Consider the following 57,671-nt stretch of genomic DNA (forward strand, 5'->3'; position numbering starts at 1 on the left):
GCAATTGGTTTAAAGGCTTTAATAATGACCGCCATTCTGGTCCCACTAATGTATTTCTATCTTGTACCAAAGGTACATCAATTTTTGACCCGGCATTAATTATGCCGGGTGTATTTTAATGGCATCAATAATTAATCATCTGAATTTTTCTCAGCTTCTAGCTTTTTATTTAAGCTTGCTTCTGCTTTCTGTGCATATTGACCACAAGTTACCCTTTTGTTCTGTATAGCTTGGTTTTTAAACTCCCAGCCACTGGCAGGTGCATGAGGGGTAAGTAGTAAATCACAAGGTAAATCGCGCACACGGGCGAAGCTTGTGCGGAAGTCCTCTACGATATTGGGGTAGCGGCTATTATCAATCAGTTGATAACCCGGCGCTGTAAGGCTATCCACATAAGCGATGTCTGTAGCTTTACCATCAGCTACATCTTCCCAGGTCCAGGCCATACTGCCCGGTGTATGACCTGGGATAAAATGTACACGTAAACGCAAATTTCCCAGAACCACTTGCTCGCCATCATGCAGAATACGATCTGTCTTTACTGGGGGATATAAAAGTTCGTCGGCAAAGTGAATATCATTGGCACCACCGCGAGCCATTAACACAGCCGACTCGGCATTGGTTACTACCTGTGCACCAGTCACGCGTTTTAACTCAGCTAAGGAACCTACGTGGTCTGCATGGGCCTGACTGTGCAAGATTAGCTTGAGATCCGAGGGGGCGACTCCCAACCTGCGCATATTCTCCAATAAATGCTCAGCCGTCTGCTCCATGCCACCGTCAATTAGAATCGATCCCTCTTTGCCTTTTAATAACAGTGAGGTAATTCCCTCTGTACCTATTTGCCACGTATTATCTGCTATTTTAAGAGGCGCTACTGGCTGGCGCCAGGATTCTGGCACTTTGTAATTTTCCAGTTGCGGCAATACGGAGAAATTTTCAGCCATCGTGGTACTGGCGTAAACTGTCATTACTATCGCGGCTAGCTTGGCTCTTATATTCATCAATTGCTCTCTATTTTCTTTACACCGGATATACATCTGGGTGCTCCATTAAGTAAGGTATTTTCTATCCATCCAGCAACTCGTTCAAAAACCTCTCCTCGGTGATTCACACCATCGGTATCATTCAAATAGTGATCGTAACCTGGATACTCCCAATAAGTTAATTCACATCGCCCCGCGCTTGTATAAGCATCACGCGCTGCACGGCCGGAGCTGACAGGAGAGGACTTATCTTCTGTACCCTGAATCAATAAGACAGGAACATGGCTATCTAATAAGTCATTGACTGGTACCCGATCGACAACATCGGCCCACCAGCGCATAGAATTCCCCCCCCAGACTTCTACGCTTTCAGGATTCGTCCGTGCGTAAGCGAGTTTGGCATCGACTTCTGTCGCTACATGAGGAGGAACCAAGGACTTAAGTACCTCAGCAAAAGATTGCCCGAGGCCACTAGAGAAAACTACAGCCGCATCTGGATTTAATTTGGGGGCCAAACGGGCAACTACATCTCCGCCCTCTGAGCCACCAAAGAGTACCAGCTTGCCATTCCACCAGTCAGAACCTTTTAACTCATCAACAATTTGCACAACATCCCGGGTGCGCTGCTCAACGGTATGGTTCGTCACATAAGCCTGTGAGCAATCTTTAAATTGGTCATTGGGGCCATCCGTATGGGTAACCCCGTATTTCTCTACCAATAGCACGGCAAATTTTGGGGCAATCTTCTTAACTTGTTGTACTGTCTTATTCTTAATGGCAGGAAGACAACCTGAGCCCTGAGCGATCAATAACAAGCCGTGAGACTCGCTGTGGGCAGGAAATTCTAGAGACCAATAAAGGGTTGAGGTATCCGGACGTTTACTCGTATTTTTTATGAACTCCGCATGAGCCATTGGCAAACTGAATAACAGCAGAATATTTATAAGGACAGCTTTTATTGCCTTTAAACGAAACAGATTCATCATAAAACACCTCCATTTGCTTTTGTTTCTTATGTTTATTGAGAGTGCTGTTTATGACGCAAGTCCATTAAATAGGTTCCATTGAATAGCTTAAAGACTATCTATAATTTTAATTTAAACCACTTAATAGGATTTTCCGCCTATCTGCTCCCACCAGGTATCAAACGAGAGCCGATACAAACAGTGAGGCCGCAGGGGGCTATTTTCCGGTACCAGTGGATGATCAAAGATTGAGGCGTCACGACTCATACCCAGACCATGCATCATTCTTTGTGAAGGAAGGTTTTGTAATGCAGTACACCCCACTACCTCAGTAAGATTTAATTGTTCGAATGCTACTGCAAAGACAGCCTTGGCCGCTTCACTGGCATACCCCCGCCCCCAGAAATCCCTGATGAAGCGGCAACCAAGTACCACACTTGGAGAGAAAGGCAACTCAGCCGAAGCATGTTTAATACCAGCGAAACCAATAAATTGTCCATTCTCTTTCAATTCCACCGCCCAGTACCCCCACCCGTATTCATCGATATGTTCCTTAAGGGTATTTAGTAGCTTATTACTTTTAGTTCGGTTCAGGGTGCAGGGAAAGAACCGCATAACCCGAGTATCTGCATTTAAATGAGCAAAATCACCACGATCCTCTTCTCGCCATTGGCGAAGGACTAATCGCTTTGAATCAGGCTGAATCAATCTGGCCATTGTCTGGGTAGCTACGCGCTGAGAAAATTCCTGGTAACACCTATACCTTTAAGACCATTTTGAAGTAATGAAAGTCCAGTTAACTAAAAAATGATTAACTTAAATTTGGCGAACTTTTTCTGCCTTCATAAAGCATCAAACGGACTAAAAGAAATGCAAACCGTTCTATAGGTGTATGTATTCCTTTCCAGCAGAACATACACACCCTAAAAAACATCTGATTGTGGGAAAATTTACCAGGGAATCACTCAATATTCATGGAGCCCTTGGCTTTCAGAATGGTTCTCGATAAGGCGCGACTTCGCAGGAATGTGTAAGCCTTTCAAGATGTCGCAATACAGAGTGTGAGTCACATAGTAAGCTGCGCAGGGAGGACCTTGAGGCCGCAAATGAATACGAAACTAATCAGGGGCCCCTTTTTCAGCAAAAGAGCACCCAGAGTTGACAAATTATTTGATTGAATGCTCTATAGACCACTCATCAGCATTGATACGATATAAACAATGTTTTAACAAAGGGCTTTCAGTTGGAACCTGCGGATGTTCAAAGACAAGAGAATCCCGCCGCATACCCAACCGCTCCATCACCCGCTGGGAGCGAAGGTTCTGTAACGGTGTAAAAGAAACGACCTCACTGAGATTCAAGGTATTAAAAGCTACATCCAAAGATGCTTTTGCGGCTTCACTGGCATAGCCTTTTCCCCAATAAGGGAAGGCCAAGCGCCAGCCAATCTCTACCGCCGGTGCGAAGGGCAAATCTTCAGTCACATTTTTCATACCGACAAACCCGAGAAACTCTTCGGTTTCTCTCAGCTCCAAGGCCCAAAAGCCCCAGCCGTATTTCTCAATATGCGCAATACTGCGATCCACACCGGCGTCACTCTGCTGTCGCGTCAGCAATGAGGGGAAAAACTCCATCACCCTGGCGTCGACATTCATTTCAGCAAATACAGGCTTATCTTCCTCTCGCCACTGGCGTAGCTGTAAGCGTTCGGTCGTGGGTTGTATTAATTCAAGCATGGAATATTCGCTATTCAATATTTTGTTTCTGCTGAAAACCTTTAGAAGGTGCAACCATAAAATCGCACTGATCCAGCCATTTTCGCTGCCCAGGATAAGCCGCTTCCTCAAAACCCAATTTCTGGTAGAGAGTCCGTGCCGCTAGATTAGTACGCAGGACAAATAAAGAGCACTCGATTGCATTCAGAGCTCTAGTTCCTGTTTGTGCAAGCTGTACTACCAGCGCACGCCCTAATCCGGCTCCGCGATGATTGGGAGAGACAATTAAACGACTTAGGTGGCAGCGGCCCAGGTGTTGGTAATACTGCCCAAAAGCCAGCACATCACCGCTGCTGTCCTGAAGTGCGTAGCTGGGTAACTCCGGCCAACGGCAATCCTCCAAGAAGGACCTCCCCTCGAACGGAAACCTGAAATCAGGACCACCCCACTGTTGGCACTGCTCCCTATCAGGTAGCCAAGACATCAATGTTGGGAATTGCCACTCTTCCATTGGCTTCAGCCTCAAATTCTCCACGGCAATTCTCCTTAAAGTTACTTGCGACTCTTTGCCAGCCATCGATCTAACTGATCGGCAAAAGCTTTGCGGTCCGCCTGGCTAAGGGCCGGTGGTCCGCCGGTATGCACGCCGCTGGAGCGCAGGGTATCCATAAAGTCCCGCATATTCAGACGCGCGCGGATATTGGCTTTGGTATAGCGCTCCCCACGGGGATTAAGGGCTTCAGCACCCTTGTCGATCACCTCTGCTGCCAGTGGGATATCGCTAGTAATAATCAGGTCCCCTGCCTCGCAGCGCTGCACTATCTCGTTATCCGCCACATCAAAACCGGCTGTCACTTGCACGGAGCGGATATAGCGCGACGGCGGCACCCGTACCGCTTGGTTGGCCACCAACGTCAGTTCTGTGGCTGTGCGCTCAGCGGCGCGAAACAGGATTTCCTTGATAGCGACCGGACAGGCGTCGGCATCAACCCAGAGTTTTGTCATGGCTCTACAACCTTTTCGAGTGTATCGGGCGGTGCGCCCTCATCGCATTTCTTGCAATTGAGCTGGAAACCCAGCATGGACTCGCGCCCTTGTTCAGTGATCACCCAGGGCCGGTTGGTCCAGGGAGGATTGTGGCGTACATGTTGGAAGTGGCCACAGGCGAGCTCCGCCACCCAGTGATCCTCTTCATCCAGATGGTAGCCGGCGATGGGTTGTTGCATGGGGTTACACAGGCAGGGAAAAGGTGCAGTTATAGCTAATCCCATTGGCAAAGTACACTGTAGCTAAAGGTTTTTGCTATCAAAGGGGATTATAAGCCAAACTAGTGGAACCCCCTTTTAGTACAAACTGAAAAGGTCGACACCCATATTGCTTAAAAATAGATTGGAAGATAAATATACTACTTAGTAGCCTGAATTTTCTTTACCCATTGAGTCTGAATTTTAAAGTATTTCCAAACCTAAATGTTTAAGGCAACAAACTTCTTATATTTCAAATAAAAAATTATCAATTTCTTATCTGTAAAGCCGAAAGACCTATTCTTGTTTAACTTCACAAACAGAAGCCACCTTTTCATATTTATATTCATATTCATACATGAAGTAATTTCCAGAATCACTATATATACGCTCGATTAAATACACACTGCCAAAATCATCGTAATACTCTTTAAAAACCCTATCACTACATCCCGAAAAACCTGAATAGTCACCATAGATTATCGTATCCTCCACAACCTGATAGATCTCTTCAAAAGCTCTATCTTCTTCCTTGTAGACAAATTCAATTGATAGTTTTTCACATAAAACATGGCCATCATCAATATAAGAATAAACCCCCTTTATAGGTCTACCCTGCTCATCATGTTCTTCCCAATGATACACATGTTCAGCAGAATAATGATCAATTACATAAATATTTGTTAAGCTTATAACTTCATCATCAAATGTATTAACAACATCTGCCCCGACGCCACCAATCAAGTCAAGATGGTGTGACTTTAAGTAATTAACAGGAAAGAAATCTTTATGATTCAATATAAAACTTCTGGGGGAATCATATGTATCAACATAAATAAAGCTATCATCTATTGCTTCGACGGTATGAGTATTTAGACTGGAATTCCAGCTAGCGCTAAACTGCTCTACAATAGGATTTTCAACCTCACCATTATGATTTGAAATTAATTTTTTATATATTCTTTTTGGATATTTCCTACACAACAATTCAGGCAAGGGCGAAGGCCTATATCCGCTCGAAAAATCCGAATCCGAGCAAGAGTTAAACCCAAACAATGCAGACGAGGCAATAAATACTAATCCAATTCCATGGATATTTTTCATGAGGCACCAGAATATAAAACAAAAATAGTTAGCCGATATAACAACATAGCACTACAAGCCCCTCAACTCGGGGTAACAAAGCCCTCTCCTTATGGAGTGATTAGGGCTGCTAAATCCTGACCAAAACTCAGTAAAAATCAAAAAGATACCGTAGCTGTATTGCGATATACCTATACAACAAATAAAGTGGCCTCGAGTCCGCTCAGTCATTTAAATAAATTATTAATTTAATCACATAGTGCTGACCAAGGAAGTATAAAAGACCTAACTTTATATCGTTCAAATAATCAAATAGGCGAATCCGAGCCAAACTTTTAAGTTGGTATTCGAAGTAGAATAGACTCTGCGTCTCAAAGCTACAAAGAGTAAGATAGATCAATAATATTCAATAATTAGTTTTTTATAGGGCGCTCTAAACAGAATAAAATCGATTTGCCTCAATCCTGCCACTTACTGAAAGATATCTGTATTTTCTCTATTAAAGCATACCCATTAGTTAACTTAGTCTTCTTAATAAAAGGCTGTGATGAATTATTCTATTGAGCAATAGATTTAGTGCGCAGGACCCTGCTATAGCCAACTCCTAGGGCAAAGGAGAAACCTGTCCAGGCATTCGCACTCATGCCGGGTGGATCCGGGCTAAGGCTGTTAGAATCCACCATTTTCTCGTCACGCGAAGATACAACTCTATCTATGACCCAGCTCAACCCCCGCCAATCCGAAGCCGTGAAGTATGTCGATGGCCCCTGCCTGGTACTGGCCGGTGCCGGCTCCGGCAAGACCAGCGTAATCACCCGCAAGATCGCCTACCTGATCGAGCAGTGTGGCTACGCCGCGCGCAATATCGCCGCCCTCACCTTCACCAACAAAGCGGCACGGGAGATGAAAGAGCGGGTCAGCAAACTGCTGGCGGGCCCGGATGGCAAGCGCTCCAAGGCGAGTCACGGTCTCACCGTATCCACCTTTCACAACCTTGGCCTGAATATCCTGCGCAAAGAATACCGCGCCGCCGGCTTCAAGCCCGGTTTCTCCATCTTCGATGCGGAAGACGCCCGCGCCCTGATCAAGGAGCTGATGCTCAGGGATGGCGACCTGGATACGGACCTGTTGGATCGGGTACAGAACCAGATCTCCAATTGGAAGAACGATATGCTCACCCCGCGCCGTGCCCTGGAGCAGGCACAGAGCCCCGGTGAGCAGGCCATCGCGGTTGCCTACGATCGCTACTGTGAAGCCCTCAAGGCCTACAATGCCGTCGACTTCGACGACCTGATCCTGCTGCCGGTACAGTTGTTCGACAAAGATCCAGAGTTGCTACAACGCTGGCGCAAAAAGATACGCTACCTGCTGGTGGACGAATATCAGGACACCAACAACTCCCAGTACCTGCTGGTGAAGCTGCTGGTGGGCGGGCGCGGCGGCCTCACAGTGGTGGGAGACGATGATCAGTCTATCTACGCCTGGCGCGGCGCGCGCCCGGAGAATATGAGTGCGCTGAAGACCGACTTCCCCAACCTTCGCCTAATCAAACTGGAGCAGAACTACCGCTCCACCAGCCGCATCCTCAAAGTGGCCAACCACCTGATCGCCCACAACCCCCACGAATTCGACAAAGCATTGTGGTCCGATCGCGGCCTGGGTGAGGAGATCCGCGTGCTCAAGGTGGCTAATGAAACTGAAGAAGCAGAACGAGTCGCCAACGAGGTTTTCCTGCAAAAGAGCCGTCGCGGCTGCAAATTCATGGATTTTGCCGTGCTCTATCGCGGCAACCACCAAGCGCGCCTGATCGAAATGAAACTGCAGGAACACCAGGTTCCCTACCAGATGTCCGGCGGTACTTCCTTCTTCGCCCGCGCTGAAATCAAGGATGTGATGGCCTACCTGCGCCTGTTGGTGAATCCGGATGATGACAACGCATTCCTGCGCATTATCAATACTCCGCGCCGCCAAATTGGCACCAGCAGCCTGGAAGCCCTGGGCAACTACGCCAAGGGCCGCGAGATTTCCATGTTCAAAGCCTGCTCGGAATTGGGCTTTAAGGAGCATATCAACGAGCAGGGCTACGAGCGCCTAAATCGCTTTGCCCTGTGGCTCGAAGGAGTACAGCGCAACTGTCGCGATACCACCGCCAATGGCGCCTTGCGTGAAATGCTGGAAGATATCGACTACGCCGGTTGGCTCTCGCAAAACGCCAGCAGCGAGAAGGTGGCCGAGAAGCGCATGGAAAATGTGTATTGGCTGCTGGAGAGCCTCAACAAGATTATGGAGGGCACCGACGATGAGCTGGAGCAGGATATTCGCCTGGAACAGGCCATCTCCAAACTGATCCTGCGGGATATGCTGGAGCGCCAGGAAGAAGAGGAAGCCACCGATAAGGTCAGCCTGATGACCCTGCACGCCGCCAAGGGCCTGGAATTCCCCCACGTGTTTATGATCGGTATGGAAGAGAACTTACTTCCCCACCGCAACAGTATTGAAGACGACAACATCGAAGAAGAGCGCCGCCTCACCTACGTGGGCATTACCCGCGCCCAGCGCACCCTCACCATGACCCTGGCGGGCAAGCGCAAACAGTTCGGCGAAACCCAGGACACCACACCCAGCCGCTTTATTGACGAGTTACCGGAAGAGGATGTATTGCTAGAGGGGTTTGGCAAGGCGACGCCGGAGCAGAATCAGGCGAAGGGAGAGGAAACTTTGGGGTCTTTGCTGAGTATGTTTGATTAGGGGAATTAGACCACTCAATCAACTCCACAAAAAGGCCGCTTAATAAGCGGCCTTTTTACTTCAGATAATCAGCTGGCTAGAGAACTATATTTCATATTGCCATCAATATCTTACATACACTCGTATATATTCCTCTAAACCTGCCATTTCACTTAAACAGCTAGAAGCGTTAACAAATTATTGTATTGCAGACACCTTCCAGCGATCAATATAACCGGAGGCATCCACACAAGAGCCTCTGCCATTCAATTTACAATTATCAATTTCCTGATAAACACGAAGATAATAAAAGGTACCATCAAAAAATAGTGGCTCGACTTCTCGATAACGCCACTCAACACAATTCATGTTACCTTCAGGACAACTACTATATTTTTTACGAGTAACAGAGTCTACAAAGTATCTTTGTTCTCGAAAATTATCTTTATCAGACCAACCAAAACGAGTCCACTCAGCCTCAGTTATGTATTCTGGCCCTTTATACACTTGATAACCACTACCATCCTCATAGTACCGAAATCCAAATTGGTCATAATAATCGGGAAATTCCGGATCAAGTAAATTAAAGATTCCAGCGTAATTGAAAATATCTGAAGCGACAGGCATCTCCAAACCGCGCACAACCGGCGTAGCATAGTAGCCCCCAACCGAAACTATAGAATCATCATCTCGACGTAACACACCCAAAGTTCGCATAGCTACACCATCGGCACCAAAAGTATAGTACTCAACTTTACTCCCTCGATCACTTTCGATAACCAGATTCCCAGCATCATTAAATGACAGTATTCCATCATCTACATAGCCAGAGCGATGATCAAACCTTTGATTAATTGTACCCTTTGTATTTGGATCAATAATGGACGGCTCCCAGAAACGGGCCAATGAAAGGCTATCGTCATCCGATCTATCTCTGAAACCTGGGATAGAAAACGCAGCTGAAGATATCTCTTCTAAACTTCCTATTCTCTGGGTATTCACTTGAGCGAAACTACTCACCACAAAGGAATCAGCGGATACTTCGTCTCCGCCTAACTGTTGACAAGAATAATCATAATCAACTTTATATACCGAATAAAATGCAGCATCGTAATATTTTTTCAATAGAATACTATTCAGCTTGGCCCCAGAGTTTCCATTTTCTCTCCAACATTCACTAAAATAATAATTTACTCGATCCGAGCCAGACATTTCCAAAGTTATCAAATTATCATTTTTTGTATAACTCACAGAGTTATTTAACTGGTCAGAATAAAACCTATCAGCGAAATACCCAGAACCCGACTCCTCCCCGGTTAAATTCATAGCAAATCCATATATACGTGCTGACCTGGGATTCACTGCGACAAATATCAAATCCTCTCCAGAGTAATTTTCAACAGATAAAATCTGCTCTTTATCATTTACAAGCTGATCAAAAATCTGCTCATATTTTTTAACACCCAAAGAAGATATATTTTTTAACTCTAATGCTACTTTTGCAGCCACGGGATAATCCCGAATAAAGTCATAAGTATTTTCATGAGAAAATAACGGCGACTCACCACCACTAACAATATAACGAAGCCCAACAGCACTCTCTAACAATATTTCCTGCGGTAAAACCTGTGAAGCACTTAATAACTCATTAGATGTAGTGATATCACCTTCATTCACTTTTTCCAAAAAAGCAGCCGAAGCGGTAGACAAGGCATTAACATAAAGTGTTGGCAATTCAGAAACAGAAACAGAGCCTTCATTCTCTAGTTCCTTGATCTGTGAATAATTTCCCACATAAGATTTTAGGACAACTTCTTTACGCTCTTCGGTGGCGGGATAACGGACAACTACACTGATTAATTCATCAGAAGCTGCATTTTTGATTTCTGCAGAGAAAATTTTCCCATCAACGGTTGCATCGTAATCAATATCGCCTACCTTGACTTCCACTGAAGCAGAGCCGTCAATATTTTCTCCAATTAAACCTTGAATAATGAGCCGGGGTTGTTGTGAACCACTTCCTTCAGATGTTTCCGGTAATTCACCAGACGTTTCCGGTAATTCACCAGACGTTTCCGGTATTTCGCCATTAGCGCTATCGCTCCCACTTCCACCACCACCGCTACAAGCGGCCAATAAAAACGATAGAGCAGCAAAAGAGAAGAGTTTCCCCAGCTTCATACGTAATTTCCTTGAGTTGTTGTATACATCTAACTTACAGGCAGGCGCGGATAATACAGAGTTATTACGTTAGTAGGGATTAAATGCCTAATTACGGTTTATTACAGTTACTGTTGCAGCTTATCTGACATTGAACTTTCTTATAATCACTAAAGACAAGTTACATCATTTGGCTTTTTACGACATTCGGTAAGCTTATTTGAAGGTCCGGGTGTTAGCTGGAAATTATCGCAAGAAAAAAGTCGATTAGAGGAAGGTGAGTTTTGCTTAGGAGAGAAACAAAAAAGGCCGCTCAATGAGCGGCCTTTTTCCAATAGTGAAACAGCTTACTTACTGTTATCCACCATATAATCAACCGCAGCCTTCACTTCGTCATCGCTACAATCCATACACAGGCCCTTAGGCGGCATGGCATTGATACCATTGATGGCATTGGTGTAAAGAGTGTCCATGCCCTTGGCAATACGCGGTGCCCAGGCAGCGGCATCACCAAACTTAGGCGCGCCCGCTATACCGGCCGCGTGACAGGTAGTACAGCTCTTGTTGTAGATATCTTCACCACTGCGGGCACCGCCACTGGCAGCTTCCGGGGCAGCCGCTACTGCCGCCGCACACTCCTCGCCCTTCATACAGGTCTCACCCGCTGGAGCGATACGCTGTTCAATTTCCTGGTCAACAGACTGGGCCACTGCCGCAGCCGCACTGACGGCCAGTGCCGCCACAATACCCAAAATGCTCTTCATGCTATTCCCCCAAAGGGCCGAAGTGAGTTGGCCCGTAGACTATCGATTTACTGCCGCAAACTTCCACGCCGCGCATTATAAGCACTGTGCCGCCCCCTGCCAAAGCCTGCGTAGAAGCGCCATAAGTCCTTTCACCCGCCCCCACCCTTCTGTATAATCCGCCTCCCATTGGCGCAGATAGCCAAAACCGCCCGTAGCTCAGCTGGATAGAGCGTCGCCCTCCGGAGGCGAAGGTCAGAGGTTCGAATCCTCTCGGGCGGGCCATATACAAAGAAGCCCGCTTATGCGGGCTTCTTTGTATATGGCTCACTCCCAGGTTTTGTTCGAACTCAGGTTCGACTCGGAGGCAGCAAAGCTGCCGTAGAGCAGCGAGCCCAAAGGGCGAAGCTAATCCTCACGCACACCACCCGCTTATGCGGGCTTCTTTGTATATGGCTCACTCCCAGGTTTTGTTCGAACTCAGGTTCGACTCGGAGGCAGCAAAGCTGCCGTAGAGCAGCGAGCCCAACGGGCGAAGCTAATCCTCCCGCACACCACCCGCATAAGCGGGCTTCCTTATATATGGCAAGCTCCCAGGCTTCGCTCGAACTCAGGTTCGACTCTAAGGCAGCAAAGCTGCCGTAGAGCAGCGAGCCCAAAGGGCGAAGCTAATCCTCACGCACACCAGCCGCTTATGCGGGCTTTCTTGTATATGGCTCACTCCCAGGCTTCGTTCGAACTCAGGTTCGACTCGGAGGCAGCATAGCTGCCGCAGAGCAGCGAGCCTAAAGGGCGAAGCTAATCCTCACGCACACCACCCGCTTATGCGGGCTTTCTTGTATATGGCTCACTCCCAGGCTTCGTTCGAACTCAGGTTCGACTCGGAGGCAGCAAAGCTGCCGTAGAACAGCGAGCCCAAAGGGCGAAGCTAATCTTCTCTGATTACATCAGCTTCAGACAAACTTTCTTAGATAGACATATTTCGGCTGCGGCCAGCCACAAAAGTCTATTAGCAGCCCTACCCCAACGGCACCCCCAAAGGCTCAATCACCACCTGCTCCCCCGCTTCCACACTACCACTCTCTCGCGCCAAAACGATAAAGCAGTTAGCAGCAGCCAAACCGGTAAGGATATGGCTCCCCTGGGTACCAACCGGCTCCACCACCAAGGTTCCATTCTCATCAGTGCGATAAACACCCCGCTGGAAATCGGTACGGCCGGGCTTTTTCTTTAGGGGTTTTAACAGTTTTGCCTGTAAGGTCTGCGGGCCAGTCCACTGATCGCCTTTCATCACACTCAGGGCCGGCACGGCCAGCTGGTAGAAAGTAACCAAAGCGGAAACCGGATTGCCGGGTAGGCCAAAGAAAGGGGTTCCCTGCAGGAAACCAAAGGCAAAAGGTTTGCCTGGCTTCATCGCTACTTTCCAGAAGCCGATCTCTCCCAGCTCTTCCAACACTTCACGGGTGTAATCCGCTTCGCCAACGGAGACTCCACCGGAGGTAATAATGGCATCGGCCTCTTGGGAAGCGCGTTGCAAGGCATTGGTAATGGCCTGTTTGTTATCGGGCAAAATACCCAAATCCAAAATTTCCAGATCCAACTGATCGAGAGCAGCCAATAGAGCGATGCGGTTGCTATCGTAGATATCGCCTTTACCCAGGGCTTCGCCGGGCTGACGCAGTTCATCGCCGGTAGAGAAAAGGGCAATTACTGGTTTGCGCACTACTGCCACTGTGCCAACACCGGCAGCGGCGAGCAGGGCGATATGGGGAACGCTGATGCGCTCTCCGGCCTTAAGCAGGCTAGCCCCTTCGGCCACATCTTCACCGCAGCAGCGAATATGATCTCCAGAGCGAACTTCACCATTTATACGTATCGACTCTTCCTGGGCATCGACATTTTCTTGCATCACCACCGTATCTGCACCGGCAGGTACTGCAGCTCCCGTCATAATGCGCACGCAAGTGCCCGGGTTCACCACACCGTCAAAAGGTGCACCGGCAAAAGATTTGCCGATCAGCTCCAGCGGCAAGCCACTGGCCAGATCTTCGAAGCGCAGGGCGTAACCATCCATCGCAGAATTGTCGCAGGGGGGTAGGTTAACGGTGGAGAAAACATCCTCAGCCAATACCCGACCGGCGGCTTGTGCCAGGGGCAAAGTCTCAGTGCCACTGATTGGACTCAGTGCTTCGAGAAGTTTTTCACGGGCACTTTCTATGGGCATCAGACCCGGTTGGCTACAGCAGTCAATAGTGGGCATAGAGAATTTCTCTTACTTCAGTCCTTTGCGATTGGGGCAGAGTGATCAGTGGTTTCGATCCTGGAAATCAGGGCGCCTTTGATTGACCATCCATACAGCGGCTTCCACACGGGAACGCATCCCCAATTTCTTCAATAAGTGTTTAACGTGCACCTTCACTGTTGCATCACTAATATCTAATTCGCGAGCAATTAATTTGTTACTCAGGCCATCGGCGATTAATTGTAGTATCTGGTATTCACGACTTGTGAGAGAAGAGAGGATATCCGCTCCAGAGTTATCCGGTTTGCGCAGTGCCGAGGCGAGAATTTCCGTGAGGCGCTGGCTGATTGCAAGCTTGCCATGAGTAGCCAGAATGACTTGCTCAAGAATATCCTCGGGCTCCATATCCTTGAGCAGATAGCCATCGGCACCGGCGCGGATACAAGACACCACATCAGCATTATTATCGGAAACGGTGAGTATCACGATGCGCGAGGAGACATCCGCAGCGCGCATTGCGCGCAGTGTATCCAGCCCATCCATACCGCGCATATTCAAGTCCAGCAGAATAAGGTCCGGCTCGTGTTGCTTGGCCAGCACCAGCGCTTCCTCTCCGCTACTGGCCTCAGCCACCAGCTCCAGGCCGGGCTCCATTGCAAATAATTGTTTAAGGCCTTTGCGAAATAGCGGGTGGTCATCGACCATCATTACCGTAGCAGAAGAAATCATAGAGAGCCCCGCTTCAATTTGAAAATTGGTTTAAATCTGTACAGTGACTTTACCATAGCGTCCCACCTCGGCACTTACCCCCTAAGAGGTAGCTATTACTCCAGGGCAAAAGGGTTACTTCCTGTTGGTAATTGAGTAGGCTCAAACCCCGGCCCATAGTGGCTGTACGAATCATTTCGAGGAGGAGTGGCCGCCGTGTCTGACATCTACGAGTGGGCCCCGGAGGACAGCAAATTCTGGCAGTCCAAGGGCAAGAAAATCGCAAACCGGAATTTGTGGATATCCATTCCCAGTTTGCTGTGCGGCTTCGCCGTGTGGCTCTACTGGGGCATTATTACCGTTCAAATGCTCAACCTTGGCTTTCCCATTGCCAAAGCCGATCTGTTTACCCTAATGGCCATCGCCGGCCTCACCGGCGCTACCCTCCGAATACCCAGTAGTTTCTTTATTCGATTGTTCGGTGGGCGCAACACCATTGTATTTACCACAGCCCTGTTGATGATCCCCGCACTCGGCACCGGTATCGCCCTGCAGAGCAAGGAGACTCCACTGTGGGTATTCCAGTTGCTCGCGCTGTTGTCTGGCATCGGCGGTGGTAACTTCGCCTCTTCCATGTCCAATATCAGTTTCTTTTTTCCCAAGGAAAAGCAGGGGCTGGCGCTTGGCCTGAATGCAGGCCTGGGCAACTTCGGTGTTACCACTATGCAGATCCTGGTACCGCTATTTATGACCTTCGGTGCCTTCGGCGCTGCTGGCGGCGACCCCATGATTCTGGTGAGCAGCTCTGGCTCACTGATAGGCAAGATACCGGCCGGTTCTGAAGCGTGGATTCAAAATGCCGGTTTTGTATGGTTGCTGTTCCTGATTCCGCTGGCCTTTGTGGGCTGGTTCGGCATGAACAATCTGCGCACCGACGAAGTCACCCCGGATGTGGGCAGCTCGCTCGGTGCCATGATGAAGATGACCATGATGTTGGGAATCGGCCTCTTCACCGCAATCGCAGGTCTGTGGCTGCTGCTTCCCGAAGCGGCCAATGGTTCAGGCTGGGGCGTGCCCAAGGAAATCGTGCTGGTGTTGGTAATCACTGCCACCGTGTTCGGTTTGAAACTGCTGCCCGGTGAGATCAGAACCAGCCTGCAACGCCAATACCGTATCTTCAACAACAAGCACACCTGGGTAATGAGTGTGATTTACACCATGACCTTCGGCAGCTTTATCGGTTTCGCGGCAGCCTTCCCCCTGGCTATCAAAGTGATCTTCGGGTACAGCCACGTGATGGTGGACGGGGTTATGACTCACGATACCATCAACAACAATGGCCCCAGCGCCCTGATGTACGCCTGGATGGGTCCGTTTATCGGCGCCCTGATTCGCCCGGTAGGTGGTTGGATCTCCGACCGTATCGGCGGAGCCCTGGTTACCCAAATCTGTGCCGCAATCATGGTGGCTAGTGCCCTGGGTGTGGCCTATTACATGAAGGCCGCCTACGGCTCAGCCACGCCGGAAGAGTTCTTCCTGCCCTTCTTCCTGCTGTTCCTGGTGCTGTTCGCCGCTACCGGTATCGGCAATGGTTCTACCTTCCGCACCATCGCCATGGTGTTCCCGAAAGAGCAGGCAGGCCCAGTATTGGGATGGACTTCAGCAGTTGCCGCCTACGGTGCCTTCTATATTCCCAAGGTCTTCGGTGAGCAGATCAAAGCCACTACCCCTGAATACGCCCTGGCAGGCATTGCCATCTTCTACGCGGTTTGCCTGGTGGTTAACTACTGGTTCTACCTGCGTAAAAACGGGGAGTTTTATAACCCTTAATTCAGTTTCACTCACGGGATACCGTTGCTTCGGGGAGGTTTTTACCTCCCCTTTTTTATGATGCACTGGTGGAGAAGCGATGCCTTTTTCCACAGCCATTTCCCTCAGCCATTTCGAACCTCCATATTCCGCAGAAAGTTTAAGTACAAGATTATTCAAAGAGAATTAAGAGGCTTACAAACCGGCAAGACTACCGGCCTTAAACTGGGCAAAGTAGGTAGTCCCTTCGCATAGTTTTAGACGCTCGAAGGAGAGGCGGGAAATATCAGCGTAAAACACCTGATCAGCAGCGACTAACTGCAGGCGAATGCGGCCATCGGTAAGGTTCTGCTTAGCAACTAAAGTTACCGGCAGGCAATTGAGAATACTGGACAGGCCCGGCTTCTCTACACTAAGGCTGATATCTCCAGCTTCCAACAGAAAAGCGGCGGTATCGCCTTTACAATAATGGCCTGCCACCCTATCTGCAAAGATAGAAATCCCCCCTAAATTCAAAGTCAGCAGACCATCATTTAGAGATTCCACTCGCGCTTCTATCCGGCTGCGCCAACTATCCCCTACGCCGTGGCTATCCAGGCGCTGGGCGACTTCAGGTAAAGAAAGTGGTACAGACAAATTAGCAGAATCCATCCACAAACAGCGCTGGGCCAGCAGCTGGATTTCATCAAAGTCGTGACTGGTCCAGATTACCAGTGCCGGATATCGGGCCCAGAAATCCCGCAGGGTCGGCAATAGGCGCCGCAGTACCTGGGCGCGGTCAACCGCTGAAAGCGGCTCATCAAATAATTGCAGCGGCGCGTTGTTAAAAAGCTGGCGTAATACAGCCACTCGCTGGGCTTCTCCACCAGACAATAGCTCTACCGGCTGATGGAGTAGCGGTTCAATACCAAAAGCCTTTAACAGCCGATCACACTCCTCCATAGACAGTGGCCTGCGGCTGTAACGGCGGGCCAGTGCCAGGTTATCTGCCACCGACTGGCCGGCAAACAGGCGGCTATCCTGAAAGCCCAAAGAAAGCGTTCTTTTATGGGTAGCCAGGGCGCGGCGTCCGCGCTGCCAAACTGTATTAGCAAAAGTGATATTGCCACGGCAATGGCACTGGCCCGCCAAAGCAGCCAGTAATGTGCTCTTGCCGCTGCCGGAGGGGCCGGTAAGGCCAAAAATCCCAGAGGCAGGCAGCTCTAATTGCCAGGGAGTGGCAGTGTTAAGCGGAGTCACCAGCCCTGTAACACTCAATCCGGTGGAATCAGAAGTGGTAGACGCAGTACCGAAAAGGGGTAAGGTGATTTCCATTAGCCCAGCACCCCCATTACCGGTTTAGCCTGCTCGTTGTTTGATCCGCGCGGGGCCAAACTATGTCCCAGCCAACGGGCAGCGAGTAGCAGTACCGTAGTAATTCCCATCAACATCAAAGCCAGCCGGTGCGCCGCACCGTATTCCATCGCCTCCACATGTTGATAAAGAGCAATAGAAACCACCTGGGTCTCACCGGGAATAGAGCCACCAATCATCAACACTACCCCGAACTCACCCAGGGTATGGGCAAACGTTAAAGCGCAGGCACTCACAATAGCGGCGCGACTCGCCGGCAAAAGAACTTTTAATAGTGCCGCCCAGGGCGGTATACCCAGTGCTGCGGCAGCCTGGGTCAGGCGCTGGCCATTGGCATTAAACGCGGCCAGCAGCGGCTGCACCATAAACGGCAGGGAATAAATCACTGACGCAAACACCAGGCCAGTGAAGGAAAACACCAAGGGGCCATCAAAAAGTTGTGACAGCCACTGCCCGGGCGCAGAGTTAGGGGAAAATAAAAGCAGTAAATAAAAACCCAACACGGTGGGTGGCAGTACCAGCGGCAGGGTAATTAATACCTCTATGCCATGGCGCCAGCGGCTCTGCCATTGGCTCAATTTCCAGGCCAAGGGCACGCCGATAATAAACAGGAGCAAGGTAGTTAAGCCGGCCAATTTTAAAGTTAGCCACAGGGCCTGCCAGTCGGCAGCGGCGATATTCATAAGCCACTCCCTCCATCTCTACTTCGATATTGAGTTGGCAAAACACCGTAACCCAAGTGCTGTAGTTGCGCCTGCACTTCCCCTGAACGTAAATAGTCAGCGAGGGATTGTGCCTCTTTAGGTCGGCGACTCTGGGTGGGAATCAGCAGCTGCTGTTCAATGGGGTTGTACAAATGCTGCGGCAGCAACCAGTAGTTATCGCGGCCGGCTGCTTGCATCTGACTGGCGGCGACAAAGCCCAGCTGCGCATTGCCGGAATCCAGCATTAAATAGGCTTGGCCTGCATTGTGGGCCCGGGCCAATTGAGTTTGTTTTTTCTTCCACAAATCCAGGCTTTGCAGCGCTTGCCGTGCGGCACTGCCGAACGGCGCTACTTTCGGATCGGCTAATACAATTTTATCGGGCCAGGTTTGCAGTAACTGCTCGATATTCGATTCCGATTTTGGGTGCCAGAGGGCCAATAAACCCAGGGCGTAAGTCTGGCGACTGTTGCCCAGTGCCCCGCCCTGTTTTTCCAGCAGTTCGGGGCGCTCGCGATCCGCAGACAGGAATAAATCAAAGGGCGCGCGGTGCGCTATTTGTTGGTAGAGCACCCCGGAGCTGCCGCTGCTGATTTGCACGACACAGGCATGGCGACGCTCAAATTCCGGCAGTACCTCTTCCAGTGCCGGGCGGAAGCTGGCCGCTACCGCCACCCGCAAGGTGCAGTTATCCGCATTAACCGGCAGCGCGATGGCCACCAGTAAAGCGGATAGCAACAGGCTCAGCCGGCGGACCACTTTTCCATCTCCGCAGCATCGCTGGCCCGGGCTTCGACCCAGCGCTCTGAGGGCTTACCGGACTCTTCCGCAACCGCTTCGCGCTTCCAGAAAGGCGCCTCAGTTTTGAGGCGATCCATGATGTATTGGCAGGCAGCAAAGGCAGCCTGGCGATGAGGGCTGGTGACGCCGACAAAAACAATTTCATCGTTGATCTGCATGGGGCCAACCCGGTGGACGATAGTCACACGCCCCAGGGACCAGCGATCGCGGGCATCATTGATAATCCGTTGCAGGCTTTTTTCCGTCATGCCCGGATAGTGTTCCAGGGCCAGGCCACAGACATCACTACCGGCATTGAAGTCCCGCACCGAACCCACAAACAGGGCGCAGGCACCATCACCACTGTTGCCTTGCAGCGCAGTATATTCAGCCGCTACGTCGAGGGGCGCTTCACAGACTTCAATACGATCAACGGCTTTCATATTGGCACCACTAACCGCCGGTAACCGGCGGGAAAAATGCAACTTCATCCCCAGCCTTCACCTGGGCTCCGGTTTCTGCCAGCTCCTGGTTCAGGGCCATACGGATATCGTCTCTTTGCAGGTGCGGGCTCCAATCCGGGTGCTGTTCACATAGGGTTTTGCGCAACTCGCTGAGACTGCCGGAAAAGTCCTCCAGGGTGGTCTCGCCCATGCCCAGTTGCTGGCGCAGACGCGCGAAAAACAGAACCTTTACCATCGCTTTACACCTCTGAAATTTTTACGCCTTGTCCGCAGCATCGCCGCGCCAGTGGCCGCGCTTACCGCCGGTTTTTTGCAGCAGGCGAGTCGGGCCGATTTCCATCGCCGGGTCCACGGCTTTGCACATATCGTAAATGGTCAGCGCCGCTACCGAAGCTGCGGTTAACGCTTCCATCTCTACCCCTGTGCGCCCGGCCAAGCGGCAGAAAGCGGTGATATGCACACTATGCTTTTCCGGCTGTAATTCGAAATCCACCGCTACTTTGGTCAACGCCAGTGGATGGCACAGGGGAATTAAATCCGAGGTTTTCTTCGCGGCCTGGATGCCGGCGATACGAGCTACAGAAAGCACATCGCCTTTTTTGTGCGCCCCTTGGCTAAGCAGTGCAAAAGCCTCTGCACTCATACAGATGCTGCTTTCGGCCAGGGCGCTACGGTCAGTGATGTCCTTCTCGGTAACATCCACCATGCTGGCTTCGCCGCGCTGGTTTAAATGGGTTAATTGGCTCACAAATTACCCCCGGCTCTCGCAGGGCGCGCTGGCAAAGCGCACATGGGGGATAAAGTTACAGGGCTTGTGGCGGGCATCCAGCTGCTCCAGCAATATGCTTTCCCAAGCCGTGCGGCAGGCTCCGGTGGAACCGGGCATACAACATATCAGTGTGCGGTTTGCCAAGCCCGCGAGCGCCCGGGATTGCACGGTGGAGCTGCCGATATCCCCAAGGGAAATATGGCGAAACAGCTCGCCGAAGCCGTCGACAGTTTTGTCGAACAGCGGGCTCAGGGCCTCCGGTGTGGAGTCGCGATCGGTAAAACCGGTACCGCCGGTCACCAATACCACCTGCACTTTGGGATCGGCAATCCAGGCGGAGACCACCGCGCGCATCTGGTAAACATCGTCCGGGGTAATGCGCTTATCTGCGAGCTGATGGCCGGCAGTTTTGAGGGCTTCCACCAGGTACTGGCCAGAGGTATCAGTCTGCTCGTTGCGGGTATCGGATACGGTAAGTACCGCGATATTGAGCGGTACAAATTCTTTGCTAGCGTGTGCGGACATAATCAGTGGTCTCTCAAAAAACTGTTTTCTGGAGTTTTATCCGGCGTACTCAAGCCGAGATAATCTGCCGGCGTATTGATATTGCGATGCCAATCGCCAGCACTTTTTATGGGTATGGATTTGGCCCCCAGGTGACGCAGCAGTGCGCCGACAGAATTGCGCGCACTGCCTTCGACGGCACGGCGCAAATAATCCAGGCAGTCGCCATTTAAAGGCAGCCACAGGGGAAAAAAGAAGTTTTCAAAATAACAGGGCCGGCCACTTGCCTGCCCCTCTGCCAATAACTCTGCAAGGTGCTCGCGCCCGAGCAGGGGCATATCTACCGGAATCACCAGGGCCGCATCGGCACCGGTTGCCAGGGCTACCGAATAAAGGCCGCCCAGTGGACCCCGCTCTGGCACCAGGTCTTCAATCGCTCCGGGGCGGGCGCCGCTGGTGACGACTTTTTCCAGCGGAAGCTCTCTCAGCAATGCCTCAGCATGCTGCAAAAAATTGCCCCGTTGGGGGTGGGCCAGCAGGGCCTTGTCTCGGCCCATCCGGCTGGAGCGGCCGCCGGCCAGCACCACGCCGATTGTCGATTTACTAACAAGAGCCCTGGCCATAACCCTAGCCCCCCAGCATCGCCAGGTTGCGGGTAGCGCCGGTAAAACCTTCGTGCAGCTGGTGGCCTGCGGTCTTATCCACAATCAACTCGCGGATATGGGCCGCCAGCGCCTCGCTGTCGCCATCGGCGATGATTTCGCGCATATCAAAGCCCTGGTCGGCGAACAGGCATAGGTGCAACTTGCCCTGGGCCGATACCCGCAGGCGATTGCAGCTTGCACAGAAGTCTTTGCCGTAAGGGGTAATTAGGCCGATACGGCCGGCGTAATCCGGGTGGAAATACTCCCGCGCCGGGCCGGCATCGCGGGTGCGGATCACCTGCTCCCAGCCTTCCCGCAGCAGCAGGGTTTCTATATTGTCACCGGAGACATGGTTACTGGCGAAGAACTCGCGGTTATCGCCGGTGCGCATCAATTCAATAAAGCGCAGGGTCACCGGAGTCTCACGAACCCAGGCGAGGAAATTATCCAGCTCGGCCAGGTTGTACTGGCGCATCAGCACTGCGTTGACCTTGGTATCGATACCCAAGGCCAGGGCGCGGTCCAGGCCTGCTAAGGCTTTATCCAGGCGATTGTGGCCGGTGATATGGTGGAATTGAGCCGGGTCGAGGCTGTCGATACTGACATTCACCTGATCCAAGCCCGCGCGGTGCCAGTCGTCAATCTGACTGGGCAGGCGGTAACCGTTGGTGGTGATGGCTAAGCGGCGAATCTTATCGCTAGCGCAGACGGCTTCGAGCAGCGGCACCAGGTCTTTGCGCAGGGAGGGCTCTCCGCCGGTAAGGCGTACCTTTTCCGTACCCAGTGAAGCGAAAGCGCGCACCAATGTGCCCACCTCAGCGACTGAGAGAGGATTTTCCCTTTCCAGGGAACGTCCGCAACCAATGCCCTCGGGCAGGCAATAGTTGCAGCGGTAGTTGCAGATGTCCGTCACGGACAGGCGCAGGTAGTAAAACCTACGGCCAAAATTGTCTTGTAACATTAAACGCCTTTCCAATGTCGGGAGGCCGCGCAGTTTCCCGCTAGACCCTGGTGGCCGGTACGGCCACGGTCCCGGCACCTTGCAACGTCAATAAAAAACGGCGCTGTTTAGGTAGCGGGACTCGGTGTTTAAACTGATGTCAGTGTATCAAGCTGGTTAATTTATGCTTGGGGCAAAGGTGGTACTCCTTAGGTACTCACAGTGATGCCAACCGGTAAGGGAAATAACATCACAAAATAGAAATTCAGTAGGCAGAATGGCTAAAAACCGAAAAATTCCTCTAAAGAAATTCGTCGGTTTTTATAAGTAAAACCCCGGCCAGAGCCGGGGCCTCGCTATAGAGCGGCTTTATTTAATTAAAAATTGGCGGTAACCATTAACCAGAACTTGTCGGTATCCACGTTGTGATCGTCAGCCTGGTAAGAGGCGTATTTCACCAGTGCAGAAATATCCTCTGTCAGCTTGCGGCCGTAGCTGATATTCCACTCATGGCCATAATTTGCGGAACCTTCATTCGCATCAAAATTGTGATAGGCCATATTCAACTTGCCACCCACAAGTTTCATAGCACCGCTGATATACATATCTTCAATGCCTTCACCTGGAGTCACCAAGAACTGGTCGGTGAAACCTTGGAATTTATGCAGGGTAGCCAGCGGCGTTTTGAAACCAACGCCATTATCAGAGCCCAATACTTCATAACCGAGTTTTGCGGTTACCGGGCCCAGGTCTGCGCCAACTTCCGCCAGATAGTAGTCGGCATTGTAGTCGAAGGGGTTGTCCCCGGTATCGTCCTGGCGCGCGTAGCTTAGATTAGCTTTTACAGGGCCAAAACTTCCTTTGTAATCCACCCCATAGGTGCGGCTGGAATTATTCACGAAATTTTCTAAATCCAGGCTGTAAACAAAACCGCTGACTTTATGGTTTTCGGCCACCGGGTAGCTGGCGTGGAGTAGCTGGATATTGCCTTCAAATTCGGCGCCGGCGCTATCTTCACCAAAAACCCGGTTTACGTTGTACACGTAGCTGTAGTCCAGCTGCAGGCTGTCGGCGCTGCCATACTGATAGCGTATGCCGTCGTAAGTCTGCTCGTTCTGCCTCCAGCCAACACCGCCAACAAAGCGCTGGCCATCGAGGTTAATACGCTGGCGACCAGCAGTAATTATGGAATTTTCTCCGTTATAACGGATATAGGCCTGGTTAACCTCGGTGCCATCTGGATCGGCCACTACCGGGTAATTAGTTTTACCATTGACGGTGGAGTTGTAATTGTCGTTACCGACTGCAGTAACATCGTCCATCTCAAGAAAACCACTGAAGCCGCGGTAGCTGCCGCTGCGCCAGTTGAGGCGGGTTCTCAGAGTGGACGCGAGTGCATCCCCATTAATACCATCCTGGTCATAATCTTCCTGATCGACGATCTCTACGCGATAACGCAGATTCAACCCGACTTCACCGGATTTAAGCGCGTCGACAAGAGTGGCATTTTCACCATCCTGCGCAGCGGCCTGCAATGCGACTGTGCTGCAGGCCCCCAACAGTAAAGCACCGAAAATTTTGGGAAATCTGGAAATGGTCATTACGCTTTTCCTTTGCAACAACGGAGTGACAGTGACAAATTACAATTTTTCAGACGTGGTTGAAACCACAGTTTTTCTCGGTAGAAAAAATAAATACTTCCTACCCTTTACACACACATAATTCCATTTTGGTAGTGGGCGCTACCTATCTGGCAAAGCCGCAGAATTACTCGCATCCTCATGCAAAAAATTATTTTGCCTGGCGAAGGCCAAACGCTGTTGATATTGCTCCCTCTGGATTGCCAGATACATTACCAACATACAAACTGCCAGCACGCCGTAGAGCAACATAAATGCCGCACTGTGAATACCCACTAAATCCTGTGCGATACCAAACAGGACCGGCAAAGTAAAACCACCCAGCGCACCGATTGTGGCTACAGTGCCACCGACACTGCCCATATGTGCCGGAAAATTATCGTGTAGCGCCTTGTAAACTGAAGCGCGACCAAACCCCTGGGCAATACCAATTACCAGCAACAACAGGGTAAACAACTCAATGCCCACCTCGATATTTAGATGCACATCCCGTTCCACCCCGTGAATCGTCATACTGGTTGGGGGGTAACTGAGAAAAAACAGGCATACCAAGCAGGTCCAAAACACACTCCAATTCACCGTGCGCGCACCATAGCGATCTGCAAACCAGCCACCCAGCGCACGCAGCGAACTGGACAGGGCCACAAACAGCAGGGTCAGCGCCATCGCCACCTGGGTACTGACTTCGTACACCGCCAGGTAGTAATTCGGCAGCCACAGTAAAAGTGCGAGAAAGCTGCCGAAGACAAAATAATAATAGAGCCCATAACGCCACACCTTGATCTGCATCAGTGGTCTTAGATGGTGCTGAATTTTTGCCTTGTTGCGACTGCGCATATAGCGGGTTTCTTCAGGTGCACAAAATTCGAATAACACCACCATAAGCAAAATACCAACCGCATAAATCGGCCCAATCCATTCACGCCCCAGCCAATTCTGGATCGCTGGCGCCAGGGCCAGGGTGATAGCCGCCCCGGCATTGCCTGCACCAAAAATGCCCATCGCGGTGCCCTGCTGCTTCCTTTCGAACCACGGATTGATATAGCGAATACCCAACACGAAGGAGACCCCGGAAATCCCCAACCACAAACCGGCCAGTAGGTGCTCATCGTAACTCTCGATATAGGGCAAGAGTAAAAGCACCGGCAGCAGCAATAGCATTTGCAGGAGGATAAGTTTTTTTGCCGAGAAATATTCCACCAACAAGCCGGCGGGAAAACGCAGCAGCGCACCGCTCAGGATCGGCGCGGCCAGTAAAATGCCGTATTCTGTGGCTGAGAGGTCTAGCTGCTCGCGGACTTCCACTCCAAGCACCGCATAGAGTGTCCACACGGAAAAGTTCGCAGCAAACATGGCCGAGGCAAATATCAGCACACGCCCGGCGAGTTGCTGGGTATATTGCACGACGGGCTTCTCCTATTTTTTCAGTTTTCGGGAAGGTTATTTAGTCACCACATCGGCTGCCCGATCAATGCGCACCGGCTGCGCCGCTACGAACGGATTGAAAAGAGCAGTATTGGTAAAGGCCACCTGCCAGCAAGATGCATAAAAACCCCAGTAATCACAATTACTCCCAAAAACTCTCCGCTCATAAGACGATTTTTTATGACTACTCAACAAGGGGTAAACCTTATTCAATAGGCAGCAGCTCCCCTTAAAAGGCACTACCCCAAATGGGCTAACACCAAGCAGCAAAGCCTTTATTCAGTACCCAACTACCCCCTTTGTGTACTTTCCCTGTAGCGATGCTCAAATACTATCGGCCATGACCCTATCCACCTCTAAATTTCTGAGAAGCCGGAGAAAATAGTCATGAGTCAATCCAGCGGCCTCAATTTATTTAATTGGGGCGATCCCAAAATAAAGACGCTGCACGTTACTTGGTTTGCGTTTTTCCTGACTTTCGTGGTGTGGTTCTCCCACGCTCCGCTGATGGTCTTTATCAAGGAAGCGTTCGACCTCACCAGCCAGCAAGTAAAAGCCCTGTTAATCCTCAATGTGGCACTCACCATCCCCGCCCGTATCATTATCGGTATGCTGGTGGATAAATTGGGGCCGCGCCTGGTGTACAGCGGGCTGCTGATGACCTCATCTTTAATCTGTTTGGGCTTTGCCACCGCAGACAGTTATGAATCCCTGGCCCTATTCCGCTTCCTGCTGGGATTTGTGGGTGCCGGCTTTGTAATTGGTATCCGCATGGTGGGTGAATGGTTCCCAGCCAAACAAGTTGGCCTGGCAGAAGGTGTTTACGGCGGCTGGGGGAATTTCGGTTCTGCTGCCGGTGCCATGACCCTGCCCACCATCGCCCTGCTGTTCGGCGGTGAAGACGGCTGGCGCTATGCCCTGGGCCTCACCGGCATCATCGCCGGCCTGTACGGCATCATCTACTACCGCGTTGCCCGCAACACTCCTAAAGGTTCCACTTACTTCAAACCGAAGAAGAGCGGCGGCCTGGAAGTGACCAGCAAGCGGGATTTCTACTTCTACCTGCTGATGAATGTGCCCATGTACCTGGCACTGGCAGCGCTGGCTTACAAACTGTCTCCCAGCGGCGTAGCCCTGCTGAGCCAGAATGCCACCTACGCAATGTGGGGACTGCTGGTAGTACTGTTCGCCTTCCAGACCCGTATGATCTGGAATGTAAACAAAGACCACCTGCGCGAAGGTGTGCCCGAGCTGGAGAAATACAACTTCAAGCAGGTAGCCATCCTCGACCTGGCCTACTTCGTCACCTTCGGCTCAGAGCTGGCCGTGGTTTCTATGCTGCCCCTGTTCTTCCTGGAAACCTTTGAAGGATTGAGCCCGGTGAAGGCCGGCCTGCTCGCCTCTGGCTTCGCCTTTATGAACCTGGTGGCTCGCCCAACCGGTGGATACTTCTCTGACAAACTGGGACGCCGCCGCAGCCTGATGTTCCTGATCGGCGGCCTGGCAGTGGGTTACTTTGTACTGAGCCAGATCAACGGCGGCTGGTGGATTCCCGCTGCGGTAGTTGCCACCATGTGCTGCTCTTTCTTCGTGCAGGCCGGTGAGGGTGCCGTATTCGCCGTCGTACCCCTGGTGAAGCGTCGCATGACCGGGCAGATCGCCGGTATGGCCGGAGCCTACGGCAACGTGGGTGCGGTTACTTTCCTTACCGCCCTGTCCTATGTCAGCTACAGCCAGTTCTTCCTGATTATCTGCGGCGCAGCAGCGGTGATCTTCTTCGCCTGCCTGTTCCTGGAGGAGCCCAAAGGCAATATCGCCGAAGTGCTACCGGATGGCACAGTGCAGCTGATCAGCGTGGAGTGATCCGGAAAGCAGTTATCCAGCAACAAACGCAAAGGAGGGCCAATGGCCCTTCTTTGTTTTTCGCCGTTGGTCTGAGGGGACAAAAAGAGAGTGGAGAAAGCTGTGAGCGAAACCAATTTCGGGGTGCAAACAGAAACCGAGGCAAACCCCGAAGCCCAGACACCGCGATTGAGCCACGGCCTCTGCACCAGTGCCGGCATCAAACCGCAAAATGAAGATGCCGCAATCTACCACTGGCCAGACAACCCGCACTTGCAGGAATACCTGGGCGCAGTCGCCGCGCTGGCAGACGGCGTCAGCTCTGCCGAAGCCGGCGCCCTCGCCAGCCACACCGCCACCGAGCAGTTTGTGCGGGACTATTACAAGGTGCCTGATACCTGGTCTGTCGCCCACGCCGGACAGAAAATCCTCGCCTCCATTAACAGCAAGCTATACCGCAAGAGCCACGACTTTCCCCAACAGGAAAAGGGCTTCCTCTGCACCTTCTCTGCCCTGATCTTTAAATCCCGCACCGCCCACTACTTTCATATCGGTGACAGCCGTATCTATCACCTGCGCGGCGACAACCTTAAATGCCTCACCCGGGACCACAACATCACCCTGGCCCATCGCCAACAGATGCTATCCCGCGCGCTGGGAATGGATACCGGCCTGCAAGTGGATTACGGCCAGCTCAGCCTGGCTAAGGACGATGTACTGCTGATTACCAGCGACGGCGTGCACGACTTTATCAAACAGGATTTGCTGCGCGAGCTGCTGGCAGATACCGAAATAAGCGAACAGGAAACAGCGGAAACCCTGGTGCGCCTCGCCGAGGAAAACGGCAGTGACGATAACCTCTCCGCATTAGTGGTAAAGGTAAAGGCATTGCCACAAACCACCCTGGACGACTACAGCCGCCAGCTTACCCGCCTGCCCTTCCCACCGGAATTGGAACCGGGCATGGTATTGGATGGTTACCAGGTGGAACGGGAGCTGTTCTCCTCCCAGCGCAGCCAGCTGTACCTGGTGCGCGACAGTGCCACCGGGGAAATCCTGGTAATGAAAACTCCCTCGGTAAATTACGAGGACGATATCCACTATATCGACCGCTTTATTCAGGAAGAATGGATAGGCCTGCGTATTCGCAGCCCCCAGGTAGTGCGCCTGCACCGCCAGACCCGCCCGCGCACCGCGCTCTATTACCTGATGGAGTATGTGCAGGGCAGTACCCTGGAGCAGTGGATCACCAATAACCGCTTCCCCAAACCGGCGGAAGCGTTTCGCATCCTTAAGGAGATTGCCACCGGGCTACAGGCCTTCCACGATCAGGAAACCATTCACCAGGATTTGCGCCCGGCCAATATCATGATCGACGGCGACGGGCGGGTAAAAATTATCGACTTCGGCTCAGTTTATGTAGCCGGCAGTGCCGAGATTTTCCGCCCCCTGGAACACCCGGAAGCGCTAGGCACCGCCAGCTATTCCGACCCCCACTATATCCTCGGCCACAACAGCGGTATTCGCGGCGATATCTATGCCCTCGCCACTATTGCCTACGAGATGTTTACCGGAGAACTGCCTTACGGCGAGGAAATCGAGAACTGCCGCTCCCACGCCGACTTCGAACACCTGCGCTACCGCACCGCCAGCCAGTTTAATCCCGTAGTCCCCATCTGGTTCGACCGCGCCCTGGAACGGGGATGCAGTATCGACCTGGAACAGCGCTATTCCACGCTGACAGAGTTTATGCGCGACCTCGCCAACCCTAACCCCGATTACCTAAGGGAAGATCCTACCGAGAAAGGGGATGCCTCTTTGTTTTGGAAGATTCTTTGTGGGATTTGGGTGGCTACTTTGTTGGCAGTGGCGGCGTTGTTTTCGTCTAGTGGTTGAGGCAAGGCTAACGGTACGATAGTACATTTTCAAAAATGAAATGACTCAGGATACCCAAAAAGCGTACTACAGCTGGAGGCAATTTTAGGTTGATATCATCATCATGTTTTAGTTTGTAATCTCTGCAGACCGCAAAGAATTTGATAATCTTTTATATCGTGCATGCTAAGGATCAAATGTAACCTCCCATACCTATAGCAACAGATTCAATTCTTCATTTATTCTTAATATCTCAAATCATTAACCAAGATAATTAAAGTAAGAATTATCCCATCTGACCTATATACACTAGAGTGTTTTTTTACCAATAGTGATTTATGTTTTTCTATTCAGCATGCCTTATCATTCTTTGGATATATCCAAAAAAGATATAATGCAGTATATTTTTCAAATTCGCTGTTACGAATATGAGCCAGTATCTTTAACCTAGGAAGTAATTAAAATGAATTTAGGAATTGTAGTTGGTGTTAGTGACTATATGAATGCATCCAAACTACCAGGATGTGAAGCAGACGCCAGAGCAGTAAAAATATTATGCGACCTGACAAACAAGTGCAATGATATTTTGTACATTACAGAAAACACAGAAAGCCAAAACGTTAAATCAAAAATCGCTGCATTTATAAAAAAGTATGAAGATGAAGAAGTTAAGGAAGTAATATTCTATTTTAGCGGTCACGGATTATTTACAGATAATGAGTTCTTTTATGTGTTAACGGATTATTCAGAAAATAGAATTAGACAAACATCATTAGAAAATAGTGAACTTGACAATCTTTTAAGGAGCCTGAATGCAGAAGTCACCGTAAAAATTGTTGATGCGTGCCAATCTGGAACAAGGTATGTCAAAGATCCTGATGTTTTCAGAAAATATCTTCAAGATTCAGAAAGCGGCTTTAAAAAGTGTTATTTTTTCTACTCATCTCAGAATAATCAGTATTCATATCAAACCTCCGAGATAAGTGATTTTACTCACAGCTTTTTAAATGCATTTATTGATCGTCCAGAGCAAGAGGTTAGATACAAAGATGTTATGGACTCATTAGCGGATGAATTTTCAGGAAACAATAAACAAACACCCTTTTTTGTAATGCAAGGTAATTACACTGAAATTTTTAGCTATATTAGCCAAGAGGTTGCCAATGAACTCATTAAAACAACTAAAATCAATAATTACTCTGAAGATATAAAAGATACACAAAAAACGTTGGTGCAACTAGTTGAGGAAGAAGCTAATCTTTATTGCGAGAAAGATGAAGCAATTTCTTGCGTAGAAAATATAGAGAAGGTTGTACAAAGTTATAGCTTTAATACTGAAATAGACGATCTATTTGAAATAATTATATCTAAAGAAGTCGATGCCCAATTCCCTGTACCAACTGAACATATTGGAAAATCGCTAGAAAGCAACACTATTGATTATATGGCTAAGATCAATAAAGAAAGCCGTGTTCGCAAAGTTCCTAAAGCCGGAAGATTTGCAAGCCTAATAGCTGCAGGTGCATTTTTAAATTCACAAGAGGTACCTATGGAAGATGAATACTATCAAGTGGCTATTGGAGCTGAGTCTACCGTAGAGCTACCGTTTAAATTTTTAATGGTTAGATTTAAAGCAAAGTACCCTAATGTGAATGATACAGGCTGTATTATTTCCCCTTTCGTATCTCAAACAAAGATTAATTTATTTTCAGCTTTCTATACATACAGAAATCGCGAGTGGGATGTGAAAACAATAAACCAAAAATCAGTAAAATGGATTGATTTTGAAGAATTCATTAAGAAGCCTGAAGAGTTGAAAGTTAACATTGAAGTATTACTTGAGGAATTTTCTTCTTTTTCAATTAAACCAATAAAAAAATCATTTAATCTATTAGAAGTTGCACAGGAAGGTGAGTAATAGCAAAGGTGGAGAACCTGAGAATTATTTTCACATTGATTCCTACCCGCATAGCACGATCAAACACCAAATGAATTTTTAATATGAATGACGAAATAAAAAAAATAATTACTGATATTATAGACAGTAAAACAGCTAGCAAAATTTATGATGATGGACTAAAAAATTCAGTATCTGAAACAGGAAATGTCTTAACTGATACTATTAAAACATTGAGATTGTTTTCTGCGCCGTTACAACTAGCAGCAGCTTATCAAGACAGGCTTTCTGTATGGATTGATCGAACCATTAGAAAGGTACCGGCGGAAAATAGAATACAAGCAGCACCAGGTATAGCTGGACCAATATTTGATGAGCTTAGATATTTAGAAGATGGAAACATAATATCAGAAATGTATCTAAGCCTATTAGCAAAAGCTATTGATAAAGAAAATATTAATTTAGCTCACCCTGCATTCGTGAAAATAATTGGCCATCTTTCTCCAGATGAAGCCCTGATTCTTCACCATCTGAGGAAGAAACCGTATGAAGAGCACTACCATTCTGTTTATGACAGAGAAGGTAACAGGTTTCATGGCAAAGAAATTATCTATCAAGAATTTCCTACTGATGAGCTAATTTATCCAAGTAATTTTTATGTTTACACATCTCATCTTATGTCATTAGATTTGGTTAAATTTCCAGTTTATAAACAGGAACCGACATTTGAGGATACGGAGCAAACTCTTCAAAACGGTGAAACTGGCTATGCTTACCTTCACCTAACGGATTTTGGGCACATGTTTGTTCATGCCTGTGAACCTTCAGTAAATTCTGGATGAACTTTATATTATAAGGTGCTCCAGCGCAGCTCTGATGCTTTACCTAGCCAGCAAATTGCAATTCATCACACTTTTTATAAAAAAAAGACTTTAATTATGATTAAGATAGATAAAGACTTAGTTGATCCAGTTGTTGAACCTAGTTCTGAAAAAGCACATCGGATCACCAGAGCAGCCGTCTCTGGAATACCGGTTCTTGGAGGCGCCATGGTAGAAGCTTTCAATGCACTTATAGAACCCCCAATGGCACGTCGAAGAAGCATATGGATGGCTCAGGTCACGGAAGCTATTAACGACCTTTACGAGAAGGGAATTATTACAGAAGAAAACCTTCAAACAAATGAACAATTCTTTACTACTTTAGTACAAGCAAGCAATGCAGCTATGAGAAATCACCAAGAGGAAAAGATAAATGCTTATAGAAATATAGTACTTAACTCAGCTTTGCCTGGAGCGCCAAGTGATACTCTACAGCAACTATTTCTTAATCTTATAGATTCTTTCACTTTATTGCATATCGTACTACTTAAGCTATTTCAAGGGCCACAGGAGTGGGCTGCGGCCAATAGCCATCAATTTCCTAATTGGACGATGGGGAGCATTTCACATGTAATTGAGAATGCTTATCCTCAGCTAAAAAATCAGAAAGCCATATATGAACTTGTTTGGAGTGAGCTTTATCGTAGTGGATTATTTAATACAGAGGGCTTAAACACTACTATGAGCGAAAATGATATGTTTGGAAAACGTACTACAGCGTTAGGCGATCAGTTTATAAGTTTTATCTCAAGCCCAAATCTTTGATATCATACTTAGTAACAAGTAAAGACACCGGAAGTAAAAACCGGTGCTTCACTGCGGTTTTGTTGTAGATGCTTTAAGCCTTCTATATCTGCAATCAATTTTTCAATAATTTCGACCTCCCAAAACTCGTTCCTTTTGCAAACGTATAAATATTTCTTCACGGTGAACGGGTAGAGATTTGGGAGCACGTATTCCTATCTTCACCTGATTGCCCTTAACTTTCAATACAGTGATTGAGACATTGGCTCCAATCCTTAAGTTTTCACCAGTCCGGCGCTTTAAAATCAACATAGTTATTTCCTACTGATACTCAAACCATGGGTAAACCTTCTCTGATGGAAGGCTGAGAAAGTAACTTTCTGAGGAAATAGGGGGTGGTGCGCGGGAACGGTAGGCATAGAAGAAGAAAAGGCAGGCACAACGCTTCCAGAGCTTGGGGAATCGCACCAAGCCGCTGAATGTACTCCACTTTATTGAAGACGAGCGGGTTTCTAGCGTATGATCCATATAGCCATTTTGATAATTAGCGTATCAATTTGGTTAGCTGGCCCCTGGTGTTGCTGCACCTTGGGTCAGCGCCTTTTACTAACTCTTACGTCACGCTACCGTTCTCCTGTGAGAAGATGGTTCTTTAGAAAATTCTTAGATGTCTTGCTTCTCTCGAATCCCTTTGGTCCTTGGGCATCGGCCTTCCAAAGGCCACCCAATTCCGGCCAAAATACCAATAAATATCAATCGATTTTACGCAGCTTTGACACTAAAACAAACTGAATAAAATCCAATAAAATCATTTTAGTGCCTATATTTTTATGCTCCTTAGCTTAGATAATTTGCGTTATCCATAAGAGTGATGGTTTAGATAGTTACTCTTTACTCGCTTTCACGTGAGAACTAAAAGCAATTAATTATTAAAGCCGCCACTCAATGTGTCTTTCTTGTGTCGATAGAAAATATCCCAATAGCCTAGGTATTGCAGTGAGACATGTAGGGTTGTCCCTTTTTAGTCGCGATGCCACTCTCATAAAGCACTTAAAATCCCATTTAATCGGTACACTTGTTCCTATCTCTACATAGGTGTTTTTTCGTCTGTACTGGATAACTTACCGATTGATATATCGGCTCTAAGTATAGTTATTTGCCATTTTGGCATTGATCGACAAGTGATATGATCCAGCTTCAGTTGAGCACACTATTAAAGCTCTTTGGCAGGAAAGCATGAACTATAGAAATCTACTGTTAAAAAGAGGGTTTGGTTTCCATTAGCAATTCGTAGCTGATGGAGATCCATATGGGGTATTTTCGACACCCTAAAACCAAGAACGAGATGAAGCAATACTATGCTTCGTTGGAAAATGAACTAGAGATCCCAATAAAGATTAGAAACCGTCGTCAACCAAAATGTTTACCAAACACTTGGGATGACTATTTTCCTAGTAATATCTCTAATCGTAATTGGAAGCTTTTTCGAAGGAACCAGTGGAAGGGGTAGTTATCCACTTTAACAGGACGCTCCTGCTGAAAATCATAAGCTCCAGCTTTGACTCTACTTATGTTTTCAGCAGAGCTTGGTGTTATATACAACCATGATTCAATTTACGGCGACAGCCATCTTGGGCACCATGAACTGCCCAAGCAAATCTAGAAACTGGATCAAACTTTTCGGCATCTTACCAACTAAGAGAAAATAGCTCTTCAAATATAGTGGAAATATTTTGATTTAAGTATAGGAAATACTATGGAAGATTCAGCTTTTCACAATTACCCTTCTGTTATTGGATACTACCAAGCGCTCAGGGAAGAGGTTTGGTCTATTACACAGGAATCATGGCCCCAGACATCAATAAAAGGCATTAGTTTGAAGACAGCAAGACTGGCTGACTCTTGGAAAGAAATGAGAGGATCTAATCTAAGATCTTCGAGAGCCAGTTGGGACTGGGAGCCAGAATTTAATGCATATCAGAAGAAGCCAAAAAGATATGAAATGTCAGTTTGGTTTGAGAATCAACTTTGCGGGCTTTGTTATGGATTTGCATCCAAGCATGGTACAAAGGTAAGAATGAACCTTATCGAATCTACACCGGTAAGACCAAATCCCTTGGGAGAAGGTGTCTTTCCAATATTATCTTTTGGAGCTACGGTTTATGCCAACTTGATTAGTGCTGACGAGGTTTGGGTGTTAGACCCAGTAAAAGGTGCAATTGATTACTACGAAAGCCAAGGATTTTCAGCGCCTGAGATTTACCACGGAAAAAGAGTCGGGATGAAAAAATTATGAGTGGCTATAAATTCTCACAAGAAGAGAAAGACCGAATCAATAAGATTCGATCAAAGATGAAGAAACATGCTGAAGAAGTGAAAAAGAAATCAAAGGATACAACAATAGAAGAACCATCGGGAAAACAAACGAATCCAACTGAAATTGACCGTATGAGAGATCGAAAAAATGACGATTAAAAACAAACAGATTAGCAAGGAAGATATTAGAAAGTTTGTTGAGAAAAACAAATCTAAAATATTGAAAGAAGCTAAAGAGGTTGAAACAGCCATAAAGTCAAATAGATTAAAGAACCAGCAGAAACTATGAATCTTATACATAGTAGCTCTAGTTAATCGAGAAATAGAAGAGACTGAATCTTCTGGACCACCTTTAAATCCGGTAAGATCTAAGGATTGATTTTATAGCTAGCTATCGCAAAGGTTAGAATCTGTTTCTTATCCATGATTACTTATAAATTTCCTGAAGAAAAAGAATACGCGGAATTTTACGCGAAAAAGTTAGATGATGAACTTAGCCTGCAATTCCTTCAAAATGGCATTATTTTAAACAAGTCTCAAGCCGAGCATATCTGTCGTTTCTTTTGGGCTATGGTAGATGCATCAATTGAGGACGAAAATAACGGAGTAAAGCTTCAATGGAATGAAGGAGCTGAATTTTGGAATGAAAAAATAATGAACTCCATTTCGGCACACCTTGAAGCCTTAGGCTATGAAGAAGAGTGGGAAAACGAAGTCGATAAGCAATAGGCATAGCTAGGAAGGATAGAGCGCGCGCGGCCGCGATCTATCCAGATGATGAACGCCATCAGCCCATCAAGACGACAGCGTCTATGAGTATTAATGATCTTCAGAACAATCAAAACCTTGACGATATATATGCTAACTAAATGAAGAAGATAGCGAAATCATTTTTAGTGAAGTTAATTTTTTATACGTAGTGAACATCAAATGAAAAAGCGCAAGAAATTACTTTGGTTCAGCCTTAGTGCTGTCTCTTTAATTGGAGTCGGATTCATACTTGGAATGTTTGGCAGTGCCCTAAAGCCTCCAGCAAATGCTGGTGAACTATCTCCTACTATAGATGTAGCTGATCTAGAGCCGGGTGAAATACTTACTCGGGATGTAAATTATGAGGCGGGAGGGAAGTGGGGCTTTAGATACATAATTTATAAAAACTATGAGTCCGAAATCACAGTTTTTGGCGTTCCCCTCAGAGAAGGCATGGTAAATATGCCAGATATAAAGTGGTGGAGGTGGGGCACAGAATGTAGGAATTTTGGGCCGACCATGAAAAATGGTAAGGTAGTCCCACAAAGCCAGTTCAAATGTCATGATCACGAATTAAATACGTGGTTCGCCAAAGAAAATGTCTGGGATCTTGATGGGAATAACCTCGGCAAATATACAGAAGACATGGAAAGAGTAAGATTTTCAATAAAAGGTTTTGACCTTATACTACATATGTATTATTAGAAAATAAATCTACCCAGTCTGTCATAGAGCTTTTTAATGTCTGACCCGCTTCATTACGCGAGAAGTACAATTAAAAACTAATATGGGAAGAACAAATTATTTAGTGTGTAGACTTAGTATCGCGATGCTATGTGGGTTCATCTCATATTTGCTAGTAGCGACCTTTCCAGCCCTTATTGCTCCAGGATTAGCAAATTTTTATGGAACACTAGGACTGTATTTCCTTTATACAGCCGTTGCTCAGTTAGTAGGGTTGTTATTTGTGATATTTAGGAGCAAGCGAGTACTGAATATCGCAAACCTAGTCTTAACCTTCATGTGCTTTATACCTGTAATAATTTACTTTACAAAAATAGCTCCAGATGGCCTAAACTAATAAAATTGGTACGATCGAACCTTTTCTGCTGAACAACTGTTGCTCTGCTGCTACAGAATTTACTGTAAGTCTTGAGTATTCCATTAGGAAGGTAAAGGTACTATTATCCAAATAGATCCTGTTAACGGTTGTATGTAATGAAAGCAAAATTACAAGAATTAGTAAATGATAAACCCATAGAGCAAAGCCCTCATTATCTTCTGAGTCAAGAATTAGAGTTCGAATTTTTAAAGTCCAATTTATCATTTGCGATGGCATTTATAGGCGGTATTATTACTCTCAAAACTGCTCTTGGTATTGATACACCTATTTCTGAAGGGTTCACCTACTCTTTGACCGCCGCCGTCTTCTCAGCGCTACATGCCTTTCAAGCACAGCAAGAATTAATTGATGACCTACGTAATGGTCGAATGCCTAGTAAAATAAAACGCCTGTTTAGACGTTACCCCGGACCTGTCCTCCTTGGGTTAGCTTTCGGATATGCCTTTATCTATTTCGAAAACTCACTGCACTAACTGTACAAACTTAATGAATTTTTTAAGCACTCCGTTTTAACCGAGTAATTAAGATAGGGGGCATGGAGAATCTGACTTAATCTTTGATCCCCATAGGCTGAGGTACAAAGAATATTACGGGTTAAGATGTTAGTGGTGTCCAGAACTATAGGGCTACCAAGCTGAAGACTTTATACATATAGCCAACGATGCCTAAGAGAAGGTCACAGGAGAAGAGTTTCCATATGATCGCTTTATTTCATGGCAAGCATTATGTTCAAACAAGACAATCAAAAAAATTAGCCACTTGGTAATTTAGTTATCATGCGAAGAAAAATGGACAAAAAGTTACTCGGCCTGCTCCCTGGTACAGGTATCTATGTCTATATCCTGGCAACTCAAGAAACTTTAACAGTCTCCAGCGTATTTGGATGGTTGGCTTACTCTATAGCCATTGGCTCTATGATATTCTTTGTTATGTTCGCCCCCTATGGTAAGCAGAGCTCGTTCACAGTCTTTGGCCGAGAGCAACGTTATAGGACTCCAGTACCCATTATCCCAATGAAAGTAGCACTCAGTATCCTTGGGGTTATAGTAGCCTCTTTAACAATCAGTTTCGTTCTCTACCATATCAGCCAATAGCCACTTAATAAGGCTTATAAGCGAGATAATTTATTGCATGGCCCACCCCTTCACCACACGCTATACACTATGACTGAGTTCTTGCATAAGTTTGCATGCTTCGATTGTCAGGTCGCCTTTAAGCGCCAGGCTAGTGAGGATGCATCATCTGGCTCAGCACATCAGTCTGATTCGAACATCATCCATAAGTGTCCAAATTGCGGTCATCGTATGGCATTTATGGGGCGTAATTTTGCAGCACCATCAAAAGCAGACTCTTCTGCTTGGGAAGCAGCAAAGAGATTATGGGAGGCTGGGTTTCGTTTTGTGGGTAGCGGCTATCATAGTGACCCGGCACTACCTAAAAGTAAATCTGGCATCTCCGAATTTATTGATAATAATCCTGCCCACAAGCAAAAGGTTGGTAAACAGCAACGGTGGGCAGACTATACATAACAAGCGCAGCCTTATATTCCACCCAATTTCAACACCGCCTGTTGGCGACACGCTTGCAACAATTTTGTAACAGAATTCTCGTTACCTATCTTTCTTGCTACGGCTAACGCACCAATGAGCACTGTAGTTACTGATAAAATACATCTTCGTCGCAATCAACATAGCTTTTAGCGTATTCCAAAATTGCTTTGTTCATGCCAGCGTAGACGTTTGCCTACATTACTTTTATTTCTTCATCATAGATAACTAAGTCCGTAGCTATATTGGCATTAGGCTACTATGTCATCGGCTGACTTCTGCCTAATCATCTTCGTCAATACTGACCGAGACTCTGCTATGTTTCACCACTTCTTTTCCCCGCGATGGTGGCTAGCGGGTTGGGCCTACTTATGAGTCAGCGGCCATGCTGACAGCTTCATATCAGTAGGTTACACAGATATCCCTAGATACGGGTGTGACTTTCACTACACAACTGCATCATTTACTCTACCCATTAGATCACATGGCTTCAGTGCCCTTGACCATTTCGCCTCTAGGCTAAGCATTAAATGATGTTTCTATTCGGTAATTCGTAGTTTTGCCAGCGGCACTCTCCCCCAAAGATCTCACCATTTTGCAGTTGCCATTCGCTAGTAGTTAGCATTTAATGGAATGCCATTAAATGGTGATATTCTTACAGGGGATTTTCACGCCATAAGTTCACGCCTATGCTGGGCGTACCAAGTACTAGCAATCTGATCTCCGGCCACTGTCACCTTTTTTGCCAAAGCTCTAAAAAAAGGCGCCAGTAGCCTCCGGCAATTGAGGCGAGCGTATCTTTCATCGTAATTGGCGCTAATTATTATGCTCTTTCAGGGATCGTGTAAATGTAAGCGTTGGCGGGTTGAAGTTCAGTTAGCTGGACCACTCGAAGGTTTGAATCCGCGCATTTGCGATTGTAATTATTGCCAAGCCAACCCGTCACGTATTATTAGTGATCCGAATATGTCAGTAGTTTTCATTGGTGATGGGATTTTAACTAAACAAAATGGTGATCAGCTTGCTAATTTCTACCATTGCAAAGCTTGTAATGAACTACTAGCCGTAGGCTGCAATATAAATGGTCAACTTCGCGGAGCAGTAAATTCCAATTTATTGCAAGACGTGAATCAACTTGGCAACCCTATTCAAATTCAGCCAAGACTGTTGAGTGCTGATGAAAAGCTTGAGCGCTGGAATAAGTTGTGGGGTGTTCTTAATGGGTTTTGAAACTTAAAATGTTAAGGCTTTCGAACGCTTCGGTCCGCAGCTTGAGGCTTTAAGAGTCAGGAAAAAAACAGCGTCGATAACGCCTTGGCATTTATACAGGAACTGATATGACTAGGTCTGATAAGTTCTGGGATAGAAAAGCAAAGGAGTATGCTAGGAGCCCTATTTCTGACGAAGCAAGTTATCAGAAGAAGCTCTCAGATACCCAGAAATTCTTTACGCCTGATATGAATATTTTGGAGTTTGGTTGCGGAACAGGGACTACAGCGATTTGCCATGCTCCACATGTGCAGCATATTGAAGCGGTGGATATATCTGAAAATATGCTTGAGATTGGCCGAACTAAGGCCAGGGAAGCCTGCATCGATAATATTAGATTTACCAGAGGTACATTAACCGAATTCAATGCTGAGCCTGCAAGTTTTGATGCAGTGTTGGGTTTAAATGTTATTCACTTACTACCAGATAGAAGCGATGTTTTGGCAGAGGCCGCTAGAATCCTCAAACCCGGTGGTGTTTTCGTAAGTAGTACCGTTTGTATGGGTAATTCCTATATACGGTTTATTAAGCTCTTAGCACCTCTGGGAAAATTTATGGGCTTAATGCCCGATGTCTTTATTCTAACAAAAGTAAAATTAGAGAAAGAAATTCAAGACGCTGGTTTTACCATTGAAGTTCTATGGCAGCATGGAATGCATGACATGGTAGTTTTCATTATTGCACGTAAGATATGAATGATCTTTCTAAAACTTCGTTATGTCTCCAGAAATAAAAACCATACTTAGATACTTAACAGTGAGGATACTCAAATGAATACAAATGCAGTTTGTTGGTTTGAAATTTATGTAAATGATATGGTTCGTGCAAAGTCATTTTATGAAGCTGTTCTCAAGCAGGAGTTAACTCGACTAGACAACCCTGACGAAGTAAAAGACTTCCCTCAACCCGAGATGTGGGCATTTCCAATGAAACAAGAGCCGGGTGCAAGTGGAGCAATTTGTAAAATGGAGGGTGTTGAAGCTGGAGGTAATAGCACTCTAGCGTATTTTGATAGCGAAGATTGTTCTGTTGAACTGGCCAGAGTTGAGCCAGCAGGTGGGAAGGTAGTAGTGCCTAAAATGTCTATTGGAGAGCATGGCTTTATCGCAATAGCGCAAGATACCGAAGGAAATAATATCGGTTTTCATTCAATGAAATAGCTAGCCCTCACAAGCAAACATTAATTCACATAACTGGTTACTTAAATATCGTACATTGTCTTCATCAAGACACTAAGTTGTGCTCAAAATTAAGCCGGCTTACCCTATTGATGAAATTAAAATTAGCGTGGAATAGCTACGGCTAGCAATTATGTGCAGTTAACGTTTTTGGCTAGCCTTACCAAAGTAGCCCAATACCATCCCGTATCCAAAGTGCAACTGACAAAGCCAATACACACTAAAGAACCATTTATCACAATGCAAGAGGATTAGTTTTGAAAGGATTTATAATTCTGACCTCCACTTTATTTCTACTCACCAGCTCTATCGCTTTATCAAGTAGCGTTAGTGTGCAAAAAGTATCTGAACGCCTACATATCTTGAGTGGAAAAGAGTACGGAACGAATATTGGCTTAATATCGACGGAAAATGGATTGGTACTCATTGATCCTATGCCAGGAAATAATCAGTTAAGTGCGTTAGATCAAGCGATTCGATCAATTTACGATAAGCCTATCTCCTTCATCTTAAACACACACGCGCACTCTGACCACACAGGTGGAAACGCGCACTTTGAAAAGCAAGGTGGAAAACTGATAGAGAGCAGCTTCAATTTAGATGACCTCACTCACATTAAAGTCAAGTCTCATACAACAATCGACAATATCTATTACCATAAGGAAAGTAATTCTATATTTGTCGGTGATGTATTCGATACCAGCTGGCATCCAACATTTTATGCTGGCGGAATTAAAGGTTTTAATGAAGCCATTGAGGCCATTTTAAATCTGGGTGATGATCAAAGTTTGATAATACCGGGGCATGGCACTCCAGCAAACAAGTCATCTTTGCTTGAATTCAGGAAAAATACTTTTACATGGATAAATAAAATTCGAGAGCTTCATCAAAAAGAGTTGGGTGTGGAGCAAATAATGATTGATACACAAGTTAAGGATATTTTGGAAAAGTTCAATATAAATAATAAATCCCCATTTCTACCTAATAAAGCTTATAAAAGATTTATAGAAAGAACTATTTCAGTGATCAATGAAGAAAAAAACAGATAACAAGGGGGCTTATTAGGATAAGCTCATATTAACGCTGCCCTTTATTCTGTGTGAAAGAACAAATCACTCTAGCAAGGCTTTATTAGTTTTTTTGAAAATTGAAACCTCATTTTTACTAACTATGTCAGCCACATTTTGTTATTCTGAAAACATCACTCCTTATCCAGAAAACCTTCAGTGCATTGAGGGATATGACCCTAAATATCCAATTAGAGAGTACCGACGACCTATAGCTTGCTTTGCCCTATAGGAGAAATTCTTGACCCTCATCAAAAGCGCTTCGAATCATATTGTTAGCAACGTGTTCTAGCATCTTTTTTTCACCAGCACATTAGCTTTTGTTGGACACGCGTTCAAAATTCAATGATAACAAAGAATATCACTATTAACGGATTGAGAGCTAAACCAAAAATATGTTAACTTTACCAACTAAACTCCTAAAGCTCGAATAAAAATTAACCTGGAAATTAATATGCGAGATTTAAACTCTTTAATAGGGCCATATGCATGGTCATTGTTCATTGCTAGTGGCGAACAAGTAACACTTGTTGATCCTGAAGCAACAGTTTCAATTTATGGTGAAGGTGACTTAAGTTATTTAGTGATAGAGGTTTATATTGGTGAAGCTGAAGTTATACAGTATATGCTGGATGATACGACTGAGAACCAACCTCTGAAAAAGATACTAAAATATATAGAGAAGCTGGATTACAACATTAACAAAATTATCAAAAATCTATCTGCGATTCAATATACTGATAGTGATATCGGTGACGTCTGCAATATTGATGGGCTTCAAATTTCACGTAAAAAAATATCATAAGGAAGTAGAGAATGATTAATGAAAAGGATACTTCAAAGAAAATTATAAAAAATATTGATAATAAAACAATATCTGACAACTCTCTTAGAAAAGCAGCTGATAAATCTGAGGAACTTGTCAAGAAAATGGACAAGAAGCGTATTAAAAGGAGTTTTACAGAATGGGCGTAAAAGTTTTTACCCATGAAATTATCGAAGAGTCTATGCCTGAACTAGACCTTCAGGCTTTAGTAGTCAAATTTAAACAATATAAAGAAGACCAACATAATCCAGCGCCTTTAGATTTTGGACGCGATGTACCATACCATCGTCCCAGTTCCGCAGCAGAAGAAGAGCTAATGCACTTACATATGCGTGGAAATTTAAATTGGTCATTGCGAACGGTCCAGTTTAAGCGTACGAGTGATACACACCTTGTCTATTGTCCTGGCTGGACATATCCCGATCACTATCTTTTGATTGCGATAATTACAGATGCCCATCGAAAGGCCAACAACGTATTGTTTATGTCTAATTTGGCTGATATAGCTCGGGAATTTCGCTACGAAAACTAAAATCCTTGTGGATTCAAGCACGCTAGCTTTACAGAGGTAAGGAAACTCAACCCTTCTCCTGCACTTACCCGCGATCGTCTATCCGCATACCCTGGTATCGAATCAGGCCATTGCGAATATCGCAGATCCAGCTGTGCAAGCTGAGACGCTGACTGCGGTCTCAGCCCTGCTGCATTATTTTTGTCATGGTCAGGTTTTGCACCTGCGCCAGGACATTTAATTTATCCAGTCGCAATCGCGTGCGAACAGTTGGCGAATCTCTACCACCTCAGTGGGCCTCCCCCGATAAATCCAGGCCTGATATTTGCGCGGCCTGCACCATTTTTTGCAGGTAGTCGCTAGTCATCTGGCGGCGGCGTTTTTCGGTTAAGTATTCCTCGATTCGCTCCGAAACATATTCGTATTCCAGCGGGCAGCCCGGTTCGCAGTGTTCCACATAAATCAGGTGTACTCCGTAAGGGGTCTCCACGGGCTCTGCTACCAAGCCGGTGCCCTGCTCGAATACTGCGCGCTCGAAGGACGCGACGGTATCACCGCGCCCTACTTGGCCGAGGCTGCCACCGGCTTCGGCGGAGGAACAGGCGGAGTGGGATTGGGCCAACTGGGCGAAGGTCTGTAGCGGATTGGCATCGTTGCGGATCTGCTTGAGCATTTCCTCAGCAGCGGCGCGTGCTTTGGCGCAGGCTTCGGAGTCATCCGGTGCGGCCGGGATCAGGATATGGCGCACTTCGGCGAGGGGATCGGAGCGGAATTTATGTGGGTGGGCTTCGAAATAGGCGCGGCACTCGGCTTCACTGGCCGGGGGCACTTGCAACTCACCTTTCAAAAGATCTGAAACGGCGTGATCGAAGGCCTCGCTGTGCAAGTCTTCATCGGCCGCGCAAAGCCCCTGCCCTGCGGCCTTTTCCCGTAACAGCCAACCGATAACCAATGCCCGTGCAGCGCGGTAAATTGCTTGGCGCGGGGAGTTGGCGGTCTGGTATTGCATCTCCTGGTAAATCAGGTCTGCGGGAATTTCACTGCCGTTCACGGCCACGGCTTCAGCCAGTTCGAATTCGCGCCCGGCGGCGTCGGAAGCTAGTAATGCACTCATGACTCTACTCCACACAAGGCCCACACCTGGCGGGCCGGGTTAACGATTGCTGGGATTAGCGCGCGGCTTTGGCGCGCACTACCTGGTAATTGCGGCGGAAGTACTGCACCGGAACACTCCATACGTGCACCAGGCGGCTGAAGGGGAACAGCAGGAACAGGGTCATACCGAGGAAAATATGCAGCTTGTAGATGATATTTACGTCGGCGATAGCCGCTGCGGCGGCGGAACCATCGAGGGTGACAATGGACTGGGCCCAGGTCATCAACTTGAGCATTTCGGCACCGTCCATATGGCCGGCGGAAACCAGGATACTGATCAGGCCGAGGATTAACTGGGCGTAAAGCATCAGCAGTATGGTCAGGTCCATTTTGGAAGTGGTGGCGCGCACTCGCGGATTGGTGAGGCGGCGCTTAATCAAAATGGTGAGGCCGATAAAGCAGATTACCCCGAAGAAACCGCCGATCCCCATCGCCATCATCTGCTTGGTGGAAGCTTCAATGCCGAGTAAGTGCCACACCGCTTTGGGCGTAAGCAGGCCGACAAAATGGCCTGCGAGAATGGCGATCACCCCAATATGAAACAGGTAACTGCCGATGCGCAATTGCTTGTGCTCCAACAACTGGCTGGAGCCGGTGCGCCAGGTGTATTGGTCGCGGTCATAGCGGATCAGGCTCCCCACCAGAAACACCGTAAGGGCGACGAAGGGATAGATGGCAAAGAGCAGCGTATTCAGATAGTTCATCTTGTTACTCCTGTGGTGCGGGCTGGGCAGAATTCTGCGCGGCATCTTTGGCACTGGGGGCCCAGGTTAGGGGCTGGCCGTCGCGCAGCTGCGCAGCGCTGGGCCGCGTTATGGACTGGTCACAATTGTTGGCGCCGGTAAAACTGACCACCTCTTCCTCCCAGATCTTGTCCAGCGCCTCGGGGGTATCGTCGCGCTCCTCATTGGCGACTTCCTCTTTGAGCGCGGTCAGATCTACAAAGACTCCGGCCATCTGCAAGAGCGCATCCATCAACAGGTGATAGGGGCTCTCGCGCTTTGAAAGGCGCGCGCTCAACAGGGCAATCACATGGGTGATATCGTGCACCCAACCGTAGGCCGCTTCACCTTGGGTGGCGCAGAACTCTAAGTAGGTGGGCAGGTAATCCGGCAGTTCGCGCTCATTCAGTTCCAGGCCGGCGGCTCGGTAGCGATTCATCAGATCCACCATCGCTTGGCCGCGATCGCGGGATTCGCCGTGGATATGTTCGAACAGGTGCAGGGACACAGCCCGGCCGCGCTCAAACAAACCGTCGTATTCACTCTGCCAATCGAGCGCATCCATACGCTCGTAATGAGAGATAAACGCCAGCAGCAAATCGCGCAGGGGCTTATCCAGGTCTTCGGATTCCGCCACCCAGTTGGTTAACTCATCCAGGTGCGCCACCAGCTCATCGGACGGGTAATCCAGCAGGCGGGCGATCAGGTTTAATACTTTCATCGGTACTCTCCCCTCGGCCTCAGTCGACCACTTTGGCCGGTATCACTTCGCGCACTGCATTCTGCTTGCCGCCGAAGATATTGGTGCTGTCGTTGCCAGTGCTGCAGCCGTTTCCGAAGCTGAAACCACAGGAGGACTTCATGTCGTAGGCGTTCTCGGCGTAAGCCTTGTGGCTTGAAGGCACCACGAAGCGGTCTTCGTAATTGGCCAGGGCCATATAGCGGTACATCTCTTCTACCTGGGCTACGGTCATCCCGGCCTCTTCCAGCAATTCGCGTTCCTGCACGCCGTCTACATGGATGCCGCGCATATAGGCGCGCATCACAATCATGCGTTCCAGGGCGCGGGCCACTGGCTTTTCGTCGCCGGCGGTGAGCAGGTTGGCCAGGTATTGCAGCGGGATGCGCAGAGTGGAGAGATCGGGGATCTCGGCACCGCGCCCCACAGTGACGGTTTCCACTTGGCCGGCCTGCACTGCGTTCTGGATCGGAGACAGCGGCGGCACGTACCAAACCATGGGCAGGGTGCGGTACTCCGGGTGCAGCGGCAGAGCGATCTGCCAGTCGATGGCCATCTTGTACACCGGGGATTTCTGCGCAGCTTCGAGCCAGGCTTCGGGGATACCTTCGGCGCGGGCAGCTTCCTGGACTTTGGGATCGCTGGGGTCGAGGAAAATATCGCACTGGGCCTGGTAGAGGGCTTTTTCGTCTTCTACCGCAGCGGCTTCTTCGATGCGGTCGGCGTCATAGAGCAGCACCCCCAGGTAGCGGATACGGCCCACACAGGTCTCGGAACAGATGGTTGGCTGGCCCGCCTCAATACGCGGGTAACAGAAGATACACTTCTCGGATTTACCGGTTTTCCAGTTGTAGTAGATCTTTTTGTAGGGGCAGGCGGATACACACATGCGCCAGCCGCGGCATTTGTCCTGGTCGATCAGGACGATGCCGTCCTCTTCGCGCTTGTAGATGGCACCGCTGGGGCAGGCAGAGACACAGGCCGGATTGAGGCAGTGCTCGCACAGGCGTGGCAGGTACATCATAAAGGTGTTTTCAAACTCACCGTAGATATCCGCCTGGACCTGTTCGAAGTTCTTATCCTTCTTACGCTTGTCGAATTCGGTACCGAGAATTTCTTCCCAGTTGGGACCCCATTCGATCTTCTCCATACGCTCGCCACTGATCAGCGAGCGCGGACGGGCCACCGGCTGGTGCTTCTGCTCCGGCGCCTTGTGCAGGGTCTGGTAGTCGAAGTCGAACGGCTCGTAGTAGTCATCGATTTCCGGCATATCCGGGTTGCCAAACAGGTTGGCCAGTACCCGGTGCTTGCTGCCGATCTTGGGCTGCAACTTGCCGTTCTTCTTGCGGGTCCAGCCGCCGTTCCACTTGTCCTGGTTCTCCCACTCTTTGGGATAGCCGACACCGGGTTTGGTCTCGACGTTGTTAAACCAGGCGTACTCGACCCCCTCGCGGGAGGTCCAGACGTTTTTACAGGTCACGGAGCAGGTGTGGCAGCCGATACACTTATCGAGGTTCAGCACCATGCCGATCTGGGCTCTAACTTTCATTGTTACACCTCCTCTCGGGTCGGCTCTTTGATGTCTTCGCCATCCAGCCAGTCGACCTTGTTCATTTTTCTCACCACCACAAACTCGTCCCGGTTACAGCCCACAGTGCCGTAGTAGTTAAAGCCGTAGGACTGCTGGGCGTAGCCGCCGATCATATGGGTGGGTTTCATCACCGCGCGGGTTACGGAGTTGTGGATACCGCCGCGGGTGCCGGTGGTTTCCGCTCCCGGTGTATTCACGATGCGCTCCTGGGCGTGGTACATCATGGCCATGCCGTCTGGCACTCGCTGGGACACCACCGCGCGGGCAGCAATGGCGCCGTTGACGTTGAAGATTTCGATCCAGTCGTTGTCTTCAATACCCGCCAGCTTGGCGTCGTTCTCACTCATCCACACGATGGGGCCACCGCGAGACAGGGTGAGCATCAGCAGGTTGTCGGAGTAGGTACTGTGGATACCCCACTTCTGGTGCGGGGTGATCCAGTTCAGCAGGATCTCCTTGTTGCCATTCGGCTTCTGGTTCAGCACCGGCTGTACGGTTTTCAGGTTGATGGGCGGCTTGTACACACACATGGTCTCGCCGAAGTCGCGCATCCACTCGTGATCCTGGTAGAACTGCTGGCGGCCGGTGATGGTGCGCCAGGGGATCAGCTCATGCACATTGGTGTAGCCGGCGTTGTAGCTCACATGCTCATCTTCCAGGCCGGACCAGGTGGGTGAGGAGATGATCTTGCGGGGCTGCGCCACGATATCGGCGAAGCGGATCTTCTCATCTTCCTTGGGCTTGGCCAGATGGGTGTGATCGCGACCGGTAATCTTGCCCAACGCTTCCCAGGCCTTCACCGCCACCTGGCCGTTGGTTTCAGGAGCCAGAGACAGGATCATCTCTGCGGCATCTACGGCGCTGTCGATACGGGCGCGGCCATCGCGGGCGCTTTCATCCTTCCAGGTGCGGTTGAGCTTCTTGAGGAAGTCCACCTCGTCATCGGTATTCCAGCTGATGCCCTTACCGCCGTTGCCGAGTTTTTCCAGCAATGGGCCGATAGAGGTAAAGCGGTTGTAGGTGTTGGGATAATCGCGCTCCACCTCGATCATGCTCGGCGCGGTAACGCCGGGGATCAGGTCGCACTCGCCCTTCCACCAGGCCTTCACCCCAAAGGGCTGGGCGATTTCGGTGGGGGTATCGTGGTGGATTGGCAGGGTTACCAGATCCTTCTCCACCCCCAGATGGCCGTCGGTGAGTTCGGAGAATTTCTTCGCCACACCTTTGAAGATGTCCCAGTCGCTGCGCGCTTCCCAGGCCGGGTCCACCGCTTTGGTGAGCGGGTGGATAAAGGGGTGCATGTCGGAGGTATTGAGATCGTCCTTCTCATACCAGGTGGCCGTTGGCAGCACGATGTCGGAGTAGAGGCAGGTGGTGGACATACGGAAGTCCAGTGTCACCAGCAGATCGACTTTGCCCTCACTGGGGGTATCGTGCCAGGCTACATCTTCCGGCTTCTTGCCGCCGGCTTCGCCCAGGTCCTTACCCATCAGGCCATGCTTGGTGCCGAGCAGGTGGCGCAGCATGTACTCGTGGCCCTTACCGGAGGAACCCAGCAGGTTGGAGCGCCAAATGAACATATTGCGCGGGTAGTTCTGCGGATTATCTGGGTCCTGGTTGGCGAACTTTAGCGCGCCGCGCTTGAGCTGCTGTACGGTATAATCCTTGGCGGACATACCCGCAGCGGCGGCATCTTTGGTCAGTTGCAGCGGGTTCATACCCAGCTGCGGCGCGGAGGGCAGCCAGCCCATACGCTCGGCGCGGCTGTTGTAATCGATAATGGAAGCCTGCCACTTGCTCTTGTCGGCCAATGGCGAAACCACTTCGTCCATCTCCAACTTCTCGTAGCGCCACTGGCTGGCGTGGTTGTAGAAGAAGGAGGTGCCGTTCATATGGCGCGGCGGACGCTGCCAGTCGAGGCCGAAAGCGAGGGGGGTCCAGCCGGTTTGCGGGCGCAGTTTTTCCTGCCCTACATAGTGGGCCCAGCCACCGCCACTCTGGCCGATACAACCGCACATCATCAACATATTGATGAGGCCACGGTAGTTCATATCCATGTGGTACCAGTGGTTGAGGGCAGCGCCCACAATCACCATGGAGCGTCCACGGGTTTTGTCGGCAGTGTTGGCGAATTCGCGTGCTACCTGGATAACATTCTCGCGGCGACAGCCAGTGATCTTCTCCTGCCAGGCCGGTGTGTAGGGCTTGTCTTCGTCGTAGCTTTGCGCACAGTTCGGATCGTCGAGACCATGCTCGACGCCGTAGTTCGCCAGGGTCAGGTCGTAGACGCTGGCAACTTTGAGCACCTCGCCATCTTTGTTCTGCACAAACTTCACCGGCACCTTGTAGTCGATCACATCGCTGTGGTTGGTGTGCTGGAAGTAGTCGTGCTCGTGGGTCTGGCCACCGAAGTAAGGGAAGGCCACCTGGGCGATTTCATCGGCGCAGTCTTTCAGGCTGAGCTTTAGCTTTACTTCTTCACCTGTGAGGCCGTCACGCTGTTCGATGTTCCACTTGCCGCGCCCGTCTTTCGCTGATGGCTCCCCCCATCGATAACCTACGGAGCCCTGGGGTGACACCAGCTGGCCATCATGGTTGACGGCGATAGTCTTCCACTCTGGGTTGTTGTCCTGGCCGAGGTCATCTGCCAGATCGGAGGCGCGCAGGAAGCGGCCCTGTACTAGCTTGCCCTCGCGCTCTTCCAGGGTCACCAGCATCGGCATATCGGTAGTGGTGCGCACATATTCGGTGAAGTAGGCGCTGGGCTTGTCGACGTGGAATTCTTTCAAAATCACGTGGCCAAAGGCCATCGCCAGAGCGGCATCGGTACCCTGACGCGGTGCCAGCCAGGTGTCGCCAAACTTGGAACACTCGGAGTAATCGGAGGTGATTACGCAGGTCTTGGCGCCCTTGTAACGCACCTCGCTGAGGAAGTGCGCATCCGGGGTACGGGTCTGCGGCACATTGGAGCCCCATACGATCAGGTAGTTGGAGTTGTACCAGTCGGCGGACTCGGGCACGTCGGTCTGCTCGCCCCAAATCTGCGGAGAGGCGGGCGGCAGATCGCAGTACCAGTCGTAGAAGCTCAGGCAGTTGCCGCCAATCAATGACAGGTAGCGGGCACCGGCGGCGTAGGACACCATGGACATGGCGGGAATCGGTGAGAAGCCGGTTACCCGGTCGGGTCCGTATTTTTTGGTGGTGTAGACGTTGGCAGCGGCGATCAGCTCATTGGCTTCATCCCACTTAATCCGCACAAAGCCACCCATTCCCCGGCGTTCTTTGTAGGACTTGGCCTTGGCCGGGTCCTCGACAATACTGGCCCAGGCATCCACCGGATCACTGTGTCTCAACTTGGCTTCGCGCCAGAGTTTTACCAGGCGCTTGCGGATCTTCGGGTACTTAAGGCGGTTGGCCGAGTACATATACCAGGAGTAGCTGGCGCCACGTGGGCAACCTCGGGGCTCATGATTGGGCAGGTCCGGGCGGGTGCGCGGGTAGTCGGTCTGCTGGGTCTCCCAGGTGACCAAGCCGTCTTTGACGTAGATCTTCCAGCTGCAAGAGCCGGTGCAGTTCACCCCGTGGGTGGAGCGTACGATCTTGTCGAACTGCCAGCGGCGACGATAGCCGTCTTCCCAGCTGCGGTCGTCATGGGTCTTTTCCCCGTGTCCACCGGAAAAGGGCTCTTTTTGTTTCTTCAGATATTTCAGTCGGTCCAGGAAATGGCTCATGCGGTACTCCCAGGGCATCGAAATGCGGTTAAAGCATCGGTTTAGCTGGGAATATAAAAGCGCTGTAAAAGAGGATCACCTGACCAAAAAGGGGTAGAAAAGCGCTGAGCTACCCATGAGTAGGTAAGAAAATGGCGCCAGTTGATGGTTGAGGTTGGGCGTAAGTCCCGTAATGACTTAGGCGGTATTTAAAACACAGGCAATAGGTTAAATTTTGTGCAAAACTGGCACTCTTTGGTGGTACTCACAAATTTGAGCGCTTGTAAGCGGCACAATAGAGGCTATCCAACAGCGGCCCGAGATCGAAGTGAACTGATATGTTGAATCGAATCCGACAGTCCATCGTCTATCGAATCGGCACCCTGATGCTGCTCACAGTGTTAGTCGCGCTGAGCTCCATGGTGGCCTCTTACATTATCTCTGACGCCGCGGAAAACGATGCCGCCGCAGTGAACCTGGCCGGTTCCCTGCGCGCTATGAGCTACCGGCTCGCAGCGACAGCACCCTCTGGTGATATGGAAGCCACCGCCACACTATCGAACGAAGTGACTTCGCGCCTGAGCCGTGTATTGAGTATTTCCGACTTCAGTGCCAGCGATAACCTGCGCGCGGCGCGCAACTACCGCAAGGTGATCAGCAGCTGGGAGGAAGAGATTCGACCACTGTTGGAATCCATTGCCGCCGGCCGCACCAGCATGGATTCCCTGCAGTTGGCCACCCACCTGGAACCATTTATTCACGATGTAGACACCCTGGTACTGGACTATCAAACCATCGCCGAGGAAAAAATCAGCCTGCTGCGCCTGGTACAGGTGGCTTCCCTGTTCGCCATAGTGGCGCTTGTTTACCTGTCCCTGTACATACTCCATCGCTCCGTGGAGCAACCGTTGAAGCAACTCATCAGCCGCTCAATGAGCATCGCCCAAGGGAACTTCAACCAAAATCGCCTGGAGATCGACAGCGAAGACGAGTTGGGGGTTCTGGCGCGCACCATCAATTATATGAGCGACGAGATTCACGCAACCCATCGTGACCTGGCCCACCGCGTCGAACAAAAAACCGCTCAATTACAGAAGAGCCACGAGGCACTGGATTTCCAATACCGACTGGCACGGCGTATTAGCGAGGGGCCCCTGGCCGGGTCCGAGCTGGGGCAATGGCTGGGCGAGTTCGCCAATGTCGCCGACTTGAACAACCTGGACCTGTGCCTGATGACACCCGAAGGCGAAGCCCCCTACGAACATCTGGTACAGGGGTTTGGCAACAGCCAGTGCAGCGGCAGTGACTGTCGTGTTTGCGTGAGCACCTGCGGTCCCTCCGATGAGGGAGAGTTCCGCGTGTACCGCTTCCCCCTGGAAGTGGATAAGCGCAATTACGGCGTACTGATGTGTACTCTGCCCAGAGGCAACAGCCTCGATGAGGAACAGCAACAGCGCCTGGCCACCTTTGCCGACAGCGTCACCGCCGCCATTGCCATCAACGAGCGCGAGGCCCAAGAGCGCCGCGTTGCCCTTCTGGATGAGCGCGCGATCATCGCGCGGGAATTGCACGACTCCCTGGCCCAATCGCTGTCCTACCTGAAAATCCAAGTCACTAGGCTCAATCGCGCCAATCGCAGCGAGCAGGTGGATAAGTCCAAGGTGAAGGAGATTATTACCGAGCTAAAAGAGGGATTGGACTCCTCCTATCGCCAGCTGCGCGAACTGCTCACCACCTTCAGGCTGCAGATAGGCCCTGGCGGCCTACGCAATATCCTCGAGCAATCCATCCTCGCCTATCGCGAACAACACCCGCAGATCACTATTTTGCTCGACTATCACCTCAATGAAGTGCCGCTCACTCCCCACGAGGAAATCCATCTGCTGCAGCTGGTACGCGAAGCTACCCAGAATGCCGTATACCACTCTCAGGGCGATATGGTGCAAATCAGCATGATTCAGGCTAATAACCAATCGCTCAATGTGCGCATCCGCGACAACGGTGTGGGTATCAGCAACGCACCGGAAAAACGCAACCACTTCGGTATGTCAATCATGCAGGAGCGCGCCAGTAATCTGAATGGAAAATTGAATATTCAGCGGCGTACGCAGGGGGGCACAGAGGTACAATTTAACTTTATTCCCCTTTATGCCCGGGAGCGGGAATTGGTTTGGAAGGATGCGGGATAATAGCGCCCCATCCTCGATAACAGAGTCACTGGGTACGGATGAGCAATCACTGTATCCAGTATTTTAAATTTAGCGAAAATGCACGTTAATAATTTTTTTCGATAACCCTAATTTTTTTCTGGCTGCATCCTCCCTATACCCATCGCTTCATTTGAAGCCGGATATCCCGTTTCCACGAATTCCTTTATTCCCCAAGATACCCAGTAAAAAATACTGTCTCCAAAATTGGCCCTAAGCGGCCAGAACCAAGCACATATGCTACAAGTAGTTATCGCCAGCCATCCATGATCTACACCATTCTTCATAGTGAATATGAGTGCTATTAAGCGTCTGGCATTAAATTTCTCGTATAGGTAATAACAAGATCGACTCAATATAGAGGAGAGGTTTATGAAACTCAGTTCATTACCCAAAATCGCTTATTTAATAATGGCGATGTTTTTACTGGCCTATTCCACTTTCACCACTGCAGATAACCACAATAAAAAAGAAAAAGACTCACCAACTGCCAAACATGGATCTGGCGAGAAAGCCTGGTCCGATGCCGGAGATGACAAGCGGTTTACCATTTTTAAGGCTGACCTGACCACCGCTAACGAAAATATGCTCGGTAAAAAGGTAAATCCACAAACCCCTAAAGATGCGGGTGGCTTCTTTATTGGCGCCTACAACAACCAGACACATATGCTGAGTTTTATGGTTGGCTACAGCGATCTATCACCCGGTGGGGTAGCCATGTCGCATTTCCATATGCAATGCGCTGGCGATGGCAAAGAGCCGCCTATCTGCAAGCCCGGCAAAGCGAGCGGTCCGATTATCCAAACTATCTGTGGAATGCCGACAAACCCCGGCATGGTTCCCGATTGGCCCAAGACCAAAACCGATAAGGATAAACACGGACTGGAAAAGAAATGCTCCGAGGGCACCAGTGGATTTATTATGGGTAAATGGATGGTGGAAGAGCCTTATCGAAAAGCGCTAATGGATGGAAAGGTCTTTATTAATATGCACAGCAAACTAGACCCCAAGGGTGAAATCTCTGGATTGCTAATGAAAGGTAAATAGCATTCTTGGCAATGCCTTCCAGACCCAGCTTCGATGACCCTATGGAGAACGGTGATGTCCAACTACACTACATCATTTTTTAGCCCAAGCTCCCGGGAAGATGCTTACAAGGCAGTAACCGAAAAAATGTCCCAGTGGTGGACTCCGGTAAGCGCACCCTTCCTAAAGGTCGGCGACATCGCCAAAACCGGTTTCAAAGGTCAATCTTACTGGGTCTTTCGCGCCAAAATATTGAAGCCCGAGAAATTGATTGAGCTTGAATGTACTGAATCCAATATGGTTTCCGATAACGTAGATGACCCCGAGGAGTGGAAAGGCAGTACTCTGCGTTTCGAATTTTCTGAGGAGAATACGGGAACTCTGATTAAATTTACCCATATTGGTCTATCTCCAGAAATGAAATGTTGGGATATGTGTAAAAGTGGCTGGGATTATTACCTGCAGGAAAGTCTTCAGGATTACCTCAAAGATGGGGCCGGCAAGCCAAACAGCTACTAGCGATATAGACGGCCCTATAAGGACAGATTTCACAAAAAATCTGGTGAATTCTGCCGTTACCGTTGCAATAGAATATTAACTTAGGGCAATGAATGCCTAAAGATGTAGGGCATCTCAATGCCCTTTTACCTACTGTTGGCACATATTTTTTCAATTTTTACCGACTACCTCTCGCCACTAACCCTCATCCTCTTACCAAAAACTGATAGCAACACCGATTAACTGACACAAAGAAACCACTATTAGCCATTCGTAAACATGGGACACTGGTGTGGTTTCAGAATGTTATGTAAGCGTTTCGCAGTTTCGATAAGCTCTTTCTCTTGGCCTTTAAGGCCGATCAGCTGTGCTCCGATCGGAAGCCCGTTTCCATCAAATCCTATTGGTAAGGTCACAACTGGATGACCCGTCAGTGAAATCGGCGTTGTAAAGGCTGCCATCGCATCAAAATAATTTACCGGTTGCTCATTGATGTACATAGGGAGGGCGTAATCACGCACACCATTGCGATCGCTGGTTGGTGTCATATGCTTAAAAACCGAAGTCGCCGTAACGGGCAACACCCATACACTGTTATCAGCCAAAAAGGCATCAATAGCACCAGACAATATCTTTTTTTCGTCAATTGCATTGCTAAGGCGGCTTTTATTGTGGCGATAACCAAGCATGACATTCGCGATAAACTCTGGTGAACGGCGCGCACTTGCACGCCCAAGAATGCTGGCAAGAAAACGTACAGGCGCCGACATTAAAGCGCTTGTTTCAAACCCCATAATTTCACCAAATGCGCGACGTGCCCGTTTAAAATCGAAATCTTTTGGTTGAGCCTGTACTACGTGAACCCCAGATTCTTCCCATGCGTTTTTCGCATTTTCAAAACATTTAACGATGCTCTTACAAACTTCAATCCCGCCGCTATCGACACTCCAGTTGACCTTTGGCATTTTAAATTCTTTCTGCCCAACGTCTGGCTGGTTATTCATATGTGTCCATACCAGGTCCAAGTCATCGCAAGTTCTGGCAATCGGCCCTATTCGAGCAAAATGCTTCAGCGGTGCAGCCTCGTTTGGCATAGTCCCATCAATGGGAATGGCATCCTCGCTCGGCAGAAGGCTAAACACACCACAAAATGAGGCGGGGATACGCAAAGACCCACTCAAGTCTGTACCAATATCGACAAAGCTCATCCCCGCCACTATCGCAGCTGCGCCGCCACCACTACTCCCCCCCGGTGTGTATTCTAAATTCCAAGGGTTGTTAGTGGTGCCAAATAGAGTATTACTGCACTGAAAGTCCATCGAGAGGGGCGGGAGATTCGTTTTACCCATAACCTGAGCACCAGCATTGAGCAGTCGTTCCACGGCAGATGCGGTTTGGGTAGGGTGGAACCCCTTGAAACGTTCCGACCCGAATGTGCAGGCCATCCCGTGATAGTAAATTTGATCCTTCAGGGTGATGGGCAAACCCGCCAACGGACGCATGTTACTTGTAGGCTGGTTGTCATTGAGTGTTACAACGGCATTGATCATCGGGTTGAGGCGCTGTATACGTTCTAGCTGGTGGTATATTACCTCTTTGGCCTGGATATCGCCTGCCGACAAGGCTGCACAAATCTGGGTAGCTGAGTATTGATGAAGTTGCATCGCTTAATCCCGAACAATTTTGTTCCGGACGAATTTAGCAAGTAAAGTGGAAACCTGCTGTTCCTATCATGCTTTTCTGAGTGGAATATAAATACGAGTGAGTTGTTTTGCTGGGTCGACGTAGTTCGGTGTTCCCGAATAAGTTTCGAACGGAAATTCATCACGCAGCCTATACGCTGTCTGAGCAAGCCAGTTGCGATAAATCTGGTTCCAAGTTTGGTAGAGGAACTTGTAATCCCCCCAGTGTTCAAAGACCGCCCATGTTCCAGCGTCGAACATGCGCCAATTATAGCTTTTTTTGTTGTTCAGGCGTTCTGAGTAGGCTCCACCGTACCAAACTGTAACGGTATCATCATTGAGCGTCTGGGGGGGGTTAGGAAAACAGCTCATCAAGAATTGATCCGGCGGCACTGCCTCTTTCAGTAGCGCTAAAAAATATGCACCAATATCCAAATCACTCTTGTGGAAAAACTGGCCTTCATAGGTTCCTCTCGACTGTTGAAACCGAAAATAAAATGGTCGTAGAGTGACGATCTCGACTGGCTCAATCACCTGGCGCGGCGGCTGATTGATCAAATAAGGGCGGCCCTGTTGCACACCTGTTTCTGTGGCTTCGGGAGAGTTGCGAAAAGCAGAGGGGCTTATTCCGAACTGTTTTTTGAATGCCCGAGAAAACGCGCTATGGGTTTGAAAACCGCAATTAAGTGCAAGCTGCAGTAAGTTGACGTTTGGAGTGTTGGTGAGTTCCAATGCTGCGGCCTCCAGACGGCGCACCGCAATATAGCGATTCACAGGTTCTCCCATATAGGCAAAAAACAATCGTTGAAAATGAAAAGGCGACAGATGAACATGATTAGCAATATCGGTAATTTTCAAATTTCTATGAAGGTTTTCCTCAATTAACTGCGCTGCTTGAGTTACTTTATTTC

Annotated in this window: 56 protein-coding genes, 1 tRNA gene and 1 riboswitch (1 of these 58 only partly in view); of the genes, 26 read left to right on the forward strand and 31 right to left on the reverse strand. The window is 48.9% G+C overall.

What is annotated here, in order from left to right:
• Positions 1 to 131: 131 nt before the first annotated feature.
• From bla to ACJJIT_RS18765, 8 genes are all read right to left on the reverse strand, one after another.
• Complete coding sequence (gene bla / locus ACJJIT_RS18730; RefSeq protein WP_444900934.1) at positions 132 to 998, reverse strand: subclass B3 metallo-beta-lactamase; 867 nt, start codon at positions 996 to 998, stop codon at positions 132 to 134.
• Positions 999 to 1,003: 5 nt separating this feature from the next.
• Positions 1,004 to 1,972 carry an alpha/beta hydrolase family protein gene (locus tag ACJJIT_RS18735; protein WP_444899308.1) on the reverse strand — a complete coding sequence of 323 codons (969 nt, stop codon included), beginning with the start codon at positions 1,970 to 1,972 and terminating at the stop codon, positions 1,004 to 1,006.
• A 120-nt stretch (positions 1,973 to 2,092) separates the two neighbouring features.
• Entirely contained in the window at positions 2,093 to 2,668 is a 576-nt protein-coding gene (locus ACJJIT_RS18740) for a GNAT family N-acetyltransferase (RefSeq protein WP_444899309.1), read from the reverse strand.
• Between the two features lie 449 nt (positions 2,669 to 3,117).
• On the reverse strand, positions 3,118 to 3,687 hold the full coding sequence (locus tag ACJJIT_RS18745) for a GNAT family N-acetyltransferase (protein ID WP_444899310.1): 570 nt from the start codon (positions 3,685 to 3,687) through the stop codon (positions 3,118 to 3,120).
• 10 nt (positions 3,688 to 3,697) lie between these two features.
• Entirely contained in the window at positions 3,698 to 4,201 is a 504-nt protein-coding gene (locus ACJJIT_RS18750; RefSeq protein WP_444899311.1) for a GNAT family N-acetyltransferase, read from the reverse strand.
• Positions 4,202 to 4,218: 17 nt separating this feature from the next.
• Positions 4,219 to 4,671, reverse strand: a complete 453-nt coding sequence (locus tag ACJJIT_RS18755; protein WP_152450565.1) for a YaiI/YqxD family protein — start codon at positions 4,669 to 4,671, stop codon at positions 4,219 to 4,221.
• A complete protein-coding gene (locus tag ACJJIT_RS18760) occupies positions 4,668 to 4,937 on the reverse strand; it encodes a DUF3565 domain-containing protein (protein WP_444887756.1) in 270 nt (89 codons plus the stop codon). Before ACJJIT_RS18760 ends, ACJJIT_RS18755 begins: the two co-directional genes overlap by 4 nt.
• A gap of 270 nt (positions 4,938 to 5,207) precedes the next feature.
• The gene (locus ACJJIT_RS18765; protein WP_444899312.1) at positions 5,208 to 6,014 is read right to left on the reverse strand and encodes a hypothetical protein; all 807 of its coding nucleotides are present in this window, start codon (positions 6,012 to 6,014) and stop codon (positions 5,208 to 5,210) included.
• Positions 6,015 to 6,707: 693 nt separating this feature from the next.
• Here ACJJIT_RS18765 and rep point away from each other — a divergent pair.
• Positions 6,708 to 8,741, forward strand: coding sequence for a DNA helicase Rep (rep, locus tag ACJJIT_RS18770; RefSeq protein WP_444899313.1), 2,034 nt, complete (start codon positions 6,708 to 6,710; stop codon positions 8,739 to 8,741).
• Between the two features lie 177 nt (positions 8,742 to 8,918).
• Here rep and ACJJIT_RS18775 read toward each other — a convergent pair whose 3' ends face one another.
• Positions 8,919 to 10,901, reverse strand: a complete 1,983-nt coding sequence (locus tag ACJJIT_RS18775) for a hypothetical protein (RefSeq protein ID WP_444899314.1) — start codon at positions 10,899 to 10,901, stop codon at positions 8,919 to 8,921.
• Positions 10,902 to 11,227: 326 nt separating this feature from the next.
• Positions 11,228 to 11,644 carry a c-type cytochrome gene (locus ACJJIT_RS18780; RefSeq protein WP_252084131.1) on the reverse strand — a complete coding sequence of 139 codons (417 nt, stop codon included), beginning with the start codon at positions 11,642 to 11,644 and terminating at the stop codon, positions 11,228 to 11,230.
• 187 nt (positions 11,645 to 11,831) lie between these two features.
• Between ACJJIT_RS18780 and ACJJIT_RS18785 the strand changes: the two genes are divergently transcribed.
• A tRNA-Arg gene (locus ACJJIT_RS18785) sits at positions 11,832 to 11,908 on the forward strand.
• Between the two features lie 733 nt (positions 11,909 to 12,641).
• Here ACJJIT_RS18785 and moeA read toward each other — a convergent pair.
• Positions 12,642 to 13,883, reverse strand: a complete 1,242-nt coding sequence (moeA, locus tag ACJJIT_RS18790) for a molybdopterin molybdotransferase MoeA (RefSeq protein ID WP_444899315.1) — start codon at positions 13,881 to 13,883, stop codon at positions 12,642 to 12,644.
• A gap of 45 nt (positions 13,884 to 13,928) precedes the next feature.
• Positions 13,929 to 14,594, reverse strand: a complete 666-nt coding sequence (narL, locus tag ACJJIT_RS18795) for a two-component system response regulator NarL (RefSeq protein WP_252084129.1) — start codon at positions 14,592 to 14,594, stop codon at positions 13,929 to 13,931.
• Positions 14,595 to 14,789: 195 nt separating this feature from the next.
• Here narL and ACJJIT_RS18800 point away from each other — a divergent pair, with 195 nt between their 5' ends.
• Complete coding sequence (locus tag ACJJIT_RS18800) at positions 14,790 to 16,403, forward strand: antiporter (RefSeq protein WP_444899316.1); 1,614 nt, start codon at positions 14,790 to 14,792, stop codon at positions 16,401 to 16,403.
• 174 nt (positions 16,404 to 16,577) lie between these two features.
• Here the strand turns inward: ACJJIT_RS18800 and ACJJIT_RS18805 are convergent, their stop codons facing one another.
• From ACJJIT_RS18805 to ACJJIT_RS18855, 11 genes are all read right to left on the reverse strand, one after another.
• Positions 16,578 to 17,696 (reverse strand): ATP-binding cassette domain-containing protein, encoded by a 1,119-nt coding sequence (locus ACJJIT_RS18805; protein ID WP_444899317.1) that lies wholly within the window; start codon positions 17,694 to 17,696, stop codon positions 16,578 to 16,580.
• Positions 17,696 to 18,418, reverse strand: coding sequence for a molybdate ABC transporter permease subunit (gene modB / locus ACJJIT_RS18810; RefSeq protein WP_444899318.1), 723 nt, complete (start codon positions 18,416 to 18,418; stop codon positions 17,696 to 17,698). The genes ACJJIT_RS18805 and modB overlap by 1 nt, the downstream gene beginning before the upstream one ends.
• Positions 18,415 to 19,197, reverse strand: coding sequence for a molybdate ABC transporter substrate-binding protein (gene modA, locus ACJJIT_RS18815; protein WP_444899319.1), 783 nt, complete (start codon positions 19,195 to 19,197; stop codon positions 18,415 to 18,417). The genes modB and modA overlap by 4 nt, the downstream gene beginning before the upstream one ends.
• On the reverse strand, positions 19,182 to 19,661 hold the full coding sequence (gene moaE, locus ACJJIT_RS18820; protein ID WP_444900935.1) for a molybdopterin synthase catalytic subunit MoaE: 480 nt from the start codon (positions 19,659 to 19,661) through the stop codon (positions 19,182 to 19,184). The genes modA and moaE overlap by 16 nt, the downstream gene beginning before the upstream one ends.
• Positions 19,662 to 19,671: 10 nt before the next feature.
• Positions 19,672 to 19,917, reverse strand: a complete 246-nt coding sequence (moaD, locus tag ACJJIT_RS18825; protein ID WP_282951930.1) for a molybdopterin converting factor subunit 1 — start codon at positions 19,915 to 19,917, stop codon at positions 19,672 to 19,674.
• A 21-nt stretch (positions 19,918 to 19,938) separates the two neighbouring features.
• A complete protein-coding gene (gene moaC / locus ACJJIT_RS18830) occupies positions 19,939 to 20,430 on the reverse strand; it encodes a cyclic pyranopterin monophosphate synthase MoaC (RefSeq protein WP_282951931.1) in 492 nt (163 codons plus the stop codon).
• Positions 20,431 to 20,433: 3 nt separating this feature from the next.
• Positions 20,434 to 20,976 (reverse strand): molybdenum cofactor biosynthesis protein B, encoded by a 543-nt coding sequence (gene moaB / locus ACJJIT_RS18835; RefSeq protein WP_444899320.1) that lies wholly within the window; start codon positions 20,974 to 20,976, stop codon positions 20,434 to 20,436.
• A 2-nt stretch (positions 20,977 to 20,978) separates the two neighbouring features.
• The gene (mobA, locus tag ACJJIT_RS18840; protein ID WP_444883392.1) at positions 20,979 to 21,578 is read right to left on the reverse strand and encodes a molybdenum cofactor guanylyltransferase; all 600 of its coding nucleotides are present in this window, start codon (positions 21,576 to 21,578) and stop codon (positions 20,979 to 20,981) included.
• A gap of 4 nt (positions 21,579 to 21,582) precedes the next feature.
• Positions 21,583 to 22,560 carry a GTP 3',8-cyclase MoaA gene (gene moaA / locus ACJJIT_RS18845; RefSeq protein WP_444899321.1) on the reverse strand — a complete coding sequence of 326 codons (978 nt, stop codon included), beginning with the start codon at positions 22,558 to 22,560 and terminating at the stop codon, positions 21,583 to 21,585.
• A riboswitch (molybdenum cofactor riboswitch) is annotated at positions 22,549 to 22,699 on the reverse strand. Its footprint overlaps the gene before it by 12 nt.
• Positions 22,700 to 22,916: 217 nt before the next feature.
• Positions 22,917 to 24,140 carry an alginate export family protein gene (locus ACJJIT_RS18850; RefSeq protein ID WP_444899322.1) on the reverse strand — a complete coding sequence of 408 codons (1,224 nt, stop codon included), beginning with the start codon at positions 24,138 to 24,140 and terminating at the stop codon, positions 22,917 to 22,919.
• A 141-nt stretch (positions 24,141 to 24,281) separates the two neighbouring features.
• Positions 24,282 to 25,583, reverse strand: coding sequence for an MFS transporter (locus ACJJIT_RS18855; RefSeq protein WP_444899323.1), 1,302 nt, complete (start codon positions 25,581 to 25,583; stop codon positions 24,282 to 24,284).
• Between the two features lie 408 nt (positions 25,584 to 25,991).
• Here ACJJIT_RS18855 and ACJJIT_RS18860 point away from each other — a divergent pair, with 408 nt between their 5' ends.
• The 5 genes from ACJJIT_RS18860 to ACJJIT_RS18880 all read left to right on the forward strand — a co-directional run bounded on the left by ACJJIT_RS18860 (position 25,992) and on the right by ACJJIT_RS18880 (position 32,864).
• On the forward strand, positions 25,992 to 27,467 hold the full coding sequence (locus tag ACJJIT_RS18860) for a NarK family nitrate/nitrite MFS transporter (protein ID WP_413664018.1): 1,476 nt from the start codon (positions 25,992 to 25,994) through the stop codon (positions 27,465 to 27,467).
• A 102-nt stretch (positions 27,468 to 27,569) separates the two neighbouring features.
• Entirely contained in the window at positions 27,570 to 29,342 is a 1,773-nt protein-coding gene (locus ACJJIT_RS18865; RefSeq protein WP_444899324.1) for a protein kinase domain-containing protein, read from the forward strand.
• A gap of 442 nt (positions 29,343 to 29,784) precedes the next feature.
• Positions 29,785 to 31,239, forward strand: coding sequence for a caspase family protein (locus ACJJIT_RS18870; RefSeq protein ID WP_444899325.1), 1,455 nt, complete (start codon positions 29,785 to 29,787; stop codon positions 31,237 to 31,239).
• A gap of 83 nt (positions 31,240 to 31,322) precedes the next feature.
• Positions 31,323 to 32,060: a DUF4393 domain-containing protein gene (locus tag ACJJIT_RS18875; protein ID WP_444899326.1), complete on the forward strand. Its 738-nt coding sequence runs from the start codon at positions 31,323 to 31,325 to the stop codon at positions 32,058 to 32,060.
• A 15-nt stretch (positions 32,061 to 32,075) separates the two neighbouring features.
• Positions 32,076 to 32,864, forward strand: a complete 789-nt coding sequence (locus tag ACJJIT_RS18880) for a hypothetical protein (protein ID WP_444899327.1) — start codon at positions 32,076 to 32,078, stop codon at positions 32,862 to 32,864.
• Between the two features lie 102 nt (positions 32,865 to 32,966).
• On the opposite strand, the gene csrA is transcribed toward ACJJIT_RS18880, so the two are convergent.
• The gene (csrA, locus tag ACJJIT_RS18885) at positions 32,967 to 33,155 is read right to left on the reverse strand and encodes a carbon storage regulator CsrA (RefSeq protein ID WP_444899328.1); all 189 of its coding nucleotides are present in this window, start codon (positions 33,153 to 33,155) and stop codon (positions 32,967 to 32,969) included.
• A 1,444-nt stretch (positions 33,156 to 34,599) separates the two neighbouring features.
• On the opposite strand from csrA, the gene ACJJIT_RS18890 reads away from it, so the two are divergent.
• The 15 genes from ACJJIT_RS18890 to ACJJIT_RS18960 all read left to right on the forward strand — a co-directional run bounded on the left by ACJJIT_RS18890 (position 34,600) and on the right by ACJJIT_RS18960 (position 43,451).
• Positions 34,600 to 35,139 carry a hypothetical protein gene (locus tag ACJJIT_RS18890; RefSeq protein ID WP_444887733.1) on the forward strand — a complete coding sequence of 180 codons (540 nt, stop codon included), beginning with the start codon at positions 34,600 to 34,602 and terminating at the stop codon, positions 35,137 to 35,139.
• On the forward strand, positions 35,136 to 35,318 hold the full coding sequence (locus tag ACJJIT_RS18895) for a hypothetical protein (protein ID WP_152450517.1): 183 nt from the start codon (positions 35,136 to 35,138) through the stop codon (positions 35,316 to 35,318). Before ACJJIT_RS18890 ends, ACJJIT_RS18895 begins: the two co-directional genes overlap by 4 nt.
• Positions 35,308 to 35,448 carry a hypothetical protein gene (locus tag ACJJIT_RS18900; RefSeq protein ID WP_444899329.1) on the forward strand — a complete coding sequence of 47 codons (141 nt, stop codon included), beginning with the start codon at positions 35,308 to 35,310 and terminating at the stop codon, positions 35,446 to 35,448. The genes ACJJIT_RS18895 and ACJJIT_RS18900 overlap by 11 nt, the downstream gene beginning before the upstream one ends.
• 134 nt (positions 35,449 to 35,582) lie before the next feature.
• On the forward strand, positions 35,583 to 35,888 hold the full coding sequence (locus ACJJIT_RS18905; RefSeq protein ID WP_152450515.1) for a hypothetical protein: 306 nt from the start codon (positions 35,583 to 35,585) through the stop codon (positions 35,886 to 35,888).
• Between the two features lie 201 nt (positions 35,889 to 36,089).
• Entirely contained in the window at positions 36,090 to 36,614 is a 525-nt protein-coding gene (locus ACJJIT_RS18910; protein ID WP_444899330.1) for a hypothetical protein, read from the forward strand.
• A gap of 513 nt (positions 36,615 to 37,127) precedes the next feature.
• Positions 37,128 to 37,505: a hypothetical protein gene (locus ACJJIT_RS18915; RefSeq protein WP_444899331.1), complete on the forward strand. Its 378-nt coding sequence runs from the start codon at positions 37,128 to 37,130 to the stop codon at positions 37,503 to 37,505.
• A gap of 315 nt (positions 37,506 to 37,820) precedes the next feature.
• Complete coding sequence (locus ACJJIT_RS18920; RefSeq protein ID WP_444899332.1) at positions 37,821 to 38,126, forward strand: hypothetical protein; 306 nt, start codon at positions 37,821 to 37,823, stop codon at positions 38,124 to 38,126.
• Positions 38,127 to 38,336: 210 nt separating this feature from the next.
• A complete protein-coding gene (locus ACJJIT_RS18925) occupies positions 38,337 to 38,561 on the forward strand; it encodes a hypothetical protein (RefSeq protein WP_444899333.1) in 225 nt (74 codons plus the stop codon).
• Positions 38,562 to 39,545: 984 nt separating this feature from the next.
• Positions 39,546 to 39,809 (forward strand): hypothetical protein, encoded by a 264-nt coding sequence (locus tag ACJJIT_RS18930; protein ID WP_444899334.1) that lies wholly within the window; start codon positions 39,546 to 39,548, stop codon positions 39,807 to 39,809.
• A 107-nt stretch (positions 39,810 to 39,916) separates the two neighbouring features.
• Positions 39,917 to 40,543 carry a class I SAM-dependent methyltransferase gene (locus ACJJIT_RS18935; protein ID WP_444899335.1) on the forward strand — a complete coding sequence of 209 codons (627 nt, stop codon included), beginning with the start codon at positions 39,917 to 39,919 and terminating at the stop codon, positions 40,541 to 40,543.
• A gap of 75 nt (positions 40,544 to 40,618) precedes the next feature.
• Complete coding sequence (locus ACJJIT_RS18940; protein ID WP_252084102.1) at positions 40,619 to 41,008, forward strand: VOC family protein; 390 nt, start codon at positions 40,619 to 40,621, stop codon at positions 41,006 to 41,008.
• Between the two features lie 275 nt (positions 41,009 to 41,283).
• Positions 41,284 to 42,075: an MBL fold metallo-hydrolase gene (locus ACJJIT_RS18945; RefSeq protein WP_444899336.1), complete on the forward strand. Its 792-nt coding sequence runs from the start codon at positions 41,284 to 41,286 to the stop codon at positions 42,073 to 42,075.
• A 472-nt stretch (positions 42,076 to 42,547) separates the two neighbouring features.
• Complete coding sequence (locus ACJJIT_RS18950) at positions 42,548 to 42,898, forward strand: hypothetical protein (protein WP_444899337.1); 351 nt, start codon at positions 42,548 to 42,550, stop codon at positions 42,896 to 42,898.
• Between the two features lie 11 nt (positions 42,899 to 42,909).
• On the forward strand, positions 42,910 to 43,068 hold the full coding sequence (locus tag ACJJIT_RS18955) for a hypothetical protein (protein ID WP_444899338.1): 159 nt from the start codon (positions 42,910 to 42,912) through the stop codon (positions 43,066 to 43,068).
• The gene (locus ACJJIT_RS18960) at positions 43,059 to 43,451 is read left to right on the forward strand and encodes a type II toxin-antitoxin system YafO family toxin (RefSeq protein ID WP_444899339.1); all 393 of its coding nucleotides are present in this window, start codon (positions 43,059 to 43,061) and stop codon (positions 43,449 to 43,451) included. Before ACJJIT_RS18955 ends, ACJJIT_RS18960 begins: the two co-directional genes overlap by 10 nt.
• 268 nt (positions 43,452 to 43,719) lie before the next feature.
• Here the strand turns inward: ACJJIT_RS18960 and ACJJIT_RS18965 are convergent, their stop codons facing one another.
• From ACJJIT_RS18965 to ACJJIT_RS18985, 5 genes are read right to left on the reverse strand one after another with little or no spacing between them, the layout of a single operon-like run.
• Complete coding sequence (locus tag ACJJIT_RS18965) at positions 43,720 to 44,544, reverse strand: peptidylprolyl isomerase (RefSeq protein WP_444899340.1); 825 nt, start codon at positions 44,542 to 44,544, stop codon at positions 43,720 to 43,722.
• Between the two features lie 55 nt (positions 44,545 to 44,599).
• Complete coding sequence (gene narI, locus ACJJIT_RS18970; protein WP_444899341.1) at positions 44,600 to 45,289, reverse strand: respiratory nitrate reductase subunit gamma; 690 nt, start codon at positions 45,287 to 45,289, stop codon at positions 44,600 to 44,602.
• 4 nt (positions 45,290 to 45,293) lie between these two features.
• Complete coding sequence (narJ, locus tag ACJJIT_RS18975; RefSeq protein WP_444899342.1) at positions 45,294 to 46,028, reverse strand: nitrate reductase molybdenum cofactor assembly chaperone; 735 nt, start codon at positions 46,026 to 46,028, stop codon at positions 45,294 to 45,296.
• 19 nt (positions 46,029 to 46,047) lie between these two features.
• A complete protein-coding gene (gene narH / locus ACJJIT_RS18980) occupies positions 46,048 to 47,595 on the reverse strand; it encodes a nitrate reductase subunit beta (protein WP_252084095.1) in 1,548 nt (515 codons plus the stop codon).
• Between the two features lie 2 nt (positions 47,596 to 47,597).
• A complete protein-coding gene (locus tag ACJJIT_RS18985) occupies positions 47,598 to 51,368 on the reverse strand; it encodes a nitrate reductase subunit alpha (RefSeq protein ID WP_444899343.1) in 3,771 nt (1,256 codons plus the stop codon).
• Positions 51,369 to 51,685: 317 nt separating this feature from the next.
• Here ACJJIT_RS18985 and ACJJIT_RS18990 point away from each other — a divergent pair, with 317 nt between their 5' ends.
• From ACJJIT_RS18990 to ACJJIT_RS19000, 3 genes are all read left to right on the forward strand, one after another.
• On the forward strand, positions 51,686 to 53,536 hold the full coding sequence (locus ACJJIT_RS18990) for a histidine kinase (RefSeq protein ID WP_252084093.1): 1,851 nt from the start codon (positions 51,686 to 51,688) through the stop codon (positions 53,534 to 53,536).
• A 390-nt stretch (positions 53,537 to 53,926) separates the two neighbouring features.
• The gene (locus ACJJIT_RS18995; protein ID WP_444899344.1) at positions 53,927 to 54,601 is read left to right on the forward strand and encodes a CHRD domain-containing protein; all 675 of its coding nucleotides are present in this window, start codon (positions 53,927 to 53,929) and stop codon (positions 54,599 to 54,601) included.
• Positions 54,602 to 54,655: 54 nt separating this feature from the next.
• Positions 54,656 to 55,099, forward strand: a complete 444-nt coding sequence (locus ACJJIT_RS19000) for an SRPBCC family protein (protein WP_252084091.1) — start codon at positions 54,656 to 54,658, stop codon at positions 55,097 to 55,099.
• 242 nt (positions 55,100 to 55,341) lie between these two features.
• On the opposite strand, the gene ACJJIT_RS19005 is transcribed toward ACJJIT_RS19000, so the two are convergent.
• Both ACJJIT_RS19005 and ACJJIT_RS19010 read right to left on the reverse strand, forming a co-directional pair.
• Positions 55,342 to 56,742: an amidase gene (locus tag ACJJIT_RS19005; protein ID WP_444899345.1), complete on the reverse strand. Its 1,401-nt coding sequence runs from the start codon at positions 56,740 to 56,742 to the stop codon at positions 55,342 to 55,344.
• A 66-nt stretch (positions 56,743 to 56,808) separates the two neighbouring features.
• Positions 56,809 to 57,671: the 3' portion of a helix-turn-helix domain-containing protein gene (locus ACJJIT_RS19010; RefSeq protein WP_444899346.1), read on the reverse strand. The gene runs 22 nt beyond the window's last position; the window shows 863 of its 885 coding nt (coding positions 23–885); its start codon lies off the right edge, out of view — the gene reads right to left on this strand; it ends in the stop codon at positions 56,809 to 56,811.

The organism is Microbulbifer mixtoriginis (SeqCode) (genome assembly GCF_052467515.1).

Excerpts from the sequence above, each read along its gene's own strand:
- ACJJIT_RS18735 (WP_444899308.1), bottom strand. The coding sequence starts at position 1,972 with ATGATGAATCTGTTTCGTTTAAAGGCAATAAAAGCTGTCCTTATAAAT.
- ACJJIT_RS18740 (WP_444899309.1), bottom strand. The coding sequence starts at position 2,668 with ATGGCCAGATTGATTCAGCCTGATTCAAAGCGATTAGTCCTTCGCCAA.
- ACJJIT_RS18745 (WP_444899310.1), bottom strand. The coding sequence starts at position 3,687 with ATGCTTGAATTAATACAACCCACGACCGAACGCTTACAGCTACGCCAG.
- ACJJIT_RS18755 (WP_152450565.1), bottom strand. The coding sequence starts at position 4,671 with ATGACAAAACTCTGGGTTGATGCCGACGCCTGTCCGGTCGCTATCAAG.
- ACJJIT_RS18760 (WP_444887756.1), bottom strand. The coding sequence starts at position 4,937 with ATGGGATTAGCTATAACTGCACCTTTTCCCTGCCTGTGTAACCCCATG.
- ACJJIT_RS18765 (WP_444899312.1), bottom strand. The coding sequence starts at position 6,014 with ATGAAAAATATCCATGGAATTGGATTAGTATTTATTGCCTCGTCTGCA.
- rep (WP_444899313.1), top strand. The coding sequence starts at position 6,708 with ATGACCCAGCTCAACCCCCGCCAATCCGAAGCCGTGAAGTATGTCGAT.
- ACJJIT_RS18775 (WP_444899314.1), bottom strand. The coding sequence starts at position 10,901 with ATGAAGCTGGGGAAACTCTTCTCTTTTGCTGCTCTATCGTTTTTATTG.
- ACJJIT_RS18780 (WP_252084131.1), bottom strand. The coding sequence starts at position 11,644 with ATGAAGAGCATTTTGGGTATTGTGGCGGCACTGGCCGTCAGTGCGGCT.
- moeA (WP_444899315.1), bottom strand. The coding sequence starts at position 13,883 with ATGCCCACTATTGACTGCTGTAGCCAACCGGGTCTGATGCCCATAGAA.
- narL (WP_252084129.1), bottom strand. The coding sequence starts at position 14,594 with ATGATTTCTTCTGCTACGGTAATGATGGTCGATGACCACCCGCTATTT.
- ACJJIT_RS18805 (WP_444899317.1), bottom strand. The coding sequence starts at position 17,696 with ATGGAAATCACCTTACCCCTTTTCGGTACTGCGTCTACCACTTCTGAT.
- modB (WP_444899318.1), bottom strand. The coding sequence starts at position 18,418 with ATGAATATCGCCGCTGCCGACTGGCAGGCCCTGTGGCTAACTTTAAAA.
- moaE (WP_444900935.1), bottom strand. The coding sequence starts at position 19,661 with ATGAAAGCCGTTGATCGTATTGAAGTCTGTGAAGCGCCCCTCGACGTA.
- moaD (WP_282951930.1), bottom strand. The coding sequence starts at position 19,917 with ATGGTAAAGGTTCTGTTTTTCGCGCGTCTGCGCCAGCAACTGGGCATG.
- moaB (WP_444899320.1), bottom strand. The coding sequence starts at position 20,976 with ATGTCCGCACACGCTAGCAAAGAATTTGTACCGCTCAATATCGCGGTA.
- mobA (WP_444883392.1), bottom strand. The coding sequence starts at position 21,578 with ATGGCCAGGGCTCTTGTTAGTAAATCGACAATCGGCGTGGTGCTGGCC.
- moaA (WP_444899321.1), bottom strand. The coding sequence starts at position 22,560 with ATGTTACAAGACAATTTTGGCCGTAGGTTTTACTACCTGCGCCTGTCC.
- ACJJIT_RS18850 (WP_444899322.1), bottom strand. The coding sequence starts at position 24,140 with ATGACCATTTCCAGATTTCCCAAAATTTTCGGTGCTTTACTGTTGGGG.
- ACJJIT_RS18860 (WP_413664018.1), top strand. The coding sequence starts at position 25,992 with ATGAGTCAATCCAGCGGCCTCAATTTATTTAATTGGGGCGATCCCAAA.
- ACJJIT_RS18870 (WP_444899325.1), top strand. The coding sequence starts at position 29,785 with ATGAATTTAGGAATTGTAGTTGGTGTTAGTGACTATATGAATGCATCC.
- ACJJIT_RS18875 (WP_444899326.1), top strand. The coding sequence starts at position 31,323 with ATGAATGACGAAATAAAAAAAATAATTACTGATATTATAGACAGTAAA.
- csrA (WP_444899328.1), bottom strand. The coding sequence starts at position 33,155 with ATGTTGATTTTAAAGCGCCGGACTGGTGAAAACTTAAGGATTGGAGCC.
- ACJJIT_RS18890 (WP_444887733.1), top strand. The coding sequence starts at position 34,600 with ATGGAAGATTCAGCTTTTCACAATTACCCTTCTGTTATTGGATACTAC.
- ACJJIT_RS18895 (WP_152450517.1), top strand. The coding sequence starts at position 35,136 with ATGAGTGGCTATAAATTCTCACAAGAAGAGAAAGACCGAATCAATAAG.
- ACJJIT_RS18900 (WP_444899329.1), top strand. The coding sequence starts at position 35,308 with ATGACGATTAAAAACAAACAGATTAGCAAGGAAGATATTAGAAAGTTT.
- ACJJIT_RS18905 (WP_152450515.1), top strand. The coding sequence starts at position 35,583 with ATGATTACTTATAAATTTCCTGAAGAAAAAGAATACGCGGAATTTTAC.
- ACJJIT_RS18910 (WP_444899330.1), top strand. The coding sequence starts at position 36,090 with ATGAAAAAGCGCAAGAAATTACTTTGGTTCAGCCTTAGTGCTGTCTCT.
- ACJJIT_RS18915 (WP_444899331.1), top strand. The coding sequence starts at position 37,128 with ATGAAAGCAAAATTACAAGAATTAGTAAATGATAAACCCATAGAGCAA.
- ACJJIT_RS18920 (WP_444899332.1), top strand. The coding sequence starts at position 37,821 with ATGGACAAAAAGTTACTCGGCCTGCTCCCTGGTACAGGTATCTATGTC.
- ACJJIT_RS18925 (WP_444899333.1), top strand. The coding sequence starts at position 38,337 with ATGGCATTTATGGGGCGTAATTTTGCAGCACCATCAAAAGCAGACTCT.
- ACJJIT_RS18930 (WP_444899334.1), top strand. The coding sequence starts at position 39,546 with ATGTCAGTAGTTTTCATTGGTGATGGGATTTTAACTAAACAAAATGGT.
- ACJJIT_RS18935 (WP_444899335.1), top strand. The coding sequence starts at position 39,917 with ATGACTAGGTCTGATAAGTTCTGGGATAGAAAAGCAAAGGAGTATGCT.
- ACJJIT_RS18940 (WP_252084102.1), top strand. The coding sequence starts at position 40,619 with ATGAATACAAATGCAGTTTGTTGGTTTGAAATTTATGTAAATGATATG.
- ACJJIT_RS18950 (WP_444899337.1), top strand. The coding sequence starts at position 42,548 with ATGCGAGATTTAAACTCTTTAATAGGGCCATATGCATGGTCATTGTTC.
- ACJJIT_RS18955 (WP_444899338.1), top strand. The coding sequence starts at position 42,910 with ATGATTAATGAAAAGGATACTTCAAAGAAAATTATAAAAAATATTGAT.
- ACJJIT_RS18960 (WP_444899339.1), top strand. The coding sequence starts at position 43,059 with ATGGGCGTAAAAGTTTTTACCCATGAAATTATCGAAGAGTCTATGCCT.
- ACJJIT_RS18965 (WP_444899340.1), bottom strand. The coding sequence starts at position 44,544 with ATGAGTGCATTACTAGCTTCCGACGCCGCCGGGCGCGAATTCGAACTG.
- narI (WP_444899341.1), bottom strand. The coding sequence starts at position 45,289 with ATGAACTATCTGAATACGCTGCTCTTTGCCATCTATCCCTTCGTCGCC.
- narJ (WP_444899342.1), bottom strand. The coding sequence starts at position 46,028 with ATGAAAGTATTAAACCTGATCGCCCGCCTGCTGGATTACCCGTCCGAT.
- narH (WP_252084095.1), bottom strand. The coding sequence starts at position 47,595 with ATGAAAGTTAGAGCCCAGATCGGCATGGTGCTGAACCTCGATAAGTGT.
- ACJJIT_RS18985 (WP_444899343.1), bottom strand. The coding sequence starts at position 51,368 with ATGAGCCATTTCCTGGACCGACTGAAATATCTGAAGAAACAAAAAGAG.
- ACJJIT_RS18990 (WP_252084093.1), top strand. The coding sequence starts at position 51,686 with ATGTTGAATCGAATCCGACAGTCCATCGTCTATCGAATCGGCACCCTG.
- ACJJIT_RS18995 (WP_444899344.1), top strand. The coding sequence starts at position 53,927 with ATGAAACTCAGTTCATTACCCAAAATCGCTTATTTAATAATGGCGATG.
- ACJJIT_RS19000 (WP_252084091.1), top strand. The coding sequence starts at position 54,656 with ATGTCCAACTACACTACATCATTTTTTAGCCCAAGCTCCCGGGAAGAT.
- ACJJIT_RS19005 (WP_444899345.1), bottom strand. The coding sequence starts at position 56,742 with ATGCAACTTCATCAATACTCAGCTACCCAGATTTGTGCAGCCTTGTCG.